Source organism: Halorubrum sp. Ea1, assembly GCF_002252965.1.
In the GTDB taxonomy this organism is placed as follows: domain Archaea; phylum Halobacteriota; class Halobacteria; order Halobacteriales; family Haloferacaceae; genus Halorubrum.
The window spans coordinates 1-52309 of record NZ_NHPG01000050.1 but is presented as its reverse complement, the minus strand read 5'-3'; the positions used below and the strand labels follow the sequence as shown (position 1 = coordinate 52309).

Annotated in this window: 56 protein-coding genes and 1 pseudogene; 30 read left to right on the top strand and 27 right to left on the bottom strand. The window is 70.9% G+C overall.

Annotated elements, in window-relative coordinates:
- Window positions 1-183: 183 nt before the first annotated feature.
- Window positions 184-936: a protein sorting system archaetidylserine synthase gene (locus DJ73_RS07040; protein WP_094524792.1), complete on the bottom strand. Its 753-nt coding sequence runs from the start codon at window positions 934-936 to the stop codon at window positions 184-186.
- Between the two features lie 102 nt (window positions 937-1038).
- Window positions 1039-2082, bottom strand: a complete 1044-nt coding sequence (locus DJ73_RS07035) for a Brp/Blh family beta-carotene 15,15'-dioxygenase (protein WP_094524791.1) — start codon at window positions 2080-2082, stop codon at window positions 1039-1041.
- A gap of 119 nt (window positions 2083-2201) precedes the next feature.
- On the opposite strand from DJ73_RS07035, the gene DJ73_RS07030 reads away from it, so the two are divergent.
- From DJ73_RS07030 to DJ73_RS07020, 3 genes are all read left to right on the top strand, one after another.
- Window positions 2202-4205 carry a bacterio-opsin activator domain-containing protein gene (locus DJ73_RS07030; protein WP_094524790.1) on the top strand — a complete coding sequence of 668 codons (2004 nt, stop codon included), beginning with the start codon at window positions 2202-2204 and terminating at the stop codon, window positions 4203-4205.
- Window positions 4206-4220: 15 nt separating this feature from the next.
- On the top strand, window positions 4221-4661 hold the full coding sequence (locus DJ73_RS07025) for an SRPBCC family protein (protein WP_094557646.1): 441 nt from the start codon (window positions 4221-4223) through the stop codon (window positions 4659-4661).
- Between the two features lie 86 nt (window positions 4662-4747).
- On the top strand, window positions 4748-5884 hold the full coding sequence (locus DJ73_RS07020; protein ID WP_094526682.1) for an SPFH domain-containing protein: 1137 nt from the start codon (window positions 4748-4750) through the stop codon (window positions 5882-5884).
- A 132-nt stretch (window positions 5885-6016) separates the two neighbouring features.
- Here DJ73_RS07020 and DJ73_RS07015 read toward each other — a convergent pair.
- Window positions 6017-7317, bottom strand: a pseudogene (locus DJ73_RS07015) (RNA-guided endonuclease InsQ/TnpB family protein).
- Between the two features lie 277 nt (window positions 7318-7594).
- Here DJ73_RS07015 and DJ73_RS07010 point away from each other — a divergent pair.
- Window positions 7595-8203, top strand: a complete 609-nt coding sequence (locus DJ73_RS07010; RefSeq protein WP_094526680.1) for a MarR family transcriptional regulator — start codon at window positions 7595-7597, stop codon at window positions 8201-8203.
- Between the two features lie 73 nt (window positions 8204-8276).
- On the opposite strand, the gene DJ73_RS07005 is transcribed toward DJ73_RS07010, so the two are convergent.
- The 3 genes from DJ73_RS07005 to DJ73_RS06995 all read right to left on the bottom strand — a co-directional run bounded on the left by DJ73_RS07005 (window position 8277) and on the right by DJ73_RS06995 (window position 10091).
- On the bottom strand, window positions 8277-8531 hold the full coding sequence (locus tag DJ73_RS07005; protein ID WP_094525324.1) for a hypothetical protein: 255 nt from the start codon (window positions 8529-8531) through the stop codon (window positions 8277-8279).
- A 159-nt stretch (window positions 8532-8690) separates the two neighbouring features.
- Entirely contained in the window at window positions 8691-9245 is a 555-nt protein-coding gene (locus DJ73_RS07000) for a DUF84 family protein (protein WP_094557645.1), read from the bottom strand.
- 63 nt (window positions 9246-9308) lie between these two features.
- On the bottom strand, window positions 9309-10091 hold the full coding sequence (locus DJ73_RS06995; protein WP_094557644.1) for a cobalamin-binding protein: 783 nt from the start codon (window positions 10089-10091) through the stop codon (window positions 9309-9311).
- 134 nt (window positions 10092-10225) lie between these two features.
- Between DJ73_RS06995 and DJ73_RS21345 the strand changes: the two genes are divergently transcribed.
- The 7 genes from DJ73_RS21345 (at window position 10226) to DJ73_RS06960 (ending at window position 15725) form a co-directional block, all read left to right on the top strand.
- Window positions 10226-10561 carry an AN1-type zinc finger domain-containing protein gene (locus DJ73_RS21345; protein ID WP_094557643.1) on the top strand — a complete coding sequence of 112 codons (336 nt, stop codon included), beginning with the start codon at window positions 10226-10228 and terminating at the stop codon, window positions 10559-10561.
- A gap of 189 nt (window positions 10562-10750) precedes the next feature.
- Window positions 10751-11725, top strand: coding sequence for a transcription initiation factor IIB family protein (locus tag DJ73_RS06985; protein ID WP_012659836.1), 975 nt, complete (start codon window positions 10751-10753; stop codon window positions 11723-11725).
- 81 nt (window positions 11726-11806) lie between these two features.
- Window positions 11807-12511 carry a type I 3-dehydroquinate dehydratase gene (locus tag DJ73_RS06980; RefSeq protein WP_094526677.1) on the top strand — a complete coding sequence of 235 codons (705 nt, stop codon included), beginning with the start codon at window positions 11807-11809 and terminating at the stop codon, window positions 12509-12511.
- Window positions 12512-13171: 660 nt separating this feature from the next.
- Window positions 13172-14134 carry a rhomboid family intramembrane serine protease gene (locus tag DJ73_RS06975; RefSeq protein ID WP_094526676.1) on the top strand — a complete coding sequence of 321 codons (963 nt, stop codon included), beginning with the start codon at window positions 13172-13174 and terminating at the stop codon, window positions 14132-14134.
- Window positions 14135-15031, top strand: a complete 897-nt coding sequence (locus DJ73_RS06970; RefSeq protein ID WP_094525329.1) for an endonuclease V — start codon at window positions 14135-14137, stop codon at window positions 15029-15031. It abuts the gene before it with no gap.
- Between the two features lie 118 nt (window positions 15032-15149).
- On the top strand, window positions 15150-15422 hold the full coding sequence (locus DJ73_RS06965; protein WP_049906210.1) for a hypothetical protein: 273 nt from the start codon (window positions 15150-15152) through the stop codon (window positions 15420-15422).
- 18 nt (window positions 15423-15440) lie between these two features.
- On the top strand, window positions 15441-15725 hold the full coding sequence (locus tag DJ73_RS06960; RefSeq protein WP_094525330.1) for a hypothetical protein: 285 nt from the start codon (window positions 15441-15443) through the stop codon (window positions 15723-15725).
- 72 nt (window positions 15726-15797) lie between these two features.
- Here the strand turns inward: DJ73_RS06960 and DJ73_RS06955 are convergent, their stop codons facing one another.
- The gene (locus DJ73_RS06955; protein ID WP_094557642.1) at window positions 15798-17075 is read right to left on the bottom strand and encodes a rhodanese-like domain-containing protein; all 1278 of its coding nucleotides are present in this window, start codon (window positions 17073-17075) and stop codon (window positions 15798-15800) included.
- Between the two features lie 157 nt (window positions 17076-17232).
- On the opposite strand from DJ73_RS06955, the gene DJ73_RS06950 reads away from it, so the two are divergent.
- The 5 genes from DJ73_RS06950 (at window position 17233) to mfnA (ending at window position 23452) form a co-directional block, all read left to right on the top strand.
- Complete coding sequence (locus DJ73_RS06950) at window positions 17233-18000, top strand: AAA family ATPase (protein WP_094526673.1); 768 nt, start codon at window positions 17233-17235, stop codon at window positions 17998-18000.
- Window positions 17997-18665 carry a hypothetical protein gene (locus DJ73_RS06945; protein ID WP_094526672.1) on the top strand — a complete coding sequence of 223 codons (669 nt, stop codon included), beginning with the start codon at window positions 17997-17999 and terminating at the stop codon, window positions 18663-18665. The genes DJ73_RS06950 and DJ73_RS06945 overlap by 4 nt, the downstream gene beginning before the upstream one ends.
- Before the next feature lie 287 nt (window positions 18666-18952).
- Entirely contained in the window at window positions 18953-19582 is a 630-nt protein-coding gene (locus tag DJ73_RS06940) for a hypothetical protein (RefSeq protein ID WP_094525409.1), read from the top strand.
- A 318-nt stretch (window positions 19583-19900) separates the two neighbouring features.
- Entirely contained in the window at window positions 19901-22252 is a 2352-nt protein-coding gene (gene ppsA / locus DJ73_RS06935) for a phosphoenolpyruvate synthase (protein WP_094557641.1), read from the top strand.
- A gap of 132 nt (window positions 22253-22384) precedes the next feature.
- On the top strand, window positions 22385-23452 hold the full coding sequence (mfnA, locus tag DJ73_RS06930) for a tyrosine decarboxylase MfnA (protein ID WP_094525335.1): 1068 nt from the start codon (window positions 22385-22387) through the stop codon (window positions 23450-23452).
- Between the two features lie 73 nt (window positions 23453-23525).
- Here the strand turns inward: mfnA and DJ73_RS06925 are convergent, their stop codons facing one another.
- From DJ73_RS06925 to DJ73_RS06900, 6 genes are all read right to left on the bottom strand, one after another.
- Window positions 23526-23879 carry a nuclear transport factor 2 family protein gene (locus tag DJ73_RS06925; protein ID WP_176451095.1) on the bottom strand — a complete coding sequence of 118 codons (354 nt, stop codon included), beginning with the start codon at window positions 23877-23879 and terminating at the stop codon, window positions 23526-23528.
- Window positions 23876-25081, bottom strand: a complete 1206-nt coding sequence (locus tag DJ73_RS06920) for a potassium channel family protein (protein WP_094525336.1) — start codon at window positions 25079-25081, stop codon at window positions 23876-23878. The genes DJ73_RS06925 and DJ73_RS06920 overlap by 4 nt, the downstream gene beginning before the upstream one ends.
- 70 nt (window positions 25082-25151) lie before the next feature.
- Complete coding sequence (locus DJ73_RS06915) at window positions 25152-25700, bottom strand: hypothetical protein (RefSeq protein WP_094525337.1); 549 nt, start codon at window positions 25698-25700, stop codon at window positions 25152-25154.
- 21 nt (window positions 25701-25721) lie between these two features.
- The gene (gene mch / locus DJ73_RS06910) at window positions 25722-26660 is read right to left on the bottom strand and encodes a methenyltetrahydromethanopterin cyclohydrolase (protein ID WP_094525338.1); all 939 of its coding nucleotides are present in this window, start codon (window positions 26658-26660) and stop codon (window positions 25722-25724) included.
- Between the two features lie 124 nt (window positions 26661-26784).
- A complete protein-coding gene (locus tag DJ73_RS06905) occupies window positions 26785-27114 on the bottom strand; it encodes a hypothetical protein (protein WP_094525339.1) in 330 nt (109 codons plus the stop codon).
- Between the two features lie 82 nt (window positions 27115-27196).
- The gene (locus DJ73_RS06900) at window positions 27197-27673 is read right to left on the bottom strand and encodes a hypothetical protein (RefSeq protein WP_094557640.1); all 477 of its coding nucleotides are present in this window, start codon (window positions 27671-27673) and stop codon (window positions 27197-27199) included.
- A gap of 129 nt (window positions 27674-27802) precedes the next feature.
- Between DJ73_RS06900 and DJ73_RS06895 the strand changes: the two genes are divergently transcribed.
- Window positions 27803-28441: a halocyanin domain-containing protein gene (locus tag DJ73_RS06895; protein ID WP_094525341.1), complete on the top strand. Its 639-nt coding sequence runs from the start codon at window positions 27803-27805 to the stop codon at window positions 28439-28441.
- Window positions 28442-28612: 171 nt separating this feature from the next.
- On the opposite strand, the gene DJ73_RS06890 is transcribed toward DJ73_RS06895, so the two are convergent.
- Complete coding sequence (locus DJ73_RS06890) at window positions 28613-29857, bottom strand: PGF-CTERM sorting domain-containing protein (protein ID WP_094557639.1); 1245 nt, start codon at window positions 29855-29857, stop codon at window positions 28613-28615.
- Window positions 29858-29916: 59 nt separating this feature from the next.
- Window positions 29917-30966 carry a glycosyltransferase gene (locus tag DJ73_RS06885; RefSeq protein ID WP_094557638.1) on the bottom strand — a complete coding sequence of 350 codons (1050 nt, stop codon included), beginning with the start codon at window positions 30964-30966 and terminating at the stop codon, window positions 29917-29919.
- 125 nt (window positions 30967-31091) lie between these two features.
- On the opposite strand from DJ73_RS06885, the gene DJ73_RS06880 reads away from it, so the two are divergent.
- Together DJ73_RS06880 and DJ73_RS06875 are read left to right on the top strand one after the other, a co-directional pair.
- Window positions 31092-32969, top strand: coding sequence for a S9 family peptidase (locus DJ73_RS06880; RefSeq protein ID WP_094525343.1), 1878 nt, complete (start codon window positions 31092-31094; stop codon window positions 32967-32969).
- Between the two features lie 159 nt (window positions 32970-33128).
- Window positions 33129-33590 carry a pyridoxamine 5'-phosphate oxidase family protein gene (locus tag DJ73_RS06875; RefSeq protein WP_094525344.1) on the top strand — a complete coding sequence of 154 codons (462 nt, stop codon included), beginning with the start codon at window positions 33129-33131 and terminating at the stop codon, window positions 33588-33590.
- 57 nt (window positions 33591-33647) lie between these two features.
- Here the strand turns inward: DJ73_RS06875 and DJ73_RS06870 are convergent, their stop codons facing one another.
- The gene (locus DJ73_RS06870; protein ID WP_094557647.1) at window positions 33648-34433 is read right to left on the bottom strand and encodes an aldo/keto reductase; all 786 of its coding nucleotides are present in this window, start codon (window positions 34431-34433) and stop codon (window positions 33648-33650) included.
- A gap of 176 nt (window positions 34434-34609) precedes the next feature.
- Here DJ73_RS06870 and DJ73_RS06865 point away from each other — a divergent pair, with 176 nt between their 5' ends.
- Window positions 34610-34852: a hypothetical protein gene (locus DJ73_RS06865; protein WP_094525345.1), complete on the top strand. Its 243-nt coding sequence runs from the start codon at window positions 34610-34612 to the stop codon at window positions 34850-34852.
- 20 nt (window positions 34853-34872) lie between these two features.
- Here DJ73_RS06865 and DJ73_RS06860 read toward each other — a convergent pair whose 3' ends face one another.
- The 4 genes from DJ73_RS06860 to DJ73_RS06845 all read right to left on the bottom strand — a co-directional run bounded on the left by DJ73_RS06860 (window position 34873) and on the right by DJ73_RS06845 (window position 39640).
- Entirely contained in the window at window positions 34873-37446 is a 2574-nt protein-coding gene (locus tag DJ73_RS06860; protein WP_094557637.1) for a cation-translocating P-type ATPase, read from the bottom strand.
- 3 nt (window positions 37447-37449) lie between these two features.
- Window positions 37450-38292, bottom strand: coding sequence for a sulfite exporter TauE/SafE family protein (locus tag DJ73_RS06855; RefSeq protein WP_094525347.1), 843 nt, complete (start codon window positions 38290-38292; stop codon window positions 37450-37452).
- Between the two features lie 88 nt (window positions 38293-38380).
- Window positions 38381-38809, bottom strand: coding sequence for a plastocyanin/azurin family copper-binding protein (locus tag DJ73_RS06850; RefSeq protein ID WP_094525348.1), 429 nt, complete (start codon window positions 38807-38809; stop codon window positions 38381-38383).
- Between the two features lie 111 nt (window positions 38810-38920).
- Complete coding sequence (locus DJ73_RS06845; RefSeq protein WP_094557636.1) at window positions 38921-39640, bottom strand: helix-turn-helix domain-containing protein; 720 nt, start codon at window positions 39638-39640, stop codon at window positions 38921-38923.
- A gap of 136 nt (window positions 39641-39776) precedes the next feature.
- Between DJ73_RS06845 and DJ73_RS06840 the strand changes: the two genes are divergently transcribed.
- From DJ73_RS06840 to DJ73_RS06820, 5 genes are all read left to right on the top strand, one after another.
- A complete protein-coding gene (locus DJ73_RS06840) occupies window positions 39777-41300 on the top strand; it encodes an NAD(P)/FAD-dependent oxidoreductase (RefSeq protein ID WP_094557635.1) in 1524 nt (507 codons plus the stop codon).
- A gap of 201 nt (window positions 41301-41501) precedes the next feature.
- Window positions 41502-42299, top strand: a complete 798-nt coding sequence (locus DJ73_RS06835; RefSeq protein ID WP_094525411.1) for a bacteriorhodopsin — start codon at window positions 41502-41504, stop codon at window positions 42297-42299.
- A 118-nt stretch (window positions 42300-42417) separates the two neighbouring features.
- Entirely contained in the window at window positions 42418-42756 is a 339-nt protein-coding gene (gene pth2 / locus DJ73_RS06830; protein WP_094525351.1) for a peptidyl-tRNA hydrolase Pth2, read from the top strand.
- Window positions 42757-44277, top strand: coding sequence for a tRNA pseudouridine(13) synthase TruD (truD, locus tag DJ73_RS06825; RefSeq protein ID WP_094557634.1), 1521 nt, complete (start codon window positions 42757-42759; stop codon window positions 44275-44277). It abuts the gene before it with no gap.
- Between the two features lie 123 nt (window positions 44278-44400).
- The gene (locus DJ73_RS06820; protein ID WP_094526658.1) at window positions 44401-44955 is read left to right on the top strand and encodes a GMP synthase subunit A; all 555 of its coding nucleotides are present in this window, start codon (window positions 44401-44403) and stop codon (window positions 44953-44955) included.
- 25 nt (window positions 44956-44980) lie between these two features.
- On the opposite strand, the gene DJ73_RS06815 is transcribed toward DJ73_RS06820, so the two are convergent.
- The 7 genes from DJ73_RS06815 to DJ73_RS06785 all read right to left on the bottom strand — a co-directional run bounded on the left by DJ73_RS06815 (window position 44981) and on the right by DJ73_RS06785 (window position 47292).
- Complete coding sequence (locus tag DJ73_RS06815) at window positions 44981-45406, bottom strand: universal stress protein (RefSeq protein ID WP_094525354.1); 426 nt, start codon at window positions 45404-45406, stop codon at window positions 44981-44983.
- A gap of 24 nt (window positions 45407-45430) precedes the next feature.
- Window positions 45431-45628 (bottom strand): HVO_0649 family zinc finger protein, encoded by a 198-nt coding sequence (locus DJ73_RS06810; RefSeq protein WP_094557633.1) that lies wholly within the window; start codon window positions 45626-45628, stop codon window positions 45431-45433.
- A gap of 210 nt (window positions 45629-45838) precedes the next feature.
- Window positions 45839-46081 (bottom strand): DUF3194 domain-containing protein, encoded by a 243-nt coding sequence (locus DJ73_RS06805; RefSeq protein WP_094525356.1) that lies wholly within the window; start codon window positions 46079-46081, stop codon window positions 45839-45841.
- A 7-nt stretch (window positions 46082-46088) separates the two neighbouring features.
- The gene (locus DJ73_RS06800) at window positions 46089-46475 is read right to left on the bottom strand and encodes a prefoldin subunit beta (protein ID WP_094525412.1); all 387 of its coding nucleotides are present in this window, start codon (window positions 46473-46475) and stop codon (window positions 46089-46091) included.
- Between the two features lie 128 nt (window positions 46476-46603).
- Window positions 46604-46867 carry a KEOPS complex subunit Pcc1 gene (locus DJ73_RS06795; protein ID WP_094557632.1) on the bottom strand — a complete coding sequence of 88 codons (264 nt, stop codon included), beginning with the start codon at window positions 46865-46867 and terminating at the stop codon, window positions 46604-46606.
- A gap of 20 nt (window positions 46868-46887) precedes the next feature.
- Window positions 46888-47022: a DNA-directed RNA polymerase subunit P gene (locus DJ73_RS06790; RefSeq protein WP_004049526.1), complete on the bottom strand. Its 135-nt coding sequence runs from the start codon at window positions 47020-47022 to the stop codon at window positions 46888-46890.
- Window positions 47023-47025: 3 nt separating this feature from the next.
- Complete coding sequence (locus tag DJ73_RS06785) at window positions 47026-47292, bottom strand: 50S ribosomal protein L37ae (RefSeq protein ID WP_086220860.1); 267 nt, start codon at window positions 47290-47292, stop codon at window positions 47026-47028.
- Window positions 47293-47774: 482 nt separating this feature from the next.
- Between DJ73_RS06785 and DJ73_RS06780 the strand changes: the two genes are divergently transcribed.
- The 5 genes from DJ73_RS06780 to DJ73_RS06760 all read left to right on the top strand — a co-directional run bounded on the left by DJ73_RS06780 (window position 47775) and on the right by DJ73_RS06760 (window position 52227).
- Entirely contained in the window at window positions 47775-48710 is a 936-nt protein-coding gene (locus DJ73_RS06780) for a thiazole biosynthesis protein (protein WP_094557631.1), read from the top strand.
- Window positions 48711-48815: 105 nt separating this feature from the next.
- A complete protein-coding gene (locus tag DJ73_RS06775) occupies window positions 48816-49304 on the top strand; it encodes a metal-dependent hydrolase (RefSeq protein WP_094557630.1) in 489 nt (162 codons plus the stop codon).
- A 103-nt stretch (window positions 49305-49407) separates the two neighbouring features.
- Window positions 49408-51138, top strand: a complete 1731-nt coding sequence (pyk, locus tag DJ73_RS06770; RefSeq protein WP_094557629.1) for a pyruvate kinase — start codon at window positions 49408-49410, stop codon at window positions 51136-51138.
- Between the two features lie 62 nt (window positions 51139-51200).
- A complete protein-coding gene (locus DJ73_RS06765) occupies window positions 51201-51446 on the top strand; it encodes a hypothetical protein (protein ID WP_094525361.1) in 246 nt (81 codons plus the stop codon).
- A gap of 124 nt (window positions 51447-51570) precedes the next feature.
- Window positions 51571-52227, top strand: a complete 657-nt coding sequence (locus DJ73_RS06760) for a protease (RefSeq protein WP_094525362.1) — start codon at window positions 51571-51573, stop codon at window positions 52225-52227.
- Window positions 52228-52309 lie beyond the last annotated feature (82 nt).

Below are 52309 nucleotides of genomic sequence, written 5' to 3'. Positions count from 1 at the left end.
TTACCGAGGACGGCGTCGACATCACCCGACACAAGGACTTCGACGACCTGTTGTAAGCCGCTCCGACGCCGACGCCTCGACGCCGTTTTTCCGTTCCCCGATCCGCGTTCGCCGAGCCGCCGGCTCGGCACGCACTCCGCGTCGTCGGGCATCCGCCCCGGCGATCTCGCGGCCCGCCGCGGGTCAGACCCCGCGTTCGTCCGCGTCGTCGGGGGGTGACCGGATCCCGTCGCCCCAGTAGAACCGCGGGCCGAGGAGGAGGTAGCCGCACGCCAGGAAGAGGAGCGCGAACGCGAATCCCTCGCCGATCCACGCCGGGAGAGCGTCGGTCAACATGTGTCCGGCCGGAGTGAGGATGACGGCGGCCTGCACGACGCCCATCACGAGCGCGTCCTGCGCGTGGAGGTCCGGGTACGTGACCGTCGTCCCCATGAGGAGCGCGAACGCGGCGGTCGCCGCGATCAGGACGCTCGGGTCGGTGTAGCCGGCGATCACCGCCGCCGCGAGGATCGTCGCCGCCAGCGTGGTCGGCACGCCGACCGTCTCGCGGGCGTCGCTGTCGTACGCGGTGTACAGCCCGAGCCGGGCGACCGCCGTCGCGACGAACAGGGCGCCGGCGCCGACGCCGACGGCGACGAAGACGGGGTCGCTCGCGAACGACGCCGCGTCGAGGACGACGACCGCGACGAGGGTCGCCGGCGCGACGCCGAACGAGGCCACGTCGGCCAGCGAGTCGAGGTACGGCCCCGCGTCGGTCGAGCCGCGGTGTCTCGCGACCACCCCGTCGAGCCCGTCGGCGACGGCGGCGAGCAGCACCAGCCGGGCGGCGAGCTCGAGGTCGACGGCCGCCGCGACGACGGCGAGGAAGCCGACGGCCGCGTTCGCCACCGTCACCGCGTCCGCGAGCCCGAGCCGCTCGACGAACCGGAAACGCATACCGGATCGGTCGACGAGCCGGGTTTTAGTGCTTGTTATCTGTCGAGCGACCGGGCCGCAGACGCCGGGCCGCGGCCGGTCGAGACGCGTGCGGCCGTCGGCTCAGGGAACGTACCAGATCCCCCGTCCGAAGTCGAGCCACTCGCCGACGACGACGTGCGGGAGCGCGATGATACAGACGAAGATCGTGTAGAAGGCGACCGCCCCCGGCAGCAGCGAGCCGCCGGCGAGCGGGTTCGGCGCGACCAGCCACAGCGCGCTCGCGACCGATGCGGTCACGAGCGCGCCGACCACGAGCACGCCCCACGCCATCACGACGGAGACGCCTTCGGTCCGACTCGGCCGCGCCTCCTCGACGACCATGCTCCGGGCGGACTGCCGCAGCGAGTACCACAGCGGGAAGTAGAGCCCGATGGCGATCACCACGGGCACGAAGACGAAGTAGCCGACGAGCAGCAGCGTCTCGGCGGCGTCGAGCACCCACGACCGCGTGACGCCCCCGCCCGTCGCGAGCCCGCCGCCGAGGTGGAGGAGGACGCCGAGCCCGTAGGCCGCGCCCAGCGCCGTGGTGAACGCCTCCGGCGAGCTCGCTGCGGGACCGACGAGCGACCCGTCGAACACGTTCAGCATGTAGCCGGTGAAGCCGTAGAACGTCTCCGTCCACGCGACGGCCGGGACGATCATCACGGCGCCGCCGCGGACGAGGGCGGCGAGCGCGCGCTGCGGCCGCGAGACGAGGTGGTCGGTGCCGACGAGCGCGTCCATCACGTGGAGGTCGCCGTTCCCCCCCTTCGCGACCGCCGTGCCGAACGCGAGCGCGAGCGCCGGCATCGGGGCGACGACGAACAGCCCCACGAAGCCGACGACGAACGCGAGGTACAGCCCCACGTAGCGCGCGCCGAAGGGGAGCCCGCGGCGCCGGAGGTTCGAGAAGTGCTCGTACCCGCCGTGCGGGAGGTTCAGCGCGACCATCCCGACGAGGTACACGAGCATCTGCGTCCGGAGGCTCGGTTCGGTGCCGGTCGCGTACACGCCGGCGAACGCGACGGTGAGGACCAGTAGCGCGGCGCGCGAGGCGTCGATAGCGGTCCGTTCCGGTTCTCCGAAAAGTCGGCGACGGGCGCGGCTCACGGCTCGCGTGGACATGTCCGCATGTACGGGTCCGAGCGTGTTGTGTGCACGCCGAAATTATGGAGTCTTTTAAGTAACCCGGTCATCCTTCGCCGGTATCAAACCTTAATTCCTCGGCCGACGAAAGGCATCCTATGCCGGGTTCTCGGGCCCTTTTGGTCCATCCGGAGGAGGGGAGCGATCGAATCACGTCGGCGCTCGGCGCCGCGGGGTTCGACGTTACGACGGTCAACAACGCCACCGCCGCGGTGGCGAAGGTGACCACTGGCGAGTACGACTGCATCGTGAGCGAGTACTCCCTGCCGGGCGACGACGGTCTCGCGCTGGCGGAGGCGATCGAGGAGTCCGACGCTCGGATTCCGGTCGTGATGTTCTCCGCGGTGGAGGACGAGGAGGTGTTGGAGGCCGCCTTCGAGAGCGGCGTCGACGAGTTCCTCCACAAGAACGGCTCCGCGTCGATCGATCGCCTGGTGACCGACGTCTCGACGGTCTGCTCCGCGGAGGGCGCGCCGGGCGCCAAGCAGGACGTCTCGGGGCACGAGCCCAGCGTGGAGGAGGTCAGCCGCGCAGTGAGCGAGGCGCCCGTCGGGGTCAGTCTCAGCGACCCCGAACTGCCCGACTACCCGCTCGTGTACGTCAACGACGCGTGGGAAGATCACACGGGGTATCCGACCGAGGAGGCCATCGGTCGGAACCCCCGCTTCCTACAGGGTCCCGGGACGGACCCCGAGACGGTCGAACGGCTCTCGAGCGCGATATCGGCGGAGGAGCAGATCACCGTCGAGATCCGGAACTACCGACGGGACGGAACCCCCTTCTGGAACGAGCTGACGGTCGCCCCGGTGTACGACGCCGACGGCGACCTGGCCCACTACGTCGGGTTCCAGAACGACGTCACCGACCGCAAGCGCGCGGAGCAGCTCGCGGAGGAGCGCGCGGAGAAGCTCGCCACGGAGCGACAGGCCCTCGACCGTGTCCTCGGCCGGGTGAACGGACTGCTCAGCGAAATCAGCAGGATACTCGTCGAGAGCCGGGACTCGGAGACGATCGCCGAGCGCGTCTGCGAGGAGATCGCCGACGAGCCGGGATACATGGGCGGCTGGATCGCGGAGGTCTCGTCGGCGACGGGGCGGCTGGACGTGACCGCGGCGAGCGGGATCTCGCTCGAGGCGGGAGCGTCGTTCTCCCTCGACGAGACGCCGCCGGAAGTCAGAGAGGCGATCGAGACCGAGGAGGTCCACGGGCGGGCCGCCGGGAGCGGCTCGGACGGCCGGCTCGCACCGAGCGCGGTCGGCGCGCCCCGTCTCCTCGTCGTCCCGATCACGTACGGCCACCGGCGGTACGGCCTCCTCGGCATCTACAGCAGCGAGGGGAACGCCCTCGACCGGCGCGAGCGGAAGGTGTGCGAGTCGGTCGGGAAGATGATCGCCAACGGGCTCCACTCGGTGGAGACGACCCGCATCCTCACGACCGACCGCGTCGTGGAGCTCCGGGTCGCGATCGGGGACCCCTCGTTCTCGCTCTCGCGGGTCGCCGCCGCGCTCGGCGGGGAGATCGAACACCTCGGCACCACGCGCCTCGACGACGACGCCTGCGAGCTGTACCTCAGGGCGTCGGACCCGACCGAGGACGTGAGCGAGGTCGAGGCGCTTCCGTTCGTCGAGTCGGCCCGGCTGGTTTCGGAGACGAACGGCGACGTCACGATCGCCGTGACCGCCACCCAGTCGCCGCCGCTGACGCGGCTCGCGGAGTACGGCGGCGTCGTCGTCGAGGCCACCGCCGACGCGACGAGCGCGAGCATCACCATCGAGGCGCCGCCAGAGCAGGACGTACGCGGGATGCTCGACGTGTTCCGCGCGGAGTACGAGAGCGTCGAGCTCCGCTCCCGCGTCGAGCGCGAGAGTCGCGACCGGAGCCTGACGGAGTTCGCGGCGGCCGTCGACGACCGCCTCACCGACCGCCAGCGGTCGGCGCTGAAGACGGCCGAGCTGAACGGGTACTTCGAGTGGCCCCGCCCGGTCGACGGCTCCGAGATCGCCGAGCGGATGGGGATCACCCGACAGACGTTCCACCAGCACCTCCGGGCGGCCGAGCGCAAGCTCGTCGAGGCGTACGTCGACCCGCGCTCGCGGAACTGAACTCCGGTTCGCTCCATGTTCAGCGCACGCGACTCCGCCGATATCGACGCCGACCCGCAGTCCGTCTTCGACTTCCTCGACGACCCGCGCAACCACGCCGCCGTCACGCCCCGCCTCGAAGCCGTCAGGGACGTCGAGCGGCTCCCGAACGGCGGGAAGCGTCTGGCGTACACCTACCGGATGGCGGGCCTCGGAATCGACGGGGAGATCGTCCAGACGGTCCACGAACCGAGCGAGCGAATGACATTCGAGCTCCGCGGTCGGCTGACGGGCGCGATCGACCTGACGTTCGAGCCGACGGACGGCGGGACGAGACTGACGTACGCGGCGGAGTACGACCTCCCGGAGAACGCGCTGACCGCCCTCGGAGAGCCCGCGGTCCGGCGGTTCAACGAGCGGCAGGTGCGGGCGACCCTCGACGCCGTCGCGGAGCGGTTCGAGGCGGACGGGGCGTGACCCGCGGCCGCGACTCGCGCCAGAATCGGCGGAACGAGCCCTCACGTGGGCGAAGTATTAAGAACGGGATGGCCTAAGTTCGGGGTATGGATCCGACTCCCCTCCAATCCGGTTTCGGCTTCGGCCTGGTGAGCATCGGCCTACTCTTCTTGTTGCTGGTGGTCATCACGCTCTGGCAGTCGTTCGAGATCGTCGACGCCTACGAGAAGAAGACGCTCACGGTGTTCGGCGAGTACCGGAAGCTGCTGGAACCGGGTATCAACCTCATCCCGCCGTTCGTCTCCCGGACGTACGCGTTCGACATGCGGACGCAGACGCTCGACGTTCCCCGCCAGGAGGCGATCACGCGGGACAACTCGCCGGTGACGGCGGACGCGGTCGTCTACATCAAGGTGATGGACGCGAAGAAGGCGTTCCTCGAGGTGGACGACTACAAGAAGGCGGTCTCGAACCTCGCGCAGACCACGCTCCGCGCCGTCCTCGGCGACATGGAGCTCGACGACACGCTGAACAAGCGCCAGGAGATCAACGCGAAGATCCGGAAGGAACTGGACGAGCCGACCGACGAGTGGGGGATCCGCGTCGAGAGCGTCGAGGTCCGCGAGGTCAACCCCTCGAAGGACGTCCAGCAGGCGATGGAGCAGCAGACCTCCGCCGAGCGCCGCCGCCGCGCGATGATCCTCGAGGCGCAGGGGGAACGCCGCTCGGCGGTCGAGCAGGCCGAGGGTGACAAGCAGTCGAACATCATCCGGGCGCAGGGGGAAAAGCAGAGCCAGATCCTCGAGGCGCAGGGGGACGCGATCTCGACGGTCCTCCGGGCGCGGTCCGCGGAGTCGATGGGCGAGCGCGCCATCATCGAGCGCGGGATGGAGACGCTCGAGGAGATCGGCAAGGGCGAATCGACGACGTTCGTCCTCCCGCAGGAGCTCACCAGCCTCGTCGGCCGCTACGGCAAGGCGCTCTCCGGCTCCGACGTTCAGGACATGGAGGGGCTCGAGGGACAGGAGTTCGACGACGACACCCGCAAGATGCTCGGGCTCGACGACATCGACGAGATCCTCGGGCAGATCGAGGAGTCCGCCGAGATGGACGTCGAGGAGCTGGAGAAGGAGGCCGAAGCGGTCAAGGCCGGCGGCGCCGGCGCGGACATCAAGTCCGCGGACGAGGTCATTCAGGAGATGGACGAGGAGCCAGTCGACGAAGAGGTCGAGCGCGAGACGTAAACTACCCCACCCTACTCCCTCGGCGCTCCGCGCCTCGGTCCTTGAGGGTGTCGTCAGAACGTGCCGCGTTCTGACTGCTAACCAGAAATCAGAGATTTCTGGTGATGAGGCTTTGATGTAGACTCCCGGCAATCAGTCGCCAGCAATAGGCTGGTGACTCTCACCGTTCAACGTCCCACCATTCACACGCACGTCTACTTGTGCGTCTCCGCTCCCCGACTTGGGCGAGGAACGGAGTCTGTGTGTCCGCTTTCGAGCGTGCCGTAGCCCGATATTCTTTGCGCCGTTGTAATCCGCGTTCACCTCATACCCACACTTCTGGCATTCAAACTGTTCTCCATGGCGGTTATTCTCGTGCGTGAACCCACAGTCCGTCCGAGAACAGCGTTGGGATGTGTGGCTCGGCTCGACCTGTTCCACGGAGACACTCTGTTTAGGGGCTTTGTAGGAGACGTACTCAAACAAGCGTCGGAACGCCCAGACGTGGTGCCACTCTGCCTGTGGAAGTCGTTCTCGAATGTCGCTCAAGTCTTCGAACGCGATCACGTCGCAGTCGTGTTCGACGGCTTCCGAGACGAGTTCGTTGGCGATCGTGTGGATATACTGTTTGCGCCAGGCTTCTTCACGCTTCCCGAGGCGAAGCAGGGCCTTGTGTGCGGCCTGCGTGCCGCGCCGTTGCATCTCGCCACGTCGCTTCTCGAACTCACGACACCAGTGGTCGTAGTCGTCCCCCTGCCAAAACGTGCCGGTTGAGGACACAGCGAGGCTATTGACGTCCTCAGAAATCGAAGATTTCTGATGGGCTGCGCAAGAGCTTCGCTCTTGCGAACGCCGAGGTCGATACCGAGGACCGTTTGGTCGGAGTGCCCAGTATCTTCCGAAACCCTATCACAGTCTGTCCGTCGCATCGAAATGTTGAGATAGAACTCGTCAGTGGCCGTGTCGTACCGAAGCGTACTCTCGCGGAACTCGTAGTTCTCGGAGAGTACGTACCGCTCGTAGGGCGTCGGACTGTCTGCCGGGAGAACGAACGACGGTTCGACTCGGCCCTCAACAGTTGCCAGCGACACCTTGTTCCGGTAGAAGGTTGCGCTCCGGGTGTCGTAGTCCATCGTTTCGGCGGTGAACGTCGGTTGAGAGACGCGCTGTCCCTTTTTCCACCGTTCGACACACGCTTTGACCGCTTCGACAGCGCGTTTGATAGCGGCTTGGACAAGTTGGGCCTGTAGGTCTGTCTCCTCTCGAAGTTCGGAATAGAGCGCGTCACGAACCTCTCGCTTGTTGGTCTTACACTCGGTGTAGGAGGTGTCGGACCAACAGTAGTCGGCGGTTCGGTTCGCGCAGTACAGGTATTGCTCGGCGGTTCGGTGGAGTGCGTCGCGTTGCTCGTCGGAAACGGCGAGTTTCACGACGGCGGTTCGACGCACATCCATGTTTTCAGAGGGTACCCGACGGTAATTATAGACACGGGAATCGGTCGGTCGCAGTGTGGCGGTTGTGTCGTACCATGTCGGTTTCTTCCCCGACCTACTCGCTCACTCCGCTCGCTCCTTGAGGTCGGGGGCTCCACCTCGAAAATCCTGATCGGCCGCGACGCCGATACCGCCGTCGCCAGCGATACGTATCTCCCGTATCGCCGCCCGAACGACCGGATATTCTGACGCTGCCCCGAACGAAGTGCTTTTGTCGCGCGGCCGACTATCCTCTCGCGTGACTGATGGGTTCGACGGACGGAAGCGCGAGACGCTCCGGCGGTTCGCCGCCATCGGAGCCGCCGCGCCCTTCGTCGGGACCGCGAGCGCCGACGGCGGCGACGACGCCAACGAGACCCGCGAGGCGATCCGCGGCTACGTGCCGACGACCCCCGGCGCCCACTTCTCGAAGCTCCGCGACGACCTCAGGCTCGGGACCGGCGAGGCGCAGTACCACCTCCGGAAGCTGGAGGAGGCGGGCGAGATCGAGTCGACGAAGGACGCCGACTACCGCCGGTACTTCCCGTCGGGTCGGTTCGACGACCTCGACAAGCGAGCGCTCGGGTACCTCCGACGGGACACGCCCCGCGGGATGGTGCTCGCGCTGTTGCGCGACCCGGACGCGACGGGAGCGGAGCTCGCGGCCGCGCTGGACGTGTCGCGGCCGACGATCAGCGCCGCGGCCGGCGCGCTCGACGACGCCGGCTTGCTCGACCGGACCGACGGCTACGTGCTGACCGAGCCGGAACGGCTGCTCACGCTCGTGGTCCGATACGCCGACTCGTTCGACGCCGACGCCGTCGCGTTCGCCGACGACGCAGCCGAAATCGTCGCTTACGACCCGTAATCGACTGCCCGTAGTCGACGGGCTGTAGCCGACAACCGTATCCGACGATGCTATTCTCCGACCCTTCCCGCCTCTACTCCGTCACCATCCACGTCGTGCCGGAGGAGTACCCCCACTTCTCGACATCGATGTCGGCGGCCGCCTCGGCGACGGCGCCCATGTTCGCGCCGACCTCCTTCGCGGAGAGGTCGAGGTCGTCGGCGATCAGCCGCGACTTGAAGTACGTCCGGTCGCCGGCGTTCTCGCGCAGGTAGCGCAGGATCCGCGCCTGCTTCGCGGAGAGGCCGGCGGGTTCGACGACGACGGCGTCCGATTGGACCGTGCTCATACCCGATACAGGCGACGTCCGCCCATAAGCGGGTTGGTAGACCCGGTTAACACGCCGCAGTCGGGTGATTCGTCCCCGAAAAAAGACCGTCGACCACCGGACCGGTCCCCGGTTTCGGTACGAAAACCGAACGCCGCGGGACCGAGACCCGTCGCCGACTCAGTACAGGTCGGACACGAACGGGCCGAGCGCCCCCGCCACCGCCGTCGCCAACGCGTCGGCGCGGTCGACCCGGCCGGCCGTCAGCGCCCCGGCGGCGCCGCCGCGCCGCGCTATCCCCGACGTGTCGAGCACGTCGTCCATCACGGGACCGAGCTCCTCGCCGCCGGCTATCCGCGCGCTAACGTCCGCGGGGAGCGCGACGCTCGGTCCGCTCCCGCGGCCCATCTGCGACCCGTCGTCGATCGCCGCCCACATGACGAGGAACAGCTCCTCGGCGCCGTCGAACCGCGCTACGCCGCCCTCGATCCCGACGCCGAGGTCGTACGCGCCCGCGTCGAGGACCGTCTCGGCGCGGTTCTCCGCGCCGGCGATAGTCTCTGCGTGACCGGTCGGCTGCTCGCTCACTCCGGACGGAACGGGGACCGACTCGACCGCGACGGTCGTCGGGTCCGCGGAGCGCTCGGCGGCGAGGTCCCGCCCCCGCGACGACTCGAGGACCCGTTCGACCGCGCGCCGCTTCACCGGGTTGCCGCTGCCGACGCCGACTCGCATACCGGCGGTTGGGCGACGGAGTACGAATAGCCGTCGGGTCGGCGCCGCGGGTCGGTGCCGCGGCTACGACGTCGACCCCGGGAACGCCTCCGGGTGGAACAGTTCGGCCAGTCGCTCGACGCCGTCGATCAGCGCCGGGCTCGGCTGGTTCAGGAGGGAGTCGTCGATCACGTGAACGGGCGCGTCGACGGTCCAGTCGCGCTCCGCGACGCTCGCGGGGTCGACCCGGTCGCCGTGCCCGCAGACGTGGACGACGAGGTGGTCGGGATCGGCCGCCTCGACGCTCGCGAGGGCGACCTCGCGGGAGCGCTCGCCCGGGTCGACGAACGGGTAGCCGCCCCCCGCGGCGCGCACGGCGTCGGGCACCCAGTTGCCGGCGGCCATCGGCGGGTCCGACCACTCCTCGCAGTACACCGTCGGTCGGGGGCGGTCCGCGACCGCCTCGGCGACTCGATCGAGCCGCCCGCGGGCCTCCGCGGCGAGCCGCTCTCCCGCCTCCGGCCGCCCCACGTCGGCGCCGCGGGCGGCGAACGCCTCGACCGCCTCGCCGAGCGTCGCCGGCTCGCGGTGGCGGACGTCGAAGCCGCGCTCGCGACACGCGTCGGCGAGGTCGGTCTGAAGCCCGTCGCTCGTGAGGACGACGTCCGGATCGAGGTCGGCGACGCGGTCGAGGTCGGGGTTCAGCCACCCGCCGACGGCGAGCGGGGACTCCCTCCCGTGCGCCGACCCCGCATCCGCGGGCGGGTCGCAGTGGTGGGTGACGCCGACGAGCGCGTCGGCGGCGCCGAGAGCGGTCACGGTCGCGGTCGCGCTCGGGGCCAGCGAGACGACGCGAAATTCGGACATAGTCTGGGATCGGGACGCAAACGGTGCAACCTTTTCGATCGGTGTTACCAGTGTCCGAACGAGCGATGTGGTTATTCTCTAAGACGTGCAGGATGACAAATACAAGTAAGTGGACACGGTAGAGAAGCGATAAAATGGGCGCTGAGTTATGTATCGTTTGTGAGTCGTCCACGAGTTCTGAGGGGATGCCATACCGGTGCGCCTACTGTGGTGACCCAGTTTGTTCCGACCATCGTCTCCCGGAAAACCACGGCTGTTCCGGTGAACGACTCCCTGCAGACAAGACTCCAGAAAATCGGAGCCCCCAGCCGATGGACTCGGAGGACGTGAGTACGATTGGGACGACACCGGACGAGATCGGTCAGTCCTCGCCTGATGTCGCTCTCGACGGCTCAATTGCCGGTGATCAACCGGCTGAGTCGGACGAAGAGAACGCAGAATCTTGGTGGCGACGACTCCTCCCTTGGTAGATACGTGCTTCCGAGGGAAACAGAAGCGTTCGGTTAGACCCCAATCCGTTATCCGCAGAAACACGTGATAGATCGTGTCCTTTCGTCGGGTTTCCGGCGACACGTTCCGGTCGTTTTAAGTTCGGTTCTACCGTCTATCGGGCAAGATCGCTCTCGGACCGTGTTCAGTTACCGAGAGAGGGTTTAGCCATGAGTGAACGATTACACACGCGGGGGAGTCGCTCCCGAACTGAGACCGACGAGAAGGAATCGGAACAGACCGACGAGACGCTGAGCTGTCCGGAGTGCGACGGCAACGTCATCAACGACGAGGAGCACGGCGAGAGCGTCTGCGCCGACTGCGGGCTCGTCGTCGAGGCCGACTCGGTGGACCGCGGGCCGGAGTGGCGCGCGTTCGACTCCCGCGAGAAGGACGAGAAGAGCCGCGTCGGCGCCCCGACGACCAACACGATGCACGACAAGGGGCTCTCGACGAACATCGACTGGCGCGACAAGGACGCGTACGGTCGGTCGCTCGGCGCGCGTCAGCGCCAGAAGATGCAGCGGCTCCGCAAGTGGAACGAGCGGTTCCGCACCCGCGACTCGAAGGAGCGCAACCTGAAGCAGGCGCTCGGCGAGATCGACCGCATGGCCAGCGCGCAGGGGCTCCCGGACAACGTCCGCGAGACCGCCTCCGTCATCTACCGCCGCGCGCTCGACGAGGACCTGCTCCCCGGCCGCTCCATCGAGGGCGTCTCCACCTCCTGCGTGTACGCCGCCGCCCGGATGGCCGGCGTCCCGCGCAGCCTCGACGAGATCGCCGACGTCTCCCGCGTCGAGAAGGCCGAGATCGCCCGGACGTACCGCTACGTCGTCCGCGAGCTCAAGCTCGAAGTGAAGCCCGCCGACCCCGAGCAGTACGTCCCCCGGTTCGCCTCCGACCTGGAGCTCTCCGAGGAGTCCGAGATGCGCGCGAAGAGCCTCCTGCGCAACGCCAAGGAGAAGGGCGTCCACTCCGGCAAGTCGCCGGTCGGCCTCGCGGCCGCCGCCGTCTACGCCGCCGCCCTCCTCACCAACGAGAAGACGACGCAGGCCGCCGTCAGCGAGGTCGCCGACATCAGCGAGGTCACCATCCGGAACCGGTACCACGAGCTGTTGGAGGCCGAGGACGGCCTCGTCGCGTAAGGCTCTCGCGTCCTTCGTTTCTGCGGCCCGTTCTCGACGCGCACGCACACAGCTAAGTCCCCGGCCGCGGAACGCCCGGGTATGTTCGAAGAGTTCGTCCTGACCGCGAGCACGGCCGACCTCTCCGAGGAGCCGCGCGCCCGCGAGCACGCCGACGCCGTGGAGTTCCGGATGGACCTCGCGGACGCCCCGCTCGTCCAGCTCGATGCCTACGACGGCGAGCTCCCGCTTCTCGTCACGAACCGCGCGTCGTGGGAGGGCGGCGAGGCAGAGGACGTGGCACGGTACGACGAGCTCTCGACCGCGCTCGGAGACGACGCGGTCGCCGCGGTCGACGTCGAGCTCGCGGCGCTCCGCGGGAACGCGCCCCAGGGAGCGCAGTCGCACGCGACCGCGCTTCGCGACACGGCCCGCGAGGAGGGGGTCAGCGTCGTCGTCTCCGTCCACGACTTCGAGTCGACGCCGGAGCCGGCCGCGCTCGTCGACCTGCTCGCCGACGCGGCGAGCGAGGGCGACGTCGGGAAGCTGGCAACGACCGCGACCGCCCCTCGGGACGCACTCGCGATGATCGAGGCGACCCACGAGGCGACCGCGGCCGGCCACCGCGTCGCGACGATGTGCATGGGCGAGCCCGGCCGTCACACCCGCGCCGTCACCCCGATCTACGGCTCGAAGATCGGCTACGCGCCCGTCGACCCCGCGAACGCGACCGCGCCCGGGCAGTACCCGCTCGCGACGCTCCGCGGCCTCGTCGACGGACTGCGTGGCGACGACGTGGACGGGTAGATCACTCATAAACCAACCAGCGGCGGCGCGTGCCGGCGAGCGCCCGACGGGCGCGAGTCGCACGCGCGAGGTCGCCGGCGGCGTCGCCACCGGCTGCCAGAGAGACCTCCGGTCTCTCGCTGGAGTCGGTCGCCCGAGCGAAGCGATGGGCGACCGGCGAGGCTGGGGAGGCGTGAGGTGCGGTGCTGTGCGGGGCGGGACTCAAGCGGGCAGTCGCGAGGACGACGCCTGACGACGCAAGCACTGGAAGGAGCGAGCACCGCGAGCGACTGAAGCGCGTGGTTCGAAACGGCGGAGCCGTTTCGTCATCGCCGGAAATCAGAGATTCCCGGCTGGCAGTCAGAACGCAGGGCGTTCTGACGACATCACGAAAGGCGCTTCGCGCCTTTCGAACGACAGCGAGTCACGCGAGTCCTCGCGGCCGGGGCTTTGGAGGCGTTTGGTGTGGGGTAGTCGAAGACGTATCGCCGAGCGGCTCGGGCTTTGGAAGTGTCCACCGCGTCAGCGACGGTTTATATACAAACAGTCGGTACTAGGTCGGTGTTCTCGGGTGAAACCCGTTCTCGTTCTTATAAATAGCCGTCCTGCTCACGAATCGTTTTCCCGCCCACCACGTCTGAGAGCCAAACCGCTTTAGGAGCGCCCCCGTAAGTGGAGGTAATGGCGACGTGCGACGTGTGTGGGGAGTACGAGAACCTCCCGTATCAGTGTAAGCGGTGCGGACAGACGTTCTGCGCCGAACACCGTCTGCCGGAGAACCACAACTGTCCGGGCCTCTCCGAGTGGAACGACCCGGGCGGGGTGTTCGACAGCGGCTTCGACGAGAGCGTCGAGGCCGGCGGATCGAGCGCCTCCGGCGGCGAGTCCGCGGGCGTCGCGGACCGCGTCAAGCGCCGCATCGACCGCGAGACGAGCACCGGCGGCCTGGTGAGCTACTTTCGGGGCAACGCCACGTACGCCCTGTTGGCGGCGATGTGGATCACCTTCCTCGCGCAGTGGGTCGTGACGCTTACCCTCGGCGACGCCGCCCACAGTCAGATCTTCGTCCTCCGGTCGGACGCGATCGGTCGCGTCTGGACGTGGGTGACGTCCGTGCTATCGCACTCCCGACTCCAGCTGTTCCACATCATCGGCAACAGCATCGTGATTCTGTTCTTCGGCCCGCTCGTCGAGCGCGCGGTCGGCTCGCGCCGCTTCGTGGCGTTCTTCTTCGGCGCGGGGATCCTCGCCGGCCTCGGCCACGTCCTGTTCGCGGTCGCGACCGGCGCGCCGACGACGGGCGTGCTCGGGGCCAGCGGCGCCGGCTTCGCAATCTTAGGCGTGCTCACCGTGTGGCGGCCGAACATGCAGGTGCTCCTCTTCTTCGTCATCCCGATGAAGATCAAGTACCTCACGTGGGGGATCGCCCTGATTTCGGCGGTGCTCGTGATCCAGAGCGGCACGGGCGGCGTCGGCGGCATCGCGCACCTCGCGCACCTGATCGGGTTCGCGATCGGGCTCGCGTTCGGGAAGCGCAACGAGAGCCTCGCGCGGTCCGCGGGCGGTCCCGGCGGGACGAACATGGGAGGCGTGCGCGGCCCGCGCGGTCCCGGTGGCCCGGGCGGTCCCGGCGGGCGGTTTTAAATGGCCCCACCGGAGCGGTCGCCGGTCGATCCCGACGCCGTCGCGCGCCCGGAGTTTCTCCCGGACCCCGCGCTCTCCCGGGCCGAGATGGAGTCGCTCCAGCGCGACCTGGCCGCGACGGCGACGTTCGCGGACGACCACGGCATCGACCCGACCGCGGTCGCGATCGACGAGCCCGCGGATCTGACCGAGGGGCTTCCGGACGCGCGCCAGGAGTCCCTCCCGGGTACGCACCGAGACGCCGGCGATCCCGACGCGCCGGTCGTCGTCGGCGTCGATCAGGCGTTCCTGACCCCGGACGACGGCGAGGACAGAGCGGTCTCGGCCGCGGTCGCGATCCGTGACGGCGCCGTGATCGAGTACGCGAGCGCGACCACGCCGCTCTCGATCCCGTACGTTCCGGGCCTCCTCGCGTTTCGCGAGGGGGAGCCGATGCTGGCCGCGCTCGACGCGTTAGACGCCGAGCCGGACCTGTTGGTCTGCGACGGCTCCGGCCGGATCCACTTCCGGGAGGCCGGCGTCGCGACCCACGTCGGCGTCCTGCTCGACGTCCCGAGCGTCGGCGTCGCGAAGCGCCTGCTGTGCGGCGAGCCCGAATCGACGACCGAGGAGCGGCCCGAGGGGTGGCGGACGCCGATCCGCGCGGACGACTCGGTGGAGACGATCGAGAGGGGCGCCGACGCGGGCGACGTCGCCCCCGTTATCGGTCACGCATTTCAGTCGCGGCAGTACCCGAACAGCCGCCGCGTGAATCCCCTGTACGTGAGCTCCGGACACCGGGTCTCGGCCGAGACGACCGTCGAACTCGTCGACGCGCTGTGCGCGGGGTACAAGCTCCCCGAGCCGACCCGGCTCGCGGACGCGTACGCGGACGCCGTAAAGAGCGAGTCCGACTGACCCGCGAGGCTGATCGGCTTGCGAATCCCTTCGACTCCCCGAGCGACCGGCGCGCCGGCCATGATATCGATTGTCACGGACCGCCGGTTTATATATCGTGGCCCGCGAACGCCAAGACATGGGAGACGAGGACACGGACGGACCGATGTCTGCCGAGGAGTTTCGCTCGCTGCGCGACGGGTTAGTGCGCCAGAGCTCCGGCGGGGGGACGACCGTTTACAAGAACGCCGCCGGCGTCGGCTGCCCGAATCCGGACTGCGACCGCGGCGTGTTCCAGACGCTGTTCGTCAGCGACCACGGCTGGCAGCAGATCGGCGCGACCCGCGACGGGATCGACCTCTGCCTGTGTAACACCGAGACGAAGCGGCTCGTGTTCATCCACGACGAGTGACGTGACAGTGACGGAACCGTGAGCGACGAGTTCGACCCGGCCGCGGCGCTGCACGAGCACCTCGCGGCCACCGAGGAGCTACCCGTGGAGCGCGAGGCCGGCTGGCGACTCGGGGAGGCACAGGCGCTGGCCGCGGAGATCGCCGACGGCGGCCTCGACGACGCGACCGTCGCCAGGCGAGCCGACGAGATCCGAACGCTGCTCGCGGAGGTCGACGGTACCGGTGACCCGGACGCCGACGACCGCGTCGCCGCCGCGCGCGAGCTCGCGACCCGGATCGCGAACCGGTCGGACGACGGATGACCGCGAGCGGGTGACCGCGGCGCTCGAACCGGAGCGCGCGTCGCGATCCCGAGGGGGTTCGACAGTAACGGTTCAGTCGTCCGCCGTCGACTCCCCGCCCGCGTCCGCCGCACACCGGTTCGGACCCAGCTCCAGCTCGATCGCCGCGGTCTCGTCCGGCGGCGACTCCACGCCGCGGTTCGCCGCGATGACGCGCTCGTAGTTCGGCGGCTTCTCCGGGAGCGTCGCCGTGATCCGGTCGACGAACGCCTCGCGGTCGAGTCCGAGCACGTCGAGCTCCCGGCGCGCCGCGCCCACCGTCGTCGTCACCGGCTCGCCGGGCTCGACGTCGCCGGTCGTCCCGTCGTTCCCGACCGCGAAGTGGCCGGGACAGACGACGACGCCGTCCGGCTCCGCGAGCAGGGTCGCGTGGAGCGAGTCGTAGAGCCGTTCGGCACCGGTCGCGGCGCCCGCGGACTCGCTTCCGCCGCCGGCCGCGTCGTCGCCGCCCGCCGCGAACTGCAGCTCCGTCCGACCGACGCTGTCGGTGAACAGCGTGTCGCCGGTGAGAACCGCCGACCGCCCGACGAGGTAGCTCGCGCCGTCATCGGTGTGGCCGGGGGTCGCGAGCGCCTTCACCGCCACGCCGCCGACGTCGAGCGTCTCGTTGCGCGCGAGGGGTTCGAACGCGTAGGCGACGTCGCGCTCGGCGGCCGCCGCGGGGAGGTAGTACGGGACGCCGAGCTCGTCGGCCAGCGCCCGACCCCCGGAGAGGTGGTCGGCGTGGACGTGCGTGTCGAGGACCGCCCCTATCGACGCGTCGCGTTCGGCGGCCGCCGCCCGCCACTCGTCGCCGTGACGCGAGACGTCGACAGCGACGGCGACGCGGTCGGAGCCGTCGGAGCCGTCCCGTTCAGCGTCGCCGTCCGCCGGCCGGTCGCCTACCACTAGGTACCCGAGACACCCCTTCGCGCGCCGCTGGATCTGGACGACGTCGAGCGGGTCGTCGCCCGCGTCCGGGAGCGGGACCTCGGTCCGGTCGTACACGCCCGACCAGCCCCGCATCCCGTCCGCGACGACGGTCACGTCGTCGTAGCCCGCCGCTTCGAGCTCCTCGGCGAAGTCGAGCGAGGCCTTTCCCTTCGCGCAGACGGTGACGATCGCGTCGTCCGCGTCGACCCCGGTCTCGGCCTCGAAGTCGTCGACGTCGAACTCGTGGAACGGCTTGTAGAAGTAGTGGACCGAGTCGGCGATCCGCCAGCTCTCGTAGCTCCCTCGGGGCCGCGTGTCGACGAGCGTGAACGGCCGCTCGCCGCGTCGGCGCTCGTCGATCGCGTCGCGGAACGCGTCGGCGTCGATGACGGTTGGCATGGTCGGGGATTGGCGCCGAACGGCAAAACGCTGTCCGGTGGGGTTCGGCCCGCGCCCGCGGCCGCGTCCGGCCCGCGGCGGCGTCCGGTCCGCGGTCGCCCGCTCGCTCGCACTCGCGATGGACAGCCTTTAGCCGAGCGACCGGACAGGTGTGCGCATGGTCGAGGCGTTCGCGGTCGCCAGCGGGAAGGGCGGCACGGGCAAGACGACGAGCACGCTCGCGCTCGGGATGGCGCTGGCCGACGAACACGACGTCACCGTCGTGGACGCCGACACGGGGATGGCGAACCTCCTCTTTCACGCCGGGCTCGACGACGCGGCGGTCACCCTCCACGACCTGCTCGTCGAGGGGACCGCGACCGGCGTTACGGAGGCGACGTACGAACGGTTCGGCCTCTCCGTCGTCCCCTGCGGCACGTCGCTCGCGGGGTTCGAGGCGGCCGAGCCCGAGCGGCTCCGCGACGTCGTCGCCGAGCTCGCGAGCGACACCGACGTCCTCCTGCTCGACTCGCCGGCCGCGCTCGGCTCGAAGTCGGCGGTGCTCCCGGTCGTCCTCGCGGACCGGGTCGTCGTCGTCGTCGAGCCGACGATTCCCGCGCTCTCGGACGGACTGAAGGTTCAGGAGTACGCCCGCTCGTACGGGACGGAGACTGCGGGCGTTCTCTTCAACAAGGTCCGGGAAGACGCCGCCGACGTGGCCGAGCAGGCCGAGCGCCACTTCGGGGGGCCGGTGCTCGCCCGCGTCCCCGACAGCGACGTGGTCCGGGACGCGCGCCGCGCCGGAGAGCCCCTCGTCGCGCACGCGCCGGAGAGCGACGCGGCGGCCGGCTACCGACGGGCCGCGGCCCGACTCGACGTGCGCGACGGCGACGGCGACGCGGTCGCCGACCGGTTCCGGAGCGCGGTCGTGCCGGACACGCCATGACGGGGTCCGCAGACGGACCGACGGGGCCCGGGGAGTCGAACGAGGCCCCGGAGCTTCGGATCCCCCGCGGGACCCTCCTCCGGTCGCGCGTCGTCTCCGACGTGGCCACGACGCTCTCGCGGGCGCTGGACCGCGGTCTGACGGGCTACGCGACGATCGTCCCGCAGGAGACGCTCCTCCTGGAGGGGGACGCGCGCGGCGTTCTCACCTTCGCGGACGGGGTTCCCGTGCTCGCGTACAACACCGTCACCGACAGCGGCGGTCCCGACGCCCTCGCGGAGCTCGCGGTGCCCGGCCCGTACCGCGTCGAACTGTACGCGGTCGACGGCGGCGGGCTCGACGCGGCCCACGAGGCAGACGCGCTCCGCGTCGCCCCGGGCGCGGCGGCGACGGAGCTCGCGGACGACCCGGCGCTCGCCGACCGCACCCGCGACGCGGCACCCGACGAGCGGCTGGACGACCCGGGGGCGGACGACGCCGACGCCGTCGCGGCGTTCCTCGCGGACGACGACCGGATCGAGGCGATACGCGAGCAGGCGCGGGCGGAGGCGGCAGAGCGCGCCGACGAGTGGGGGCTCGACGCGGCGCTCGCGGACGAGCACCCCGGGGGCGACGACCCCAACGCCGACCTCGCGACCGCGAGCGAGTCCGGACCGGAGCGCTGATCGAGACGGGGCGAGACGGGACGGAACAGACGGGGCGAGACGGGACGGAACAGACGGGGCGAGACGGGACAGACGGGGAGAGACGGGACGGAACAGACGGGACGAGACGGAACGGGACAGGGCGGAATGAGACGGAACGGGACGGGGCGACGGGGCGGAGCGGTTTTGTCGGCCGCGGCCGTAACCGGCGCATCACGGTCCTCCGACTCCTCCGCTTGACGGCGCCCGCCGACTTCGCCGACTGGTACGCGGCGAGCCGCGCGTACACCCGCCACGTCGCCGACGGCATGGGGTTCGCGGGAGCCGACGCGGTCGACGGCGCGCGGGTCGTCGAGCGGCTCCGGACCGATCACACGACGCTGTCGCCCGCCGAAGCGCGGTCGGTCGCGGCGACGCTGCTCGCCGACGGCGCCTTCTCCGAACCGTACTGCGAGTGGCTGCCGACGTGGTACGAGCTCGCGCTGATCGCTCCGGTTCGGTACGGCGACTGGCGCCTTCGGCGCGTCGCCGCGGCGGTCGCGGGAGCCGCCGGCGTGACGGTGGCCGCCCCGCGGTTCTCCCGCCCGCGGGACGTGACCGTCGACGGCCGACCCGCGCTCGCGGGGGTCTCGGGGTTCCGTGACCGCTTCCTGCTGGCCGACGCGCTGTTACACTTGGAGTGGTTCAACCACGCCGCCGCGGCCGACGGGATCGGCGTCCCGCCCGACCTCGTCGAGCGGACTCGCGAGGAGACGGTGTCGTACTACGGGGGCGACCGGGCGTCGCTCTCGCCGCCCGTCCGTCGGTTCCAACGCCTCCTGTTCGCCGATGACGCGTGGGTCCGCCGAGTGAACGATCGGTACGACCTGAACAGCCGGCTGTTCGGCGTCTGGGAGCGGATCCTGAGCGCGGAGCGCGAGCGGCTCGCCGACGAGTGACCGTTCCGGGCGAGATGTTACAACACCTGTAACACGTTACGGGTGCTGACTCTCTTGACGGGGGGTAAGTATACGATAAACGGGGATGAAAAACGGGTACGGACCGACGGACGGTTCGTCGTTCCCTGACTGCTTCGGCCCTCTCTCGTTCGCCCTCTTCGGCCCACCTCCCCGCGTTCGATCCGTTGACCGACCGTGACGTCCGGTTTCGGTCGCCGCCCTCGGCGCACCCGTAACTCGCGACTGAGTAATCTTTTATTCACCGAAGTGTCGGCCGGAAGCTTCATAGGTCGGCTCGCGGATCCTCCGGGTACACGAATGGCAGTACTCTGGCTGGAGGACGTTGACGCCGACGACGTCGGGACTGTCGGCGGGAAGGCCGCGTCGCTCGGTGAACTCATCGGCGCCGGACTCCCGGTTCCCCCGGGATTCGCCGTCACCGCGGGCACGTACCGGACCTTCATCGAGGAGGCGGGGATCGACGAGGAGCTGTTCTCGGCCGTCGACGTCGATCCCGAGGACTCCGCCGCGCTCCGCGCGGCCGAGGAGCGGGCGGAAGAGCTCATCCTCGACACGCCGTTCCCCGAGGAGGTCCGCGAGGAGATCCTGGAACGGTACCGCTCGATGGGCGGCGAGGAGGAGGCGTTCGTCGCCGTGCGGTCCTCGGCGACCGCCGAGGACCTCCCGGACTCCTCGTTCGCCGGGCAACAGGAGACGTTCCTCAACGTCCGCGAGGACGACCTGCTCCGCCGAGTGAAGGAGTGCTGGGCCTCCCTCTTCACCCAGCGAGCGATCTACTACCGGCAGCAGCGGGGGTTCCCGCACGCCGACGTCGACATCGCGGTCGTCGTCCAGCGGATGGTCGACGCCGAGAAGTCCGGCGTGATGTTCACCAGCCACCCCTCGACCGGCGACCCGCAGATCACCATCGAGGCCGCGTGGGGGCTCGGCGAGGCGGTCGTCTCCGGCACGGTCTCGCCCGACAACTACGTGTACGACCGCGAGCGCGGCGCCGTCGACCAGGTCACCGTCGCGGACAAGAAGGTGGAGATGGTGAAGGACGCCGAGACCGGCGAGACGGTCCAGCTCGACGTCGACGAGGAGCGCCGCACCGCGCGGGTCCTCTCCGACGCGGAGATCGGGGATCTGGTCGCGCTCGGCGAGCGCGTCGAGGACCACTACGGGACGCCGCAAGACGTCGAGTGGGCGATCCGCGACGGCGAGATATACATGCTCCAGTCGCGACCGATCACGACGATTCAGGAGGACGAGAGCGACGAGGGCGGCGCGGACGCGGGCGGGACCGGCGGAGAGACCCCGAAGAAGTCCACCGTCGGGGGCGCGTCGGGCCGGCCCGGCGCGGCCAACGGCGGATCCGCCGGCGCGGACGAGGACGTCCTCGCCGACGGGCTCGGCGCGAGCCCGGGGGTCGTCTCCGGCGCGGTCCGGATCGTCCACAAGCTCGACCACCTCGACCAGGTCCAGGAGGGCGACGTGATGGTCACGGAGATGACGATGCCGGACATGGTCCCGGCGATGAAGCGCGCCGCGGGGATCGTCACCGACGAGGGCGGCATGACGAGCCACGCCGCGATCATCTCCCGCGAGCTCGGCGTCCCGGCCGTCGTCGGGACGGGTAACGGGACGCGACTGCTCGAGGACGGCCAGGAGGTCACCCTCGACGGCGACAAGGGCACCGTCCGCGCCGGCGTCGACGAGGAGGCCGAGCCCGGCGAGGAGTTCGAGCCCGTGGAGGCGGCCCGCCCCGAGACGCCGGTAAAGCCGATGACGGCGACGGAGGTGAAGGTGAACGTCTCGATCCCCGAGGCGGCCGAACGCGCGGCCGCGACGGGCGCCGACGGGGTCGGACTCCTCCGGATCGAGCACATGGTGCTCTCGCTCGGGAAGACCCCCGAGAAGTACATCAACGACCACGGCGCCCGCGCGTACCAAGACGAGCTGATCGAGGGCGTGCGCCGCGTCGCCGACGAGTTCTACCCGCGGCCGGTCCGCGTGCGTACCATCGACGCGCCGACCGACGAGTTCCGCGAGCTGGAGGGCGGCGAGGGGGAGCCCAACGAGCACAACCCGATGCTCGGGTGGCGCGGGATCCGGCGGAGCCTCGACAAGCCCGACCCGTTCCGGCAGGAGCTCGCCGCGTTCGCGCGCCTCTTCGACATGGGGTACGACAACTTGGAGGTGATGTTCCCCCTCGTCAACGACGCGACCGACGTCGAAGCGATAACGCAGCACATGCGCGACGCCGGCATCGACCCCGAGACGCACCGGTGGGGCGTGATGATCGAGACGCCGGCGAGCGCGCTGCAGATCGGGGAGCTGGCCGCCGCCGGTATCGACTTCGCCTCTTTCGGCACCAACGACCTCACGCAGTACACGCTGGCGGTCGACCGCAACAACGAGCACGTCGCCGGCCGGTTCGACGAGCTCCACCCCGCGGTGCTCCAGCTGATCGGCGACACGATCGAGACGTGCCGCGAGCTCGGCGTCGACACGAGCATCTGCGGGCAGGCCGGCTCCAAGTCGGAGATGGTCGACTTCCTCGTCGAGGAGGGGGTCTCCTCTATCTCGGCGAACATCGACGCCGTCCGCGACGTCCAACACGAGGTGAAGCGGACCGAACAGCGGCTCCTCCTCGACTCGGTGCGCTGAGGCCGTGCTGAACCGGATTTTGTCTCTCGGAGCCGAGAACGGAACGGTTGACATCCTCTCCGCGCTGAAGCGCGAGGTTTTCTCCTCAATTTTTCGGAACGGGTAAGACCCTCCGCGGTAACGGTTTCTTGAATGCAGCAGCCCGAGCCGCAGTCGTTCGACCGGGTGCTCTCCTCGATGTGTACCGAACCGCACCCCGCGGCCCGGGAGGCGGCCGAGCGCTACCTCGCGACGAACCCCGGCGACCCGGCCACCTACGAGGCGGTCGCGTCGCTGGAGACGCGCGCGGTCGAGCTGCTCGCGACGCTCGCGGCCCACCCCGAGCCGACCGACGCGGCGGGCTACGTCACCGCCGGCGGGACCGAGGCGAACGTGCAGGCGGTCCGCTCCGCGCGGAACCGACACGACGCGAGCGACGCGAACGTCGTCGTCCCCGAGAGCGGCCACTTCTCGTTCCACAAGGCCGCGGAGCTGCTCGACGTCGAACTGCGGACGGTCCCCGTCGACGACGACTACCGGGCCCGGACCGACGCGGTCGCGGCCGCCGTCGACGACGCCACCGCGCTGGTCGTCGGCGTCGCCGGCAGCACGGAGTACGGGCGCGTGGACCCGATCCCGGCGCTGACCGAGATCGCCCACGACGCCGGCGCGCTGATGCACGTCGACGCGGCGTGGGGCGGGTTCGTGCTTCCGTTCGCCGACCGCGCGTGGTCGTTCGGCGACGCCCCGATCGACACGCTGACGATCGACCCCCACAAGTTCGGACAGGCCCCCGTTCCCGCCGGCGGGCTCCTCGCCCGGGAACCGGCCGCGATGAACGCGCTCGCGGTCGACACGCCCTACTTGGAGACGCGGTCGCAGGCGACCCTGACCGGCACCCGGAGCGGCGCTGGCGTCGCCGGCGCGGTCGCCGCGATGGAGGCGCTGTGGCCCGACGGGTACCGCGAAGCGAGCGAGCGCGCGACCGACGACGCCGCGTGGCTCGCCGAGGCCCTCGCCGAGCGCGGCTACGACGTCGTCGAGCCGACGCTCCCGCTCGTCGCCGCGGCGCTCCCCGAGGCCGAGTTCGACGCGCTCCGAGAGGCCGGCTGGAAGGTGTCGCGGACGGCCGCGGGCGAGCTCCGCGTCGTCTGCATGCCCCACGTGACGCGCGACGCGCTTCGGGCGTTCGTCGCCGACCTCGACCGGATCCGCGCGTGAGCGACGCCCGACTCGGCGCGCCCGCTCCGCCGCCGCCGAGTTCGATTCACTCCCCGCCGCCGCCGAGTTCGACTCACTCCCCGTCGCCGGCGTACGTCTCCAGCGAGGCGAGCCGCCCGTCCGTGACGTCGAAGACGTCGACGAACGCGAACACCTCGTCGCCGTCGGCGTCCAGCAGTCGTCCCCGAACGGCGACGCCGGGGCCGGACGGGTACACCGCGTCGACGGCGTGGGTCGTGTCCGTCATCGGCCGCTCGTCGCGCATGAACGCCACGAAGCGGTCGCGCCCCTCGAAGGTGCGGTCCGGGCGTCGCTGGGCGAAGTCCGGGGCGAGCAGCCCTCGGAGCCGCTCGTAGTCGCCGGCGTCGAGCGCGTCGTAGTAGGCGCGGGCGAGGCCCTCGGGGTCCGCGGTCGGCGGGGCGGTCACGACGCGAGCGCCTCGAACTCCTCGGCGGAGGTGCGAGTCCCCTTCGAGATGACGGCGTCGCCGGCGCGCAGCACCGTGTCGATGTCGTGACCGATCAGCCACCCCTCGTCCGGGCGGCGGATCGCGATCACGCTCGTGGAGACGTCGGTCGTGGGGATCCCGTTCGTCACGCTCGTGCCCGCGAGGTCGCTCCCCTCCCGGACCACGGTCCGCGTGATGATCTCGTCCGACTCCTGGACCGCCATCTCCACGACTGGGTGGACGCCCAAGTTGCGCCTGACGCCTTCGGTGATCTTCACCGCGGCGTCCGAGATCTCCTCGGTGGCGACGCCGAGGTGGATCAGCCCGCGGAGCGAGACGGGGTCGTCGGCCTCTCGCGCGGCGCGGAGGGTCCACGCCTCGAACCGCGACTGGAGCGCGTCGACCTCGATCTCCAGGTTGGACACCTCCTCCGCGAGCTCCTCGTTGTTGAACAGGATCGAGCCGTACGCCAGGTCGACCGCGAGCTCGGAGAGGTTCTTCATCAGCACGATCGAGTCGACCGCGCGTTCCAGGTCGTCGATCGCGGGCTCGACCGGCTCCGCCGGCTCGAACGGCTCGCCCGCCAGCTCGGGGTACGCCTCGACGACGCCCGTCTCCGGGCCGCGGAGGAGCGTCACGTCGCCGACCTCGATCCGCGTCTTCGGTCCGGGGTTGAGGATCCAGTCGTCGTCGCGCCGGATCGCGATGACTCGGACCCCCGTCTTCGACTCCAAGTCGATGTCCTTGAGCGTGCGACCGGCGTAGCCGGAGTCCGACGCGACGGTGCCGCGGACGAGCGTCTCGACGCCGCCCGTGAGCGCGCCACGCATCGCGTCGGGGAGGCCGATCTCATCGGTGATGATCTTCGCGATGTCGCCCGCGGCGTCGGAGATCTTGTCCGCCGCGCCGACCACGCCGAGCACCGGCGCGAGCGTCTCGGCCTCGTCGGGGCTCCGCGCCGCGAGCATGAGGCTCATCCGCGCGCGCATCTGGAGGACGTCCATCCGGTGTTCGAGCTCGACGACCTCCTCGGCGATCGTCGGGCTCCCGTGGAGCACCGCCGAGTACGACAGATCGATCAGCAGCTCCGCGGTGTCTTTCATCTCCACGAGCAGGTCCTTCACGCTCGTCGGCTCGTACGTGACCGACAGCGGCGACTCCCGCCGGTCGAATCGTCCCATGCGAACACCCTCTCCGGCGCCGACTAAAAGGCTTGTCGCGGGGCGCTCCCGCCGATTGCGCGCGGGGCGCTCAGGGAGACGTCTCCGCCTCGTCGCCGGCGACGTAGGCGGGAGTCCCCCCCGCGTCGCCGTCTCTCTCCCCGTCGTTCGACACCCGCCGGGCGAGGTCGACGAGCGCGAGCCACGCCAGCAGCCGGGCCGCCCGGTCGCGCCACGTCGCCTCCCACTCCGGGTCGCGAGCGCGGTCGTGTCGCGGGACCGACTCGCGGGTCGCCTCGAACAGCGCCTCGGGCGTGACCGGGTCCTCGGGCGTGGCCTCCCGGAGAGCGGCCAGCGCCTCCGGCGCGAGCAGGACGCCCTCGCGGAGTCCCTCGCGGACCAGCTCCGGGGTCGGCTCCGCGTCGGTCCGCACGAACCCCCGCGACGTCTCCCGGACGAGTCCGAGCGCGCGGAGGAACGCGAGCCAGTCGTTCGCGACCCGCCGGTCGGCGAGCCCGCACCGGTCGCGGAGGCGGGCGCAGCAGTCGTCGGTGCTGCCGGGGACGAGCGGCACCGCGCGCTGGAGCTCGCGGAGGTCGTCGACGGCGGCCGGGGGGTCGGGGACGGGCTTGATTCGCATCGACGTCGATCCGCGACCGTCTCAGCGGTAGTCGAACGACTCGGCGAGCAGCTCCTCGTCCGTCTCGCCGACGGCGTAGACGGGGCCGTCGACGACGTCGACGGTGACCTTTGCCGGCGCGAAGACGCGCTCGTCGACCTCGTAGAAGTCCCAGCCCGCGTCCTCGAACACCTCGACGAAGGGGGTGCCGTACTCCTCGCGGGCGGTCGAGACGATCTGGTCGAAGCGGTCGTCGTCGCGCGCGACCTGCAGGTGGACCTCGCCGCCGTACGCGAGGGCGTCGTTCGTCCGACCCATCGCGAGGTCCTCGTCGCGGGTCACCGGCGCCATCGGCGCGGCGCCGGACGCGTGGAGCACGTCGGTCGGCTCGTAGCCGAGCTCCAGCAGGCGGAAGACGGCGAGCTCCGCCGCGCGGGCCGCGGTGGCGACCGAGCCGGCGGTCGAGCCGGTCGCGTACGCCGGGAGGAAGACGCCCTCGGGGTCGACCTCGGCGAGGTCGGCGACGTGCTCGGCGACCTCCTCGGTCGGGAGCGCGGTCGACTCGACGGTGAGCGTGGCGAACTCGGAGGAGTCGTAGTAGCCGACGCGCTCGAACTCCGCCTCCTGCCCGACGAGCGCGCGGGCGGGACCCGAGCCGAGCCCCTCGTAACCGGACTCGAAGTCGAGCTCCCAGCCGGCCTTCTGCGAACAGAGCAGCGCGATCGCGGGGTGGTCCGTCGACAGCTCCACGTACTGGCGGGGCGCGCCGGCGACCTCGCCCACGCGGGTGCGGAGGTTCGCGAGGCCGGCGGTCTGGATCTCGGCGAGCAGGAGCCCGGCCTCGACGCCGCCGGCGGCGTCGATCCCGAAGTCGACGACGGTGGCGCCGTTCTCCAGCTCGTAGCCGACGACGTCGAGCTCACCGGCGAAGTCGAGCGCCTCGTCGACGAGCTCGATCGCGGTCCGATTGATGCTTTCCATGCTCGATACTTTTCGCTCCCCGGTTAAGGGGTTTGTCTGTTGGCACCGCCGTCCGCGTCGCGCGCCCGTCGGCTCCGCTCAGTCGCCGTGGACTCCCGGGCTCAGTCGCCGTGGACTCCCGGGCTCAGTCGCCGTCGCCCGTCGAGATCGGTTCGACGCGGAAGACGTACCCCTCGTACGCGCTGTCCAGATTGGCCGGCCCTTCCGCGGCCGTGTGGTCCACGCAGAGGAGGGCGGTCGCCTCCACGGCGCCGGTTCCGGTCTCTTCCTGATACCGCTCGGTGACCTCGAACGCGGCCGGCTCGTCGCAGCCGCGTCGGTAACACTCCTCCGGGCCGTCGTCCGACGGTTCCGCCTCGTCGCCGCGCTCGCGGGCCTCCGAGATGTCGCGCTCGATCCGTCGGCGCTCCTCGTCGCGGGCCTGCTTGTCGCGCCCCGATTTGGTGTCCGGCATACCTGCCTCGTCACGCCTCACGGTGATAATTGTACGGTCGATCGTGACGGATCGGCGTCCGGAGTCGGTCCGCGGTTTCGCGCTACCAGAATCCGCCGTCGGAGTCGCTGTCGTCCCCGACGCCGCCCGGCCCGCTCGGCCCGCGCGGTCCGCTCGGCCGCGGGTCGGGGTCGATCTCGACCAGCTCGCTCTCGGCGCGCGGGTCGATCTCGCGTCCCTCGTCGTACCGGACGAACGAGAGGTAGAACGGCTCGCCGCAGCCGGGGTCGTCGACTTCGCTTTCCCGCTCGTCCCCGCCCTCTCCGTCGCTGGCGACCGCCCCGCCGACATCCGGCCCGCGAACCCCGTCGTGCGGGTCCCAGACGACCCCGTCGCTCTCGCCGCAGACGAATCTGACGCCGTCGACGCCATCCCGATCCTCGAACGGCTCCGCGGGGGCGACGTACGTCCACCCCTCGAGGGGGTACGGCGTCACGGCCTTGTCCGCGAGGTAGCCGTCGCGTTCGAGCTCGACGAGCGTCCCGCAGTGCGGACAGTAGTAGGTGACCGGATAGCTCATGGCCGACGTACGGGCGCCGTTTTTATACGCCCGTCGCCGACGCGTCGGCCTTCGCCGGCGGGGCCGGACGCCGATCCCGCCCGCGTCCGGATCAACATATTCACTACAACCCGTCACGAACCGGGTGATATGAGCTCGGACGACGTCTCCCGGCGCGCGTTCATGCGGACCGCGGGCGGCGCGACCGCTGCCGCCGGGGCGGCGACGGCGACGGCGGGGACCGCGGCGGCACAGGAGGAACAGCCGGTCTGGCCGAGCGGGGCCAGCAGCGGGAACGTCGGGTCGTATCAGGACGCCCGCGGCGAGAGCGAGGTGACCGTCTCCGTCGGCGCGGGCGACAGCGGTCTCGCCTTCGACCCGACCCTCCTGTGGGTCGACCCGGGAACGACCATCACCTTCGAATGGACGGGGAACGGCGGCGCCCACAACGTCCAGACCGTCGAGGGCGGCGGCCCGGCCAGCCTCGACAGCGGCGACCCGGTCGGCGAGGAGGGGTACACCTACGAGTACGAGACGAGCGAGGAGGACGTCGGCATCACGCACTACCACTGCGTTCCCCACACCGCGGTCGGCATGCACGCCGGCCTCGCCGTCGGCGGGGACATCGAGACCGAGTCGACGGGCGGCGGCGGCGGATCGAACGCCGTCTTCGTCCCGCAGGGCGCCCGCGCGCTCGGCATCGCCACGTTCATCGCGATGGTGAGCACGCTCGGGCTGGCGTTCGTCTTCATGAAGTACGGCGGGACGATAACCGGCGACGAGGAGTAGTCGGCGTTCGGCGCGACCGGCGCGACGGCTCCATTCTCGCGCGTCGTTCGGTCGACGGAGAGCGACGGTACTGCCCTCGGCGACGACTCCGTCGTCGTCGGCGACTCCCGACGCCGACCCGACCGGGGCTCCTCGGTTCGTCCCCTCGCTCGCTCGGGCCGTCCCCGCGGGTCACTCGCGTTCGCCGCTCCGGAGGCGGCGCGCGGCGTACGCGACACCCGCCAACGCCGCGAGCGTGCTGCCGACGCCGAACCCGGGGACGTCCTCGCTCGTCTCCCCGTCGCTCCGGTCAGTGTCGTTCGCCGTCCCCTCCGCGCCCGACGCCTCCTCCTCCTCCTCCTCGGCCGGGGTGTCGCCGTCGCTCGTCTCGTTCGACGCGTTCTCGCCGTCCCCGCCGACGCTCGCGTTCCCGCTCGTCCCGTTCGCCACCGCCGACTCCTCGTCGACGACCACCGACAGCGACGCCTCCGCGCTCACGCGCTCCGCGTTGTCGGCGTACGCGTCGACCGTTATCTCGTACTCGCGGGTCGTCTCGGCGTCGATCGCGATACCGTCCTCGGTGACCGACGTCCGGACCCCCGTCTCCGTTGCACCGTCCGACGCGTCGGCGGGAAACGTCACCTGCACCGCGGACCCGGAGAACTCGCCGATCGAGGCCGTCGACGAGTAGACGGGGCCGCCCTCCGCGGTCGCGACGGCGATGTCGACGCCGGCGTTCACCGGCTCGACGCTCGTCGTCCGCTCGACCGAGACCGTAACCGCGATCGGCTCTCCCGCCGCGGCCGTCGCCGGCGTCGCGGCCGCCGTCACGCCGATGGTCGCCTCCCGCGGCTCGACGGCGACGGGGGCGGCCATGCTGGAGTGGAGCGTGCAGACGTACTCGGCCATCGCCGCCGCCAGGTCGGGCGTGAGCGTGAACGAGACGGTCCCGTCCTCGTCGGTCCATCCGACCGCGTCTTCCGACTCGAAGGAGCCCCGACCGGACTGGCTCAGAAGCGGCCTCCCGTCCGCGTCGCGGAAGGCCAGCGGGTGGTTCTCTCCGGCGGTGTTCCGGACGGCGTACCGGCCCCCGACCCGGAGCCCGATCTCGGGGTTCTCCGCGCCGACGTCGGCCGTCGCGCCCTCCCCGTCGACCGAGGTCACCTCCCACGCGTTCGCGAACACGTTGTCGAGGATCAGCGTCGCGTCCGGTTCGCCAGCCGAGCCGGACTGCCCGGCCGCGGTTCCCGACGCGCCGGCGGCCGCCGTCAGCGCCGTCGCGCCGGTCGCGACCGCTCTGAGGAGGGTCCGCCGGTGCGGTCGGGATCGGCCGCGGCGACTCGTCGCGGGTCGTTCCGGGGATTCGCGCGGGGTCCGCGGCGCCTCGGTCTCGGCGGTCGCTTCGCCCGCGGATCCGTCCGTCCGGAGTTCGTCCATCACACGCGTCAGGGGCCGAAGCGGAAAGAGCGTTTCGAGGGACCGGGCCGGAAACGGTCTCAGTCGGCGTTGAGGAGCTCCCTGTACCCGTCGAGAAACCGGTCCAACACCGAACCGCGGTCGTACTCCGCGAAGTCGGGCTCGACGGCCCGACGGGGGAGGTCGCCGACGGCGACGAACTCGTCCGCGAGCTCGGCCGGGCTCGTGACGAGGCGGCCGCGCTCCCGGCCCTCCACGAGCTCGTGGGCGCTGGAGTCGGCCTGGTACTCGACGAGCGCGACGCAGCCGCACGCGAGCGCCCACAGCAGCTCCGTCGCGAACGTCTCCCACGTCGCCGTCGCGGCGACGACGTGGGTCCCCTTGTACAGCTCGACGCGCTCGCGGCGCGGGAGGTCGCCGAGGAACGACACCCGGTCGTCGATCCGGAGGTCGCGCGCGGTCGCCTCGATCCGCTCCCGCTCGGGGCCGTCGCCGACGACGGCGGCGGTCCAGTCGCGTCCGCGGAGCTCCGCGAGTCCGAGCAGGAACGTCTCGACGTTCGCGTGGCGGTCCAACCGTCGGGCGTACACCGCGTCGAACCGGTCGTCGACGCCGGCCGACTCGACGAGTTCGAAGTCGACGCTCTCCGGGACGACCCGCACGTCGTCGCCGTCGGCGCCGTGCTCGCGGACCCGCGTCTTCGTCGTCCGCGAGGGGGTCGTCACTCCGTCGGCGCTCCGGGCGAGGAATCGATAGCGCCGGGCGGCGTCCGCGGGGTGGTCGCGCCACCAGTCGACGACGACCGGCGTCCTCGTCAGCGTCCCCGCGACCGTCGCGCCGAGCCCCGGCGTCGGCGGGCTGTTGACCGCGTGGACGACGTCGGGATCGACGCGGCGGAGCGCGACGGGGAGCCGCGCCGCGAACGCCGTGGGCGACGGGTCCGTCGTCACCGACCGGTACTCGATCCCGTCCTCCTCGAAGGCGTCGTGATCGCCGCCCCACCAGCGCGCGCAGAGCCACGCGACCTCGTGGCCGCGGGCCGCGAGGCCGCGGGCGACTCGTCGCGTCCGCTCCCGGGCCGGCGTGTCGCCGTGACCCGGGGCGAAAAGCGAGGCGAACGCGACGCGCATACGGCGACCGGACGACGGGCCCGAATAAAAAGACACGGCATCGCGACGTGGTCGGCGGGGACCGGAACGCTCCGGCCACCTCCGCCACCCGAAACGGTTTCCCACCGCGGGCGGAACCGGACCCCATGCACCGGTACGACATCGAACGGTACCTCAACGTGCGGAACGCCGGCGGAGCGGACCTGGGGCCCGACGGTCGGCTCTCCTTCCTGCTGAACACGACCGGCACCGGCCAGGTGTGGTCTCTCGACGAGCCGCTGGGGTGGCCCGAACAGCACACGTTCTTCGAGGAGGCGGTCTCGTTCGTCGACTCGTCGCCCGAGCGCGCCGAGGCCGTCTTCGGGATGGACGAGGGCGGCAACGAGCGCGCCCAGCTCTACCGGCTCAACTACGAGTCCGGCGAGATCGTCGACCTCACCGAGCGCCCCGAGGCGAAGCACCGCTGGGGCGGCTGGGACTCCGAGGGCGACCGCTTCGCGTTCGCCTCCAACCGGCGCGACGAGTCCGTGTTCGACGTGTACGTGCAGGACCGCGACGCGACCGGCGACGACGCCGAGCTGGTGTGCGAGGGCGACGGCTGGCTCTCCGTCGCGGGCTGGTCGCCGAGCGACGACCGGCTGATCGTCCACGAGGCGCACTCCTCGTTCGATCACGACGTGTACACTCTCGACGTCGCGAGCGGCGACCTGACGCATCACACGCCTCACGAGGGCGACGTCCGGTACGGCAGTCCGGAGTGGGGACCGGAAGGCGAGTCGCTGTACCTCGTCACCGACCGCGACAGCGACACGCTCCGCTTGGAGCGGCTCGAGCTCGCGACCGGCGACTTCACCGTGGTCGCGTCCGGCGAGGGGTCGGCCCTCGAGGGCGGCGCCGGCGCCGACGAGTCGGACGACGCCCCAGAGAAGCCGGGCGGCGACGACGGCTGGAACGTCGACGGCGTCGCGGTCGACGAGGAGTCCCGCCGCGTCGTCTACTCGCGGAACGTCGACGGCTACACCGAGCTGACGGTCGGGGAGCTCGTCGACCCCGACCGGATCGACCCGTTCCCGGCCCCGGACCTCCCGAGGGGCGTCGCCGGCGGCGTGAGCTTCGGGCCGGACGGCGACCGCTTCGCGGTCACCGCGACCGGGAGCACCCACAACGCGAACGCCTACGTCGTCGACGCGACCACCGGCGAGACGGAGCGCTGGACCGCCGCCTCGACCGCCGGGATCCCGCCGGACACGTTCGTCGAGCCCGAGCTCGTCCACTACCCGACCTTCGACGGCCGGGAGATCCCCGCCTTCTTCTCCGTCCCGGAGACGGAGCCGCCCGAGGGCGGCTACCCCGTCGTCGTCGACATCCACGGCGGGCCGGAGTCGCAGCGCCGCCCCTCTTTCGCCTCGGTGAAGCAGTACCTGCTGAACAACGGCTACGCCGTCTTCGAACCGAACGTCCGCGGCTCCTCCGGGTACGGGAAGGCCTACTCCGCGCTCGACGACGTGGAGAAGCGGATGGACTCGGTGGCCGACGTCGAGGCCGGCGTCGAGTGGCTCCACGACCACCCCGAGGTCGATCCCGACCGCGTCGTCGCGATGGGCGGCTCCTACGGCGGCTTCATGGTGCTCGCCGCGCTCACCGAGTACCCCGAGCTGTGGGCCGCCGGCGTCGACATCGTCGGCATCGCGAACTTCGTCACCTTCCTGGAGAACACCGGCGACTGGCGCCGCGAGCTCCGCGAGGCCGAGTACGGCTCGCTCGACGAGGACCGGGAGTTCCTGGCGTCGATCTCGCCGATCAACAACATCGAGGCCATCGACTCCCCCCTGTTCGTCCTCCACGGCGCGAACGACCCGCGGGTGCCCGTGGACGAGGCCGAACAGATCGTCGAGGAGGCGCGCGAGCAGGGCGTCCCGGTGCGCAAGCTGATCTTCGACGACGAGGGGCACGGCTTCGCGAAGCTGGAGAACCGCATCGAGGCGTACCGCGAAGTCGTCGACTTCCTCGCCGAGCACGTCTGAGTCGACGCGTCTGAGATGGAGATCGGACGCGGGGTGAAGTGCGGAGCCGGCGCGGGACCGACGCCCGGGATATCGCGTCGAGCGCCCCGGGATTCGGCTCGTCGACGGGACGGTGAGGGGTCGCAGTAGTCTTATGCTGTACGACAAACATTATCTATCATGGGCATCGACGCAATCGCCGAGTCCACGGCGGCCTCGATGAGCGAGGGCCAGATGGGGGAGCTCCTCGAAGCGGAGGGGGTCGGAACGCTCGGGCTCCCGACCGACGACCTCCCGTATCTCCTCCCGATCTCGTTCGGCTTCGACGGGGACGCGACGCTGTATTTCGTCTTCTTGCTGTTCGGGTCCGAGAGCCGGAAGGAGACGCTCGTGACCGAGGCGGGACGGGCTCAGTTCCTGGTCTACCGCGCCGAGTCCATGTACGACTGGCAGAGCGTCTCGCTGACCGGCCGAATCACCGCCGTCGAGGAGGGGGAGTGGGACGAGCTCCGGAGCGCGATGGAGAACGCGTGGCACCCGAACGTCTTCTCGTCCGCGCATCCGATGCGCGGCGTCCGCGGCTACCGCTTCGAGATCGACGAGTGGACCGGGCTCCAACAGCGGGACGTCGGCGGAAAATGAGGGGCGCGACGCGCGCCGTCACCGGTCCCTAACGGGGCCGCGCCGTCATCGGTCCGACTACCAGTCCGGGCCGAAGTCCGGGTTCAGCTGGCGGTCGGTCCGACCGAGGGTGTCGATCTCCTCGACGTCCTCGTCGTCCAGTTCGAGCCCGATGCTCGCCCAGTTGTCGGCGATGTGATCCTCTCCCGTCGCCTTCGGGATGGCGGTGACGCCCTTCTCGCGGAGCCACGCGAGGCTCACCTGCGCGGCGCTGACGCCGTGCTTCTCGGCGATGTGAGTGATCGCCGGGTCGTCGAGCACGACCCCGCGGGCGAGGGGAGAGTAGGCGACGAGCTCGACGCCGTTGGCGTCGGCGTACTCGCGCAACTCCTCCTGCCGGAGCAGCGGGTGCATCTCCACCTGGTTCGCGAACGGCGCCTCGCCGAGCGCGTCGGTCGCGGCGTCGAGGTGGTGCGGCTCGAAGTTCGAGACGCCGATCCGGTCGATCAGGCCGTCGTCGCGGAGCTCGGCGAACGCGGGCAGCGTCTCCTCGGGGTCGTACGCGCCCGCCGGCCAGTGGACGTACAGCAGGTCGACGTACTCCGTGCCGAGCTTCTCGAGGCTCTCGCGGGTGGACGCGGCCACGTCCTCGGGCGCGAGCTGGTCGATCCACACCTTCGTGGCGAGGAACACGTCGTCGCGGTCGACGTCGGCCGCGGCGATCCCGTCGCCGACGGCCGCCTCGTTGCCGTATATCTGGGCGGTGTCGACGTGGCGGTAGCCGGTCTCCAGCGCGGTCTTCACCGACTCGGTGCACTGCGCCGGCTCGTCGTTCTCCCACGTGCCGAGCCCGAGCACGGGCATCCCGTCGCGGGTCGGTACGTCGAAGGACCGCTGTCGCTGTGACATGGCTCCGGGTAGTCGCGTGAGGGGAAAGTCGGTTGCGGTTCCGGTCATCCGTCGGCCCGCGCCCTCGGTTATCGGCTCGCGGGAAGCGACGGGCGATACTTAACAACTGAGTCACAAGTATCGACGAGGGAATGGCGAGCTACTACGACTGGCTGCTCGCGGTGATCGCGGCCGCGATGATCGTCGGTGTCGGGGCGAGCGTCCACTCCGCGGTGGCCCTTCACCAGGGGCTCGCCGGCGGGAGCCTCGTGTCCACGCTCGTCCTCTACGAGATTCTCTTCCGAAACCCGCCGACCGAACCGACCCGGTCGCCGACCGCCGCGTCGGTCGCCGTCGGGGTCGGATGGCTCCTCACCGCCGTGCTGATGTACTGAGCGCGGCCTCCCGCCGCCCGTCACTCCAGCAGCGCCCGCGAGGAGTTCGTCACGACGAGCAGGCTCGACGCGCCCATCGCGACCGCGGCGAACAGGGGGTTGAGCAGGCCGGTGACCGCGAGCGGGATCGCGACCGCGTTGTACAGGAACGCCCAGCCGATGTTCCCCTTCACGCGCCGGCCGGCCGCCCGCGACAGCTCGAAGACGGTCGCGACCGAGCCGAGGTCGTCGTCGACGATCGCCACGTCGGCGGCGTCGGCCGCCATCGCCGTGCCGCCGCCGAGCGCGATCCCGAGGTCCGCGGCGGCGAGCGCCGGCGCGTCGTTGGTCCCGTCGCCGACCATCACCGTGAGCCCGCTCGCCTTCAGCCGCGTTATCGTCTCGGCTTTCCCCTCCGGCGGGACGCCCGCGAAGACCGAGGAGACCGCCTCGTGCTCCTCGAAGACGGTCGCCGCGCGCTCGTCGTCGCCCGTCAGGACGACCACGTCGACGCCCTCGTCGGCGAGCGCGGTCACCGTCTCCTCCCACCCCTCGCGCAGCTCGTCGCCGACCACGACGACGCCCTCGGCGGCGCCGTCGCGCCCCACCGCGACGGGGACGCGACCCACGTCGCGCGCCTCGGCGACCGCCCGCCGGATCTCGTCGGGGACGGTCCAGCCGCGCTCGTCGAACAGGGCGGGGTGGCCCACGACCACGTCGGTCCCGTCGACCGTCCCGGAGACCCCGCGGGCGTGGCTCTCGAAGCCCTCGACCGCGAGCGCGTCGGTCGCGCCTCCGGCGTCGCCGCCGGCGGTCGCGCCGGCTCCGTCGTCGGGCGACGCCGACTCGGTCGTCCCGCCGTCGGCGACCGCCGCGGGGACGGGCGACGCGTCCGGGTCTCCGCGAGCGTCTCCGCGCGCTCGCGCCGCGGCGATGGCCCGGCCGACCGGGTGGGCCGACCGCTCCTCCAACGCGGCCGCGAGCCGGAGGAGGTCGTCGTCGACGTCGGCGGCGATCACCTCCATCTCGCCGGTGGTGAGCGTCCCCGTCTTGTCGAAGACGACGGTGGTCGCGTCGCGGACCCGCTCGAAGACGGTGTCGTCGAAGATCACGATGGACCGCTCGAGCGCGTCGCGGATCCCGGCGGCGACCGCGAGCGGGGTCGCGAGCCCGAGCGCACAGGGGCACGAGACGATGAGCACCGTGAGCCCGACGAGCATCGCCTCGGTGACGCCGTTGCCGAGCGCGAGGTTCGCGGCGGCGGCGACGACGGCCACCGCGAGGACGACCGGGACGAAGACCGTCGCGAGCCGGTCGGCGAGCTTCTGGACGCCGTGGTTCCCGCTCTGGAGGTCCCAGACGAGCTCCGCGACGCGGTCGAGGCTGGAGCTCGCGTCGGGACCGACCGCGATCGTCAGCGAACCGTCGGCGACCACGGAGCCGCCGACCACGTCGTCGCCGGCGGTCTTCCGGACCGGCATCGACTCGCCGGTGACGACCGACTCGTCGACCGCGGCGTCGCCGGCGACGACCTCGCCGTCCACCGGGACGCGCTCGCCCGCCCGCACGAGCAGGCGATCCTCGGGTTCGAGCGCGTCGATGGCGACTTCCTCCGTCTGGGTGACGGCCCCCGCATCGGCCGCATCGGAGCCGCCGGAGGCGTCGCCGGTCCCGACGACCCGCCGAGCGCTGTCGACCTGCACCGCGGTGAGGTCCGAGAGGAGCTCCGTCGCGCGCTTCTTGATCGAGTCCTCGTAGCTGTTGCCGACGGTGACGATCACGATGATCGCGACCGTCACGTCGTAGTAGATCGACGGCGACTCGACGAATATCACCGCGAGCGTGCTGTAGACGTACGCGCTCACCGCCGCGATGGCGACGAGGAGGTCCATGTTCGGCGACCGCGTCTTCGCGCTGACGTAGGCGCCCCGCAGTATCGGCTTGCCGGTGAACAGGAGGACGACGGTCGTCAGGACCGCGATCACGATGAAGAAGTACGTCCCCGACGTCGACGACATCGCCTGGTCGAGGTACTCCAGGGTGCGCTCGTTGTAGAAGGGGAACGCGAAGTAGGTCGGATAGATGATGACGATGTACTGCAGCATGACGGCCATCCCGACGAGCACGCCGGCCGCGAGCCGGGCCGTCGCCATGTTGTCGGCCTGCCGGCGCGCGAAGGCGTCGTCGCGGGGGTACGCGCTGTAGCCGAGCCCGCTCACCGCCTCCGAGAGGTCGTCGGTCGAGACGCCGTCCGGGTCGTGGTCGATCCGGACGGTGTCCGTGACGTAGCTGGCGCTCGCGGCGCTGACGCCCTCCGTCCGGGTCGCGACCGTCTCGATGAACGCCTCGCAGGTCGCGCAGTGCATCCCGTCGACCTCGAGGAACGTCGCCTCGTGGTCGGCCGGGACGTCGTCGCCGGCCTCATCGCCCCCGGCCTCCCCGCCTTCGTCGCCCGCGCGTCGACGCTCCCGAACCGCGTCGGCGTCGACGTCGACGTCGCCGAGGGCCGCGTACACGTCTCGACAGCCGGGACAGCAGAACTCGTTGCCCGCGTCGTCGGTCACGTCGACGCCGTCGGTCGGGAGTTCACAGAGGGTGCAGTCGGGCGCGCTCATCGGTCACATCCCCCCCATCGTCCCGGCGTCGAGCGGGTTCCAGAACGGGAGCCGCGGGTGCGGCACGGAGATTCCGACCGACATCAGCCCGTGCGCGAACAGGACGTAGCCGAGCGCGACGAAGGCGACGCCGAGCAGCCGGTGGATCCGGCGCCGGTGGACGGCGTCGACGCTCTCGATCACGGTGCCGTAGAGGAAGACGGCGGGCATCGTCCCGATCCCGAGCGCCGCGAGCGCGATTCCGCCGCTGACCGCCGAGCCGCTGGCGAACGCGTAGAGGTACGCCGGGTAGAGGATCGGGCAGGGGAGGAGGCCGTGGACCGCGCCGAGCCCGACGATGCCGGGGCCGTTCGCGAGCCGGTCGACGTGGCCGGTGAGCCAGCCGGTGACTCGTTCGAGTCCCGGGAGGTGGATCCCCCCGGTCGCGCCGCCGAGCGCGTACCGAACGCCGACGAGTATCACGGCCGCGCCGACGCCGAGGCCGACGACGCCCCGGACGAGCTCCGCCGCGCCGGTCAGCGTCGCCGTCGTGACGAGGACGACCCCGCCGAGCGCGCCGAGCGCCGCGCCGATGGTCGCGTAGCTCGCCGCGCGGCCGAGGTTGAACAGCGCGTGCTGGCGGACCTCGTAGGTCGTGAGGTGGCTCCCGCGACCGTCGGAGGCCGCGGACGCGGCGGCCCCGCCGCTCGCCGCGCCCCCGCCGTCGGTCCGGCCGTCCCCCTCGCGCATCCGGCCGGCGTACACCGTCACGAGCGGGCCGCACATGCCGATGCAGTGGGCGCCGCCGAGCAGCCCGATGGCCAGGAACAGCAGGACGTCGGTCCCCAGAAGCGTCGAGATGTCCATGGGCGTGTGTTACCGCGTCTTGGCGTCGCGGGCGGTAATGGGTTTCGTCGGGGACGAGACCGACGGTCCGCGACGGCTGCGGCGCACGTCACTCCTCCGCGAAGACGGTCGCGTACATCCCCCCGGTCTCGTGCGGGATGCAGACGTAGTCGTAGCGCCCGGCGACCTCGAAGGTGTGCGAGAAGCGGTCGCCGTTCTCCAGTCCGCCGCCGAAGTCGGACGCCCACGCCTCGCGGGCGGTCTCCTCGTCCTCGTAGCCGCCGGAGGCGAAGTACTCCGCCGCGTCGGGGATCGCCGCCTCGTAGGCGGTCACCGTGTGCGCCCGCGAGCTCGTGTTCTCCCAGACGACCGTGTCCCCGACGGACACGGTCAGCTCGGCGGGGCGGTACCCGGACGCGACCATCCCGACGTCGTAGTCCGGCTCGCCGCCGACGCCGGCGCAGCCGGCGAGGGACGCGGTCGCCCCGGTGCCGACGCCGGCCGCCCCGATCCGCCGGAGGAACCGTCTGCGATGCATACCCGTCCTCGGGGTTTCAGTCGTTTCAATATCGCGGTTCGCCCCACCGCGTGGGAACCGTCGCGGGCCTCGGGAAGCGGCCGACCGCTCCGTCCGACGGCTCGGCTCCCGTCACGGGTCCACGAGCTCGTCGAACACCCGCCGCTGCGCGGCCGCGAGGTGCTCGGCGAACGTCGACCGGGCGATCCCCACGGCCGCCGCGACCGCCTCCGCGTCGGCCTCGCGCGGGTACTCGAAGTACCCGAGCCGGTGGGCGGTCCGGACGACCTCGCGCTGTCGGTCGGTGAGCCGGTCCCGATCGACGACGACCGGGTCGCAGTCGCCCGACGCGCCGGACCGGGTGAGCCGTTCGAGCGTGACCGACGCCCCCGTGGCCTCGACGGTCTCGACGATGTCGCCGATCGGGTCGCCGGTGGGCAACGAGAGCGTGAGCAGGATCCGGTCGGGGGCCGTCCGGACCGTGACGTCGGAGACCGGGTGGCCGAGCGACTCGATCGACCGGCAGGGGTACGGCTCCGTCGGAGGGCTCCGGATCCGGTAGACGTACTCGCCGTCGGCCGCGAACACGGGATCCGCGTCGATCGGCCGCTCTGTGCGGAACTCCGAGACGACGGCGTCGTCGAGGCGGACGCGTTCCACGCCGGTGGCGACCGTCCCGTCGGGGAGCGCCTCGGCGACCGGCGCGTGCGGCGGGTCCCGGACGGCGAGGCGAGCGCGGACGCCCCGCGACCCGCCGGCGGGCTCGTCGGGTATCGGGCCGTCGCGGTCGTCGTCGGCGTGGGGGTCGGTCGAACCGTCGGCGGACGACGAGCGACGTGACCCCCGCGACATGTTCGAATTAAGCCGACGGACCGGTAAAAGAACGGTCCCGAACGAGTACGTCCGTCGACCGAGCCGCGCGTGGAATTTATAAAACCCCGTCGTGGGACGGACACGACTCTCCCGGCCGGAAACCGTTCTATCGACGATGACAGCGCGCGGGCTCGACGGGGTCTCGATCGGTATCGTGGGCGGCGGCGTCGGCGGGCTCTCGGCGGCCGCGCACCTCGCCGACGCCGGGGCCGAGGTGACGCTCTACGAGCGCCGCGAGCGCGTGGGCGGGGTGGCCGGCCGGCTGGAACGCGACGGGTTCCGGTTCGACACCGGTCCCTCGTGGTACCTCATGCCGGACGTGTTCGAACGCTTCTTCGAGCGATTCGGCCGCGAACCGGAGGACTTCTACGAGCTGGAGCGGCTCGACCCGCACTACCGCGTGTTCTGGGACGACGGGGACCGGGTCGACGTCCCCGCGGACCCGGACGCGGCCGCGGCGCTGTTCGACTCGTACGAGGCCGGCGCGGGCGACGCGTTTCGCCGGTACCTCGACGACGCCGAGACGGCCTACGAGGTCGGACTGGACAGCTTCGTGCGGCCGGGGCGGTCGCGGTTCCGCGACTACCTCTCGACCGACGTCCTCGCCGGCGGCCGCAAGCTCAACCTGTTCGACACGCTCGACGAACACGTCGCGTCGTACGTCGAGCACCCGAAGCTCCGCCAGCTGCTCCAGTACACCCTCGTCTTCCTCGGCGGGTCGCCGTACAACACCCCCGCCCTGTACCAGCTGATGAGCCACGTGGACTTCGGGCACGGCGTCTACTACCCGCTCGGCGGGATGTACGAGGTGATCGAGGCGATCGAGGCGGTCGCGACGGCGCAGGGCGCGGACGTCCACACGGGGGTCGGCGTCACCGGAATCGAGCCGGGCCCCGACGAGGTCGCCGTCGAGCTGGGCGGCGACCGCTACGTCCACGACCGGGTCGTCTGTAACGCGCCGCCCGAGCACGTCGAGCGCGAGCTGCTCCCCGAGGGCGCGGTGCCCCGTTTCGGCGACTACTGGGACCGGCGGACGTACGGCCCGAGCGCCTTCCTGCTCTACCTCGGCGTGGAGGGGTCCCTCGACTCGCTGGCGCACCACACATTGGCGCTGCCGACCGACTGGAAGCCCCACTTCGACGCCATCTTCGAGTCGCCCGCGTGGCCCGAGAACCCGACGATATACGTGAACGTCCCCTCGCGCACCGACCCGTCGGTCGCGCCGGAGGGCCACGAGACGGTCGTGACGCTCGTCCCGATCGCGCCAGGCTTGGACGACGGCCCCGACCGCCGGGCCGCGTTCCGCGAGCGCGTCCTCGACGCGGTCGCGTCGTACACCGAGACCGACCTCCGCGACCGGATCGTCGTCGAGGAGTCGGCGTCCGTCTCCGACTTCGCTGACCGGTTCGACCGACCGGGCGGGAGCGCGCTCGGGCTCGCGCACACGATGAGACAGACGGGACCGCTCCGCCCCGGCCCGCGGGTCCGGGGGGTCGACCGGCTCTACTACGTCGGCGGGAGCAGCAACCCCGGGATCGGCGTCCCGATGTGCCTGCTGAGCGGGGAGCACTGCGCCGACGCGGTCGCGGCGGACGTCGCCGGCGGTCCTTTCGACCGGATTCCGCTGATCGGGCGATGAACGGGAGACTTTGGATCGACCGTTCATTATCGGGCCGCAGAAGCTGAGGTTTTCGAACTATTCCGCCCGAGACCGGAATCCGTTGAGAAACCCTTACCTGTCAGGTTGGTCCATTTAATTGTCCCGCGACGTAAGGAGGTACGTCGCATGATCGAAACAGCAGCGGCCGACCTACTCGCGCAGGGAATCGTCCCGCTCGAAATGACTCAAACCGACGTGTTCCAAGCGATTCAGAGCGATCAGCTCCTGAGCGCGTCGCTCTGGATAAACATCGCCCTCGCGGGCCTGTCCATCCTCCTGTTCGTGTACATGGGCCGGAACGTGGAGGACCCCCGCGCTCAGCTGATCTTCGTCGCCACGCTGATGGTACCGCTGGTGTCGATATCGAGCTACACCGGACTCGTCTCCGGACTCACGGTCAGCTTCCTCGAGATGCCGGCCGGACACGCGCTGGCCGGTCAGGAGGTGCTCACTCCGTGGGGCCGGTATCTCACGTGGGCGCTGTCGACGCCGATGATCCTCATCGCGCTCGGCCTGCTCGCCGGCTCGAACATGACGAAGCTGTTCACGGCCGTCGTGGCCGACATCGGGATGTGCGTCACCGGTCTCGCGGCCGCGCTGACCACGTCCTCATACATGCTACGCTGGGTCTGGTACGTCATCAGCTGCGCCTTCTTCGCCGTCGTCCTCTACATCCTGCTCGCCGAGTGGGCACGGGACGCAGAGGTCGCCGGCACCGCCGAGATCTTCAACACGCTGAAGGTGCTCACCGTGGTCCTGTGGCTCGGCTACCCGATCTTCTGGGCGCTCGGCGCCGAGGGGCTCGCGGTGCTCGACGTCGCGATCACCTCGTGGGCGTACAGCGGGATGGACATCATCGCGAAGTACCTCTTCGCGTTCCTCCTCCTGCGGTGGGTCGTCGACAACGAGAGCGCGGTCGCCAAGGTGGCCTCGGGCCTCGGCTCCGCCTCCGGCGGCGCCTCGCCCGCCGACGACTGAGGCCGGCCGACCGCCCCGCGGTTCCACTCTTCCTTTTTGCCATCGCTCCGTCCAGCCGGTCGGCCGCCGGTCCGGCCGAGAGCAAAGCGCTAAACCCGCGGCGGCGGTGGAACGGGACATGAAGCAGGCCATCGTCGCCCGCACGGACATCGGCATGGGCGAGGGGAAGCTCGCCGCGCAGGTCGCGCACGCGTCGCTGTCGGCGTACCAGGACGCGGGGCGCCGCGCCCGCAAGAAGTGGCAGGGCGACGGACAGAAGAAGGTCGTGCTGAAGGGCGACTCCGAGAGCCAGCTGTTCGCGCTGGCCGACAAGGCGGAGACGGAGGGGATCCCGTACGCCATCGTCCGAGACGCGGGCCACACCCAACTGGAGCCGGGGACCGTCACCGCGCTCGCCGTCGGGCCCGCCCGCGACGACACCGTCGACCGCGTGACCGGCGACCTCTCGCTGTACTAGATGGCCTCCGAACGCGACCTCCGCGAGGCGCACCCGACCGAGCGCGCGGTCGGCATGGACTACTACGTCAGTGACGCCGACGGGATCGGCGGCCGGCTCCGGGAGTCTCCCGAGGACTTCCGCGTCCGCGAACTGGAGGCGTTCGAGCCGGAGCCGCTCGGCGCAGACCGCGGGAGCTACCCCGAACTTGTCGTCCGCGTCACGCTGCGCGACTGGGACACGAACGACTTCGCGCGCCGGATCTCCGACGCGCTCGGGATCAGCCGCGAGCGCGTCTCGTGGGCCGGCACGAAGGACAAGCGCGCGGTCACGACGCAGCTGTTCACGCTCCGCGAGGTCGACCCCGACGACCTCCCCGCGATCCGCGGCGCCGAGATCGAGGCGCTCGGTCGGGCCGGCCGGCGGCTCTCCTTCGGCGATCTGGCCGGAAACGCCTTCGAGATCCGGGTCGCCGACGCGGTGGGGGAGGCGCCCGGCCGCGTCGCCGACGCGGTGCGCGACCTCCGCGGGTTCGCGGGCGACGAGAGCGACTCGGTCGACGCCGCGAGCGCCGACACCGACCTCGCGAGCGGCGCGACCGTCGGCGTCCCGAACTACTTCGGCCAACAGCGGTTCGGAAGCCGGCGGCCCGTCACCCACGTCGTGGGGCTCGCGATCGCCCGGAACGACCCGCGCGAGGCGGTCCGGCTGTACGCGGGTAACCCCGCCCAGACGGAGCCTGACGACACGCGGGCCGCGCGCGACCGCGTCGACGCGGCGTTCGGCGTGAACCCCGAGGTCGCCGGGGAGGGTATCGCGGGCGGGGCGGCCGCCGCCGACGTCGCCGACGCCGAGCGCTCCGCCGCCGACGGTACCGGCGACGGCGACTGGGGCGCCTGCCTCGACGCGATCCCGGGCAAGCTCCGGTTCGAGCGCTCGATGGTCCACCGGCTCGCCGACCGCGGCGTCGCCCCCGACGCGCCGCCAGACGACGAGGACTGGTGGCACGCGCTGGAGGCGGTGCCGTCGAACCTCCAGCGCCTGTTCGTCAACGCGGCCCAGTCGTTCCTCTTCAACCGGATCGCGAGCGAGCGGCTCCGGCGCGGCCTCCCGTTCGATCGCCCCGTCGCCGGCGACGTGGTCTGCTTCGCCGACGGCGACGCCCCCGACGAGCTGTACGCCCCCGATACAGACCGACTCCAGCGGGTCGACGCCGACCGCGTGTCGGTCGTCTCCCGGCACTGCGAGCGCGGCCGGGCGTTCGTGACGGCTCCGCTCGTCGGGACCGAGACCGAACTCGGCGACGGCGAGCCCGGCGAGATCGAGCGCGAGGTCCTCGCCGACGCCGGGATCGAGCCCGGCGACTTCGCGCTCCCCGGCGAGTTCGACTCCGCGGGCACGCGCCGGGCGCTCCTCCTGCGCACCGACCTCGACGTGGCGTTCTCGGACGGAGACCCCCGGTTCGCGTTCGCGCTCCCGAGCGGATCGTACGCGACCGTGCTGCTCCGGGAGTTCACGAAGAGCGGGCCGCTCGACCTCTGAGCGGGGTGCGGACCCTCGACCGATCCTCGTTCGTGCATTACCGAGGCGTCGAGAGCGTCGAAAACACCACGATACTGCGGCCCGTTCCGAGCCGTTTTTGTGCGGGAGCCGTCAATCGGGGCCATGACCCGGATCGTCGTCATCGACCTCCACGGCCAGTTCACGCACCTCGAGCGGCGGGCGCTCCGCGACATCGGCGTCGACACCGAGATCGTCTCGGCCGAGGAGCCGGCCGACGAGGTGGAGGCGGACGGGGTCGTCCTCTCCGGCGGCCCCGACATGGACCGCGTCGGCAACGCGCCGGACTACCTCGATCTGGACGTCCCCGTCTTCGGTATCTGCCTCGGGATGCAGCTGATCGCGGCCGAGCTCGACGGCGAGGTCGGCGGCGGCGACTACGGCGGCTACGCCGACGTCGACGTGGAGATCGTCGACGACGAGGACCCGCTCGTCGGGTCGCTCTCGCCCGACACCCGCGTGTGGGCCTCGCACGCCGACGAAGTGAAGTCGCTCCCGGAGGGGTTCGCCCGGACCGCCACCTCCGACGTCTGCGGCATCGAGGCGATGTCGAACCCGGAGGCCGACCTGTACGGCGTCCAGTGGCACCCGGAGGTCGCCCACACCGAGCGCGGCGACGAGGTGTTCGAGAACTTCGTTTCGATCTGCGAGTCGGCGTAGACGCTCCCCCCGTTTTCGGCCCCGCTCACTCTTCCACCCGCGCGGTCAGTACCGGCGCCTCGCTGTGTCGCACGACCCGCTCGGCGACCGATCCGGCCGCGATGAACCGGCCGACCCCGGTCCGACCGTGCGTCCCCATCACGATCAGGTCGGCCCCGTAGTCGTCCGCGGCGTCGAGGATCGCCTCGTGCGGCCGGCCGCGCCGGAGGTGCCTCTCGACCGGAACGCCGCGCTCCGCGCCGGCCGCGGCGACGGCGTCGAGCGCGCGCTCGCCGCGCTCCTCCTCGCGCTCGACGACCACGTCCCAGCGGTCGGCGCCGGCGATCGTCTCGTCGACCACGAACAGCGCGTGGATCCGCGCGCCGGCCAACTCGGCGATGCTGCCCGCGTGTTCGACGGCGTCATCGCTCCCGGGACTCCCGTCGGTCGCACAGAGGATCTCGTCGTACATCGCGGCCGAGTCTTCCCCCGCGGCTCAGAGCCGGTACCGGCGGACGTGTTCGGTCCCGCAGCTCGGGCACTCACGTCGGTACTCGACGGTCCCGCCGGTGGTGACCGCCTCCCACTCGCCCGCGTCGTCGACGAACCCGCACTCCTCGCAGGCGAGGGCGCTTCCGTCGAGCCGAGCACGGAGCCGATCGAACGCCGACGTGCCGCCGTAGCTCGATGACATGCGGTAACAGTTCACAATACTTCGATTAATAGCTGTCGGTGAGGGTCCCGTGGGGACCGCGCCGCTCCCGTGCGTCGCTCTCGGACCCGTGACGCGCGTCGAGGCCGCGACGGTCGGACCCGTCGTCGGGATAGTCGGACCCGTCGTCAGCGTAGTCGGACCCGTCGCCAGGCTCGTCGGACTCGTCGAAAAGCGGGAGGAAACGACCGCTTACTCCGCGAACAGCTCATCGACCGCCTCGCCGGCGGTCTCGGCCGCCTCGCGGGCGACCGCGTCGGGGTCGGGGTCCTCCGGGGCGTTCAGGTAGACGTCGACGTCGAGCACGCCCTCCTCGAACGTCACCGTGACGTCGAGGTCGGTCACCGCCGACTGGTCGTAGTGGGCGAAAATGACGCCCTCCGCGGCCTCGGCCGCGGTGCGGACCACTTCGTCGTCCGACGGCTCGTCGCTCATCGAACGCTTACGCGCCGCCCGCGCCCGGACCGCCCGGGCCCATCGGACCGCCGCCGCCGGCGCCGCCCTGAAGCATCTGCTGGAGCTCGCCCTGCAGGTCGTCGAACTGCTCCTCGACGCGCTCCTCCTGTTTCTGGAGCTGCTCGACGCGGACCTCGAGCGAGTCGACCTTGTTCTCGAGGTCGTCGTAGGCGGACTCGTAGTCCGTCTCGACGAGGACCTCGCCGATCTCGCGGTACATTCCGGCGTCCTCGTCGACGTCTTCGAGGGCGTCGAGCGCCGTCTTCGACTCGTTGAGCGCGGTCTGCGCCTGCTCCCTCTGCTCGGCGACCTGCTGTGCGGTCTCCTGCAGTTCCTGAAGCTCCTCGATCTTCTCCTGTGCCTCGGGCGGCATGTTCCCTTGCATAGGCGAAGTGAGGCGGTCCGGACGGAAAAACCCACGTCTTCGTCCCCATCGGCCGTACCGCCGGAGAGGGACCGTGAGCGGGCGGACAGCGGGGGATCTCCGAATCGGGTCGGCGGTTACCCGCGACCGGACGCGGCCTCGACCCGCTCCGCGACCTCGACGAGTCGGGACCAGCTGTTGATCCCGGCGCGGAGGGCGACGAGGTCGTCCGCGGCGACCCGGACCCGAACCGCGTCGCCGTCGCGGGAGACGGTCGCGGCCGAGCGCGCGTCGTCGATCTCGCCGACCTCGGGGGCGAGCGCGTCGGCGACGAGCCGTGCGCGCCGCTCGGAGGGGTAGGCGAACGAGAGGACCGTCTCGTGTGCGCGGGACGCCGTCACGGTCGGATCGGCCCGGACGGTTACTCGACGTTCACTTCCTTCACGTCGCCGCCGCGCTCCTTCAGGAGGACGCGGTGGCCGCAGTACGGGCAGCGCACGCCGCCGTACTCGTCGAGGGTGACGTCGCGCTTACAGCGGGAGCACTTGTAGCTCATTACCTATTCCTCGTCGGCGAGCGCGGCGCGGATGGAGCGGCGGACGGTGCGGCCGCCGGGCGTCTCGGGGCGGTACGCGCCGCCCGTGAACGTCTCGCCGGTCTCCTCGTTCACCCAGATGCCGGTGCCCTTGCGCGTGACGTCGTCGCCGTCGACGGTCGCGTTGCGCATCTCCTCTTCGATGTCCTGGACCCGCTTGCGGGAGACCCGGCCGTAGCGAGCGCCGAATCGGCCCGCACTACCGGTGCTTCGTGCCTTGTCCTCAGCCATAGTGAGTCCGTCTACCGCCAGCGCGGGTAAAAAGGCTACGAGTCGGGGGCGCCGCGGGGGACGGGCCGACCGAGCCAGAGACGCGGAGATATCGACGCTTCGACCCCGCTGCGGGCGCTCGATTCGCGAGTCTGACATCGGTGGTCAACTGAGACACTGAAGCGGCGGCGCGCCGCCGAGCGGTCGCCATCGGCGACCGCGAGGGGCCCGCGAGGGACGCGGTGAGCGCTCGGAGAGCGCGAACCGCGAGGCTGGGGAGGCGTGAGGCGTATCACGGTGCGGTCGGACGGGACTCAAAGGGGCTTTGGAGGCGTTCGGTTTCGATCCGTTGTCGACCACGTCTAGCCGAGTGGCCGGGGCTTCGGAGGCGTTCGCTGCCGTTCCAGCGGTTACTGTTTATAAGTAATCGACCGTATCGCCGGGTCCGTACTCCGAGTATCGACCGCAACGCCTTTCACAACTAAGTAATATCACTAAGTTGTATGCAAGGATTCGACGGCTTCAGCGACGTGAGCGAGACCGACGTGACGAAGGCGATCGGCAACGAGTGGACCGACGGCTTCCTCGAGTTCACCGACTCCGAGGTCATCGTCCTCGGCGGCGGTCCGTCCGGATTGATGGCGGCCAAGGAGCTGGCCGAGCGCGGCGTGAAGGTCATGATCGTCGAGAAGAACAACTACCTCGGCGGCGGCTTCTGGCTCGGCGGGTTCTTGATGAACACCGTCACCGTCCGGGACCCCGCCCAAGAGATCCTCGACGACCTCGACGTCGACTACGAGCCGGTCGAGGACGTCGACGGCCTCTACACGTCGGCCGGCCCCGAGGCCTGTTCCGGGCTGATCAAGGCCGCCTGCGACGCCGGCGCGCGCGTCCAGAACATGACGGAGTTCACCGACCTCGTCGTCCGCGAGGACCACCGCGTCGGCGGGATCGTGATGAACTGGACGCCCGTCCACGCGCTCCCGCGCGAGATAACCTGCGTCGACCCCATCGCGGTCGAGTCCGACCTCGTGATCGACGCGACCGGCCACGACGCGGTCGCGATCAGCAAGCTCGACGAGCGCGGCGTCCTCTCGGCGCCCGGCATCGAGCACGCGAAGGAGCACAACACCGGGATGGACCAGACCGGCGACGGCGAGTACGGCGCCCCCGGCCACGACTCGCCCGGCCACGACTCCATGTGGGTCGGCGAGAGCGAGGACCGAGTCGTCGAGCACACCGGCGTCGTCCACGACGGACTGATCGCGACCGGGATGGCGGTCGCGACCGCTCACGGCCTCCCCCGGATGGGCCCGACGTTCGGCGCGATGCTCGTCTCCGGGAAGCGCGCCGCGCAGTCCGCGCTCGACGAACTCGGCGTCGACGGCCCCGACGTCCGTCTCTCCGCGGGCGACGCGCCCGCGCCGGCCGACGACTGAGGCGCGGTCCGAGACGCGAACACCTCCCCCCGCCAACGCTCAGCGCCACGCTGACGACGCTCCTCCCCCGACGGATTTATTGTCGGTATCCGCAGAGCGACACCCATGTACTGGCGGGGCCACGTCGGCATCGCGCTGCTCGCGTACGCGCCGGTCGCGGGGGCGGTCCGGGTCGCCGGCGAGCCCGGACTGGCGGTCCTCGGCGCGGCGGTCGCCGTCGCGTGCTCGACGCTCCCCGACCTCGACCACCGACTGCCGGTCGCGCACCGCGGCCCGACGCACACGGTCGCGTTCGCCGTCGCCGCCGGGGCGTTCGCGGCGCTCGCGGCCGGGGTCGCTCCCCCTGCGAGCGCGCCGACCGGGGTCGCCCTCCCGCCGTGGACCCCGGCCTTCGTCGGCGGCGTCGCGACCCTCTCGCTCTGTTCGCACGTCGCCGGCGACGCGATCACGCCGATGGGGATCCGGCCGTTTCGCCCCCTCTCGGCGTGGCACGTCACGCTCGACCTGACGCCGGCGGCGAACCCGCGAGCGAACCGGCTGTTCCTCGGGGTCGGCGCCGCCGCCCTCGCGCTGTCGGTCGGACTCACTCCCTGACCGAACGCGTGACCGCGTCCGACGCCCGGCGAACGTCACGAACGTTCACTCGCTCCCGACTCAACCGTGTGCCTTTTTGCGGGCGTGCGCCGAACCCGGCGGTATGCGCAACGCAAAGATCGTCTGTACGATCGGTCCCGCGTCGGCCGACGCGGGGATGTCCGTCGTCCGGCTGAACGCCAGCCACGGGACGACGGCCCACCGCGAGAAGGTCATCGAGCGGGCCCGCGCGGTCGACGACGCGATCGATGACCCGCTCGCGGTGATGGTCGACCTGAAGGGTCCGGAGGTCCGCACCGCGGAGCTCGACGAGCCGATCCGGCTCGCGACGGGCTCCGAGGTGACGTTCGCGGAGGGCGACGGCGCCACTCCCGAGCGCGTGGGGCTCACGCACTCCATCGCGGCCGCCGGCCCGGACGACACGGTCCTCCTCGACGACGGCCGGATCGAGTGCCGCGTCGAGCGGGTCGACGGCGACGCCGTCGTCGCCACCGTCGTCTCCGGCGGGGAGCTCAGTTCGCGGAAGGGCGTCAACCTCCCCGGCGTCGCCATCGACGTCGACCTGATCACGCCCGAGGACGAAGACGAGCTCGACCTGGCCGTCCGGACGAACGCCGACTTCGTCGCGGCCTCCTTCGTGCGGAACGCCGCCGACGTCTACGAGATCGCCGACGAGCTCGAGGAGCGCGGCGGCGACGACATCCCGGTCGTCGCGAAGATCGAGCGGGCCGGCGCGGTCGAGAACCTCGACGGCATCGTCGACGCCGCGGACGGCGTGATGGTCGCGCGCGGCGACCTCGGCGTGGAGTGCCCGCTGGAGGACGTCCCCGTCATTCAAAAGCGGATCATCCGGAAGTGCGTCAACGCGGGCGTCCCCGTCATCACCGCGACGGAGATGCTCGACTCGATGGTCCACTCGCGCCGGCCGACCCGCGCGGAGGCCTCGGACGTCGCCAACGCGGTCCTCGACGGCACCGACGCGGTGATGCTCTCGGGCGAGACCGCCATCGGCGACGACCCCGTCAACGTCGTGGAGACGATGGACCGCATCGTCCGCGAGGTCGAGTCCAGCGACGAGTACGCGGAGACGCGCGAGCAGCGCGTCCCGGCCGCCGCGGAGGGCTCGCGAACCGAGGCGCTGGCGCGCTCGGCCCGCTACCTCGCCCGCGACATCGGCGCGTCCACCGTTGTCGCGGTGTCGGAGTCCGGCTTCACGGCCCGTAAGACCGCGATGTTCCGGCCGGGCGTCCCCGTGGTCGCGACGACCCCGAACGACCGGGTCCGGCGACAGCTCGCGCTCTCGTGGGGGGTCAGACCCGTCCTGACCGGGTACGCCAGCGACATGGAGGCGATCCTCGACAACGCGGTCGACGCCGCGCTCGACACCGGCGGCGCCTCGTCCGGGGACACGCTCGTGGTGCTCTCCGGGATGCTGACCGAGTTCGAGGGGACGAACACGACGAACACGCTGAAGGTCCACGTCGCGGCCGAGACGCTGGTGACCGGGAAGGCGGCGGTCGCGGGCCGCGTCGCCGCGCCCGTCCACCGGACCGACGACGGCGACCTGAGCGAGGTTCCCGCGGGCTCCATCGTCGCGCTCGGCCCCGGCTTCGAGGGCGAGTTCTCGGGTGACCTCGACGCGCTCGTCGGGATCATCGACGCCCGCGAGGGGATGACCGGCTACCCCGCCGTCGTCGCCCGCGAGCTCGGCGTCCCGATGGTCGCCGGCGCGACGCTCCCCGAGAGCGTCGCCGACGGGAGCGTGGTCACGCTCGACGGCGAGCGCGGCGTCATCTACGACGGCGACGTGATCGCGGCGGCGCGCAATCGATAGCCGGCCTCCCTCGCCGACCCGTACCCGCCAGCCATTTATCACCGACGCGCCTATCACCGGGCATGTCCAGCGATGAGGACGCCGACGGCGACACGCGGAGCCGGGCGAACGAGGCCCGAGACACCGACGGCGCCGGCGAGCGCCAGTGGCGGTTCGCCGTCGACGACGTCGGCCCGGACGGCGTCACGGAGGACACCGGCACTCCCGAAGAGGAGCCGATCGAACCCGGACCCATCGACGTCGAGAACGCCGTGTTCGTCGCGCTCGGGGTCGCGATCACGGTCGGCGTGCTGGTGTTCGGGTTCTGAGACACCTCGTCGACGGCGCGCGTCTTCCCCGGTTCTCAGCCGACGGCGCGCGTTCCCGCGTTTTCGCCGCTGACGGCCCGGCCCTCGTACTACCACTTATACCGCCGCGGCCGTACGTCCGGACATGGATCTGATCACGGGCGCCGGATCGCTCCTCCAGTCCGGACTGATCGGGCCGGACACGCTTCCCCTCCTGCTGTTGACGGCCGGCCTGCTGCTCTCTATGGCGGAGGCGCTCGCGCCGGGCGCGAACTTCATCGTCGTCGGTATCGCGCTGATCGGCGCGGGGCTCGGCGGGCTCCTGCTGACGTCGCTCGGTATCGCGGGCGCGGGCCTCACGCTCGTCATGGCGCTGCTGACGCTCCTCTTCGGCGCGGCCGCCTTCTACGGCTACCACGAGTTCGACCTGTACGGCGGGAAGGGCCAGCAACAGACCAGCGACAGCGACTCGCTGAAAGGGAAGACCGGCACCGTCACCGAGGTCGTGACGACCTCCGGCGGCGAGGTGAAGCTCTCCGGCGGCGGCTTCAACCCTTACTACTCCGCGCGCTCGATCGAGGGCACGATCGAGGAGGGCGAGGAGGTGATGGTCGTCGATCCCGGCGGCGGCAACGTCGTCACCGTCGAGTCGATGGGATACGTCGAGGACGACATCGACAAAGAGCTCGCGGCGGACCGCGCCCGGAAGGAGGCCGCCGAGGCCGCGGGCGGGGACGACTTGGAAGCGGAGACCGACGGGGAACGCGAGGCCGACGCCGAGACCGAGACCGAACGCGAGTGATCCCCCCCGGGGCCGCTCGGGACTCGGGTGGACAAGACACTTGTCCGGCCTCGCGGATACCCCGGTTATACAGACTGGAAGG

What these genes read in the sequence shown, in the direction of transcription:
- DJ73_RS06820 (WP_094526658.1), top strand. Translation starts at nt 44,401, where the DNA reads ATGACCCGGATCGTCGTCATCGACCTCCACGGCCAGTTCACGCACCTC.
- DJ73_RS07040 (WP_094524792.1), bottom strand. Translation starts at nt 936, where the DNA reads ATGCGTTTCCGGTTCGTCGAGCGGCTCGGGCTCGCGGACGCGGTGACG.
- pyk (WP_094557629.1), top strand. Translation starts at nt 49,408, where the DNA reads ATGCGCAACGCAAAGATCGTCTGTACGATCGGTCCCGCGTCGGCCGAC.
- DJ73_RS06985 (WP_012659836.1), top strand. Translation starts at nt 10,751, where the DNA reads ATGAGTGAACGATTACACACGCGGGGGAGTCGCTCCCGAACTGAGACC.
- DJ73_RS06860 (WP_094557637.1), bottom strand. Translation starts at nt 37,446, where the DNA reads ATGAGCGCGCCCGACTGCACCCTCTGTGAACTCCCGACCGACGGCGTC.
- DJ73_RS06800 (WP_094525412.1), bottom strand. Translation starts at nt 46,475, where the DNA reads ATGCCGCCCGAGGCACAGGAGAAGATCGAGGAGCTTCAGGAACTGCAG.
- DJ73_RS06965 (WP_049906210.1), top strand. Translation starts at nt 15,150, where the DNA reads ATGGGAGACGAGGACACGGACGGACCGATGTCTGCCGAGGAGTTTCGC.
- DJ73_RS07025 (WP_094557646.1), top strand. Translation starts at nt 4,221, where the DNA reads ATGTTCAGCGCACGCGACTCCGCCGATATCGACGCCGACCCGCAGTCC.
- DJ73_RS06785 (WP_086220860.1), bottom strand. Translation starts at nt 47,292, where the DNA reads ATGGCTGAGGACAAGGCACGAAGCACCGGTAGTGCGGGCCGATTCGGC.
- DJ73_RS07020 (WP_094526682.1), top strand. Translation starts at nt 4,748, where the DNA reads ATGGATCCGACTCCCCTCCAATCCGGTTTCGGCTTCGGCCTGGTGAGC.
- DJ73_RS06950 (WP_094526673.1), top strand. Translation starts at nt 17,233, where the DNA reads ATGGTCGAGGCGTTCGCGGTCGCCAGCGGGAAGGGCGGCACGGGCAAG.
- DJ73_RS06940 (WP_094525409.1), top strand. Translation starts at nt 18,953, where the DNA reads ATGGGGTTCGCGGGAGCCGACGCGGTCGACGGCGCGCGGGTCGTCGAG.
- mfnA (WP_094525335.1), top strand. Translation starts at nt 22,385, where the DNA reads ATGCAGCAGCCCGAGCCGCAGTCGTTCGACCGGGTGCTCTCCTCGATG.
- DJ73_RS06855 (WP_094525347.1), bottom strand. Translation starts at nt 38,292, where the DNA reads ATGGACATCTCGACGCTTCTGGGGACCGACGTCCTGCTGTTCCTGGCC.
- DJ73_RS06765 (WP_094525361.1), top strand. Translation starts at nt 51,201, where the DNA reads ATGTCCAGCGATGAGGACGCCGACGGCGACACGCGGAGCCGGGCGAAC.
- DJ73_RS07005 (WP_094525324.1), bottom strand. Translation starts at nt 8,531, where the DNA reads ATGAGCACGGTCCAATCGGACGCCGTCGTCGTCGAACCCGCCGGCCTC.
- DJ73_RS06970 (WP_094525329.1), top strand. Translation starts at nt 14,135, where the DNA reads ATGGCCCCACCGGAGCGGTCGCCGGTCGATCCCGACGCCGTCGCGCGC.
- DJ73_RS06945 (WP_094526672.1), top strand. Translation starts at nt 17,997, where the DNA reads ATGACGGGGTCCGCAGACGGACCGACGGGGCCCGGGGAGTCGAACGAG.
- DJ73_RS06775 (WP_094557630.1), top strand. Translation starts at nt 48,816, where the DNA reads ATGTACTGGCGGGGCCACGTCGGCATCGCGCTGCTCGCGTACGCGCCG.
- DJ73_RS06915 (WP_094525337.1), bottom strand. Translation starts at nt 25,700, where the DNA reads ATGCGAATCAAGCCCGTCCCCGACCCCCCGGCCGCCGTCGACGACCTC.
- DJ73_RS06780 (WP_094557631.1), top strand. Translation starts at nt 47,775, where the DNA reads ATGCAAGGATTCGACGGCTTCAGCGACGTGAGCGAGACCGACGTGACG.
- DJ73_RS06975 (WP_094526676.1), top strand. Translation starts at nt 13,172, where the DNA reads ATGGCGACGTGCGACGTGTGTGGGGAGTACGAGAACCTCCCGTATCAG.
- DJ73_RS06920 (WP_094525336.1), bottom strand. Translation starts at nt 25,081, where the DNA reads ATGGGACGATTCGACCGGCGGGAGTCGCCGCTGTCGGTCACGTACGAG.
- mch (WP_094525338.1), bottom strand. Translation starts at nt 26,660, where the DNA reads ATGGAAAGCATCAATCGGACCGCGATCGAGCTCGTCGACGAGGCGCTC.
- truD (WP_094557634.1), top strand. Translation starts at nt 42,757, where the DNA reads ATGGCCTCCGAACGCGACCTCCGCGAGGCGCACCCGACCGAGCGCGCG.
- DJ73_RS06835 (WP_094525411.1), top strand. Translation starts at nt 41,502, where the DNA reads ATGACTCAAACCGACGTGTTCCAAGCGATTCAGAGCGATCAGCTCCTG.
- DJ73_RS06880 (WP_094525343.1), top strand. Translation starts at nt 31,092, where the DNA reads ATGCACCGGTACGACATCGAACGGTACCTCAACGTGCGGAACGCCGGC.
- DJ73_RS07000 (WP_094557645.1), bottom strand. Translation starts at nt 9,245, where the DNA reads ATGCGAGTCGGCGTCGGCAGCGGCAACCCGGTGAAGCGGCGCGCGGTC.
- DJ73_RS06805 (WP_094525356.1), bottom strand. Translation starts at nt 46,081, where the DNA reads ATGAGCGACGAGCCGTCGGACGACGAAGTGGTCCGCACCGCGGCCGAG.
- DJ73_RS06885 (WP_094557638.1), bottom strand. Translation starts at nt 30,966, where the DNA reads ATGCGCGTCGCGTTCGCCTCGCTTTTCGCCCCGGGTCACGGCGACACG.
- DJ73_RS06850 (WP_094525348.1), bottom strand. Translation starts at nt 38,809, where the DNA reads ATGCATCGCAGACGGTTCCTCCGGCGGATCGGGGCGGCCGGCGTCGGC.
- DJ73_RS06760 (WP_094525362.1), top strand. Translation starts at nt 51,571, where the DNA reads ATGGATCTGATCACGGGCGCCGGATCGCTCCTCCAGTCCGGACTGATC.
- DJ73_RS06865 (WP_094525345.1), top strand. Translation starts at nt 34,610, where the DNA reads ATGGCGAGCTACTACGACTGGCTGCTCGCGGTGATCGCGGCCGCGATG.
- DJ73_RS06845 (WP_094557636.1), bottom strand. Translation starts at nt 39,640, where the DNA reads ATGTCGCGGGGGTCACGTCGCTCGTCGTCCGCCGACGGTTCGACCGAC.
- DJ73_RS06980 (WP_094526677.1), top strand. Translation starts at nt 11,807, where the DNA reads ATGTTCGAAGAGTTCGTCCTGACCGCGAGCACGGCCGACCTCTCCGAG.
- DJ73_RS06875 (WP_094525344.1), top strand. Translation starts at nt 33,129, where the DNA reads ATGGGCATCGACGCAATCGCCGAGTCCACGGCGGCCTCGATGAGCGAG.
- pth2 (WP_094525351.1), top strand. Translation starts at nt 42,418, where the DNA reads ATGAAGCAGGCCATCGTCGCCCGCACGGACATCGGCATGGGCGAGGGG.
- DJ73_RS06810 (WP_094557633.1), bottom strand. Translation starts at nt 45,628, where the DNA reads ATGTCATCGAGCTACGGCGGCACGTCGGCGTTCGATCGGCTCCGTGCT.
- DJ73_RS06815 (WP_094525354.1), bottom strand. Translation starts at nt 45,406, where the DNA reads ATGTACGACGAGATCCTCTGTGCGACCGACGGGAGTCCCGGGAGCGAT.
- DJ73_RS06905 (WP_094525339.1), bottom strand. Translation starts at nt 27,114, where the DNA reads ATGCCGGACACCAAATCGGGGCGCGACAAGCAGGCCCGCGACGAGGAG.
- ppsA (WP_094557641.1), top strand. Translation starts at nt 19,901, where the DNA reads ATGGCAGTACTCTGGCTGGAGGACGTTGACGCCGACGACGTCGGGACT.
- DJ73_RS06900 (WP_094557640.1), bottom strand. Translation starts at nt 27,673, where the DNA reads ATGAGCTATCCGGTCACCTACTACTGTCCGCACTGCGGGACGCTCGTC.
- DJ73_RS06870 (WP_094557647.1), bottom strand. Translation starts at nt 34,433, where the DNA reads ATGCCCGTGCTCGGGCTCGGCACGTGGGAGAACGACGAGCCGGCGCAG.
- DJ73_RS07035 (WP_094524791.1), bottom strand. Translation starts at nt 2,082, where the DNA reads ATGTCCACGCGAGCCGTGAGCCGCGCCCGTCGCCGACTTTTCGGAGAA.
- DJ73_RS06840 (WP_094557635.1), top strand. Translation starts at nt 39,777, where the DNA reads ATGACAGCGCGCGGGCTCGACGGGGTCTCGATCGGTATCGTGGGCGGC.
- DJ73_RS06955 (WP_094557642.1), bottom strand. Translation starts at nt 17,075, where the DNA reads ATGCCAACCGTCATCGACGCCGACGCGTTCCGCGACGCGATCGACGAG.
- DJ73_RS07030 (WP_094524790.1), top strand. Translation starts at nt 2,202, where the DNA reads ATGCCGGGTTCTCGGGCCCTTTTGGTCCATCCGGAGGAGGGGAGCGAT.
- DJ73_RS21345 (WP_094557643.1), top strand. Translation starts at nt 10,226, where the DNA reads ATGGGCGCTGAGTTATGTATCGTTTGTGAGTCGTCCACGAGTTCTGAG.
- DJ73_RS06890 (WP_094557639.1), bottom strand. Translation starts at nt 29,857, where the DNA reads ATGGACGAACTCCGGACGGACGGATCCGCGGGCGAAGCGACCGCCGAG.
- DJ73_RS06995 (WP_094557644.1), bottom strand. Translation starts at nt 10,091, where the DNA reads ATGTCCGAATTTCGCGTCGTCTCGCTGGCCCCGAGCGCGACCGCGACC.
- DJ73_RS06790 (WP_004049526.1), bottom strand. Translation starts at nt 47,022, where the DNA reads ATGAGCTACAAGTGCTCCCGCTGTAAGCGCGACGTCACCCTCGACGAG.
- DJ73_RS06895 (WP_094525341.1), top strand. Translation starts at nt 27,803, where the DNA reads ATGAGCTCGGACGACGTCTCCCGGCGCGCGTTCATGCGGACCGCGGGC.